This is a genomic window from Acidovorax soli (genome assembly GCF_014207955.1).
Classification (GTDB): domain Bacteria; phylum Pseudomonadota; class Gammaproteobacteria; order Burkholderiales; family Burkholderiaceae_C; genus Acidovorax; species Acidovorax soli_A.
Window position 1 is genome coordinate 55976 of the sequence record NZ_JACHLK010000017.1, and the last position, 54392, is coordinate 110367.

Sequence of the window (54392 nt, forward strand, 5' to 3'; positions counted from 1 at the left end):
GAACTGGCCGGTGGCCTTGTCGGCCACCAGGGCATCGTCCTCCCAGCTGTTCCACAGGCGCTTGACCACGGTGGCGAACTCGCCCGCGCGCGCATAGCGCTGCTGGTGGTCGGGCACCTCCTGGCGGCCGAAGTTGCGCGCCGAGGCCAGGTCGGCCGTGGTCACCATGTTCCAGCCGGCGCGCCCTGCGCTCACATGGTCCACCGAGGCAAAGCGCCGCGCGATGTTGTAGGGCTCGTTGTAGCTGGTGGAGGCCGTGGCGATCAGCCCGATGCGCGAGGTCGCCGCTGCCATGCTGGCCAGCAGGATGGTGGGCTCGATGGCGGTGATGGGCCGCAGGTGGATCTGGTCGGCGATGGCCGCGTTGTCGGCCAGGAACACCGCATCGAACTTGGCGGCCTCGGCGATCTGCGCCACGCGGGTGTAGTGGTGCACATCGATGAAGGCACCGGGGTCGCTGCCCGGCAGGCGCCAGGCCGAGGGCACAAAGCCCGAGTGCAGGATGTTGACGTTCAGGTGCAGCTGGCGCGGCGGGGTGGCGGTGGTCATGGCGCGTTTGGCAGGCGGTGGCAAGGTTCTTCAATGGACCTTGGGATAGCCGTGGCGCTCGGCCAGCAGTTCGAGGATGCGCTTGGCATCGTTCACAAAGCGCACCGCGCCGATCGCCTTGGCATCGGCTGGCACGGGGTGCCCGTTGCCCAGGATCAGCGCGGGCAGGCTCTGGTGGTCGGCATCGAGCGCGGCAATGACCACAGGGCGCGGCCGCGGGTACGGCAGGCGCTCGATGTCCAGGCGCGCGGCCAGCTCGGGGTTGCCAGCCAGCAGGCCCTCGATGCCGATGCAGTGCGGGCACACGAAGCGCTCGCCGGGATGGCGCGCATCCTCGAAGCCAGGTTGCAGGAGCAAAAGTCGGTCGCGGCTCATGGCGTGTTCTCTTTCTTTCAATCAGGGTGAATGCAGCAGGCAAGGCTGCGCCGCGCCGCCACAGTGGTGGCAGCGATGGAGTTGCATGGAATGGGATATGCGATGCGCAGGGCGCCGCGAGCCACCAATATAGCCAGGCGCCCGGTCAAAATGGCATGGAATATGTCATATGGATATTCCCGAAAATCTCATATGCATATGAACAAACCAAGGGACGTGCAGCACTCGCCGTGCACTGCGCAACCGGAGCAGCTACCATCCCCAAAGGCCCGCGGCGCCTTCATTGCATGCCGCTGACCGCCTTGTTGATTGATGATTTTCTGATCGGGGACATTCACACATGAGCTATACCGCATCGCCCTCCCGCTATGAAGGCGCGGCCTACCGCCGCGTGGGCCGCAGCGGCCTGGTGCTGCCGGCCCTGTCGCTGGGCCTGTGGCACAACTTCGGCGACAGCACGCCCATCGACACGCAGCGCCAGTTGCTGCGCACCGCGTTCGACCACGGCATCAACCACTTCGACCTGGCCAACAACTACGGCCCGCCCTATGGCAGCGCCGAGACCAACTTCGGCCGCCTGCTGCGGGAGGATTTCCGGGCCTACCGCGACGAGCTCATCATCTCGTCCAAGGCCGGCTGGGACATGTGGCCCGGCCCCTATGGCAAGGGCGGTGGCTCGCGCAAGTACGTGCTGGCCAGCCTGGACCAGAGCCTGCAGCGCCTGGGCCTGGACTATGTGGACATCTTCTACTCCCACCGCTACGACCCCGACACCCCTCTGGAGGAAACCGCCGCCGCGCTGGCCCAGGCCGTGCAGCAGGGCAAGGCGCTGTACATCGGCATCTCCTCGTACTCGGCACGCAAGAGCCGCGAGATCGCCGCCCTGCTCCAGGAGTGGAAGGTGCCGCTGCTGATCCACCAGCCGGCCTACAACCTGTTCAACCGCTGGATCGAGAAAGACCTGCTCGACGCCACCGAGGAGATCGGCGCCGGCGTCATCGCCTTCACCCCGCTGGCCCAGGGCCTGCTGACCGACAAGTACCTGGCCGGCACGCCGGCCGATGCACGCGTGAACCGACCCGGTGGCGGCTCGCTGCGCGCCGAGCACCTGTCGGACGCCAACATCCAGCGCGCCCGCGCGCTCAACGAGATCGCCCAGCGCCGCGGCCAGAGCCTGGCCCAGCTCGCGCTGGCCTGGACGCTGCGCGACCCCCGCGTCACCTCGGCCCTGATCGGCGCCAGCCGCCCCGAGCAGATCGTGCACAACGTCGCAGCGCTGCAGAACCTGGCGTTCACGGCCGAGGAGCTGGCCGAGATCGACCGCCACGCGGTCGAAGGCGGCATCAACCTGTGGGAAAAGCCCTCGACCGAGTACGCCTGAGCGGCCACCGGGCCAAGCCTGCGGGGCCCCCTTTGTACCCGCAGCACATAAGAAAGCGCACAAAGCTTCGTTGGCCCGCGCGGCAGCGCTCCGTAGATTCAGGCGTTCGCAACCCTGCGTTCCACACGCCCCATCTTCGGAGTTCTTTGCCATGCCTTTCGCCCTTGGCGCGCCCCGTGCGCGCACCTTTCTTCGCCTGAGCACCCTGGCCGCCTCGCTGCTGCTCACCGGCCTGGCCAGTGGGGCCCATGCCGCCGACCTGAGCATCGGCTTCATGCCCGGCCCCTACCGCGATGCCTTCACCAAAGGCATCGAGCCGCTGCTCAAGAAACAGGGCTACCGCATCAAGTACGTGGAGTTCAGCCAGGGCGTGCAGCCCAACGATGCGGTGGAGCGCGGCCAGATCGACGCCAACATCTTCCAGCACTCGCTGTACCTGAACGCCACCAACAAGCAGCAGGGCTTTGACCTGGTGCCCGTGGTCCATGTGCCCACGCCGCCCATGGGCCTGTACTCGCAGCGCCACAAGACGCTGGACGCCGTGCCCGACGGTGCCACCGTGACCCTGCCCGCCGACCCGGTGAACGCCGCGCGTGCGCTCAACATCCTGGCCGCCATCGGCTGGATCGAACTCAAGCCCGACGTGAACCCGATCACCGTGTCCGAACGCGACATCGCCAGCAACCGCAAGAAGCTGCGCCTGGTGCCGCTCGATGCCGCCCAGGCCCCACGCTCGCTGGCCGACGCCGACCTGGCCGCCGTGCAGGGCAACTTCGCCGTGGCCTCGGGCCTGAAGCTGACCGACGCGCTCAAGCAGGAGAACATGACCCTGCCCTACGTGAACGTGGTCGCCGTCAAGCGCGGCAACGAGAACGCCCAATTCGCCAAGGACATTGCCCAGGCCTACCAGTCGGCCGAGTTCCAGCAGGCCTTCAAGGCCAACCCGGCATGGGCGGGTTACCGGCTGCCGGACTACTTCGCGAAGTAATGGATGGCCGCCCAGACCCCTCATCGGGCGGAGCGCCGCTCTCTGGCGTCCCCCATGCAGGCTGCAAAGTGCCAGGCGGCAATGTTGCGGTTGGACCGCCGGGCCTTCTGCTCGTAGATGATTTCCACCATCGGCAAGAGGTCTGGCTGTGCGGCCAGCAGCCGTTTCATCTGCTGTTCAGTGACTCCGGCGTCGGCTTTCCGGGCCACGTCCATCACCAGGTCCCGATAGCCCTCGCAGGCCTGCCGTTCCTCCTTCGTCACCGCGCAGGCAGGGAGGGCGACAAGGGCCCAGGCCAGTGCACACCCGACCAGAAGGTTCACGCGCCCGCGGCCGTCAGTCTTCGGCAGCATAGCCTGTCAGTTCCAGCAGGGTCGCGACGAAGTTATCGTGGGAGGGAAGCGCCTCGCGCTGCCCGGCCGTTGCGCGCGCCAGCACGGGCTGGCGGGCCACCGCTGCGGGCGATACCAGCAGGTCGAGCCCGGGCGCCTCGCCCGCGTCCAGCCTGAACGGCAGGCCGGCCGGCAATGCCAGCCACTCCCCCGCCTCGCAGAGCACGGCGGCATGGCCTGGCCCGGCCTCCAGCTGGACCAGCAGGCTGCCCTGCACCACCCAGAGCACGAGCACACCTCCGCCCGGCGCCTCGTGGCGACCCCAGCCACGCCAGCGGGCCTGCCAGTTGCTCACCTGTTTCGGCAAGAGGACGCGCTCGACGGAATCGGCCGCACGGTGGGCCTGCCATCCCGCGGGTGCGTCCGCAGGCAAGGGCAGATCGCCGCCCTCCTGGCGGCCGAAATCCGCGCCCACGGCGCGCAGGTGCCGCTGGATCAGGTGGTCGCAGACCAGGGTAGTCCCCCAGGTGCCATGCGCATCGAACGCAACCAGGGCGCCCATCGCGTACCCGCCCCTTACTGCAGGAAGGCCGGCTTGGCGTAGCCGCGGAACTTGCTGTCCACCACGGCCTGGAAGTCCTTGGAGCGGTAGACCTCGACCAGGTCCTTGGCCCAGGGGGCGTCCTTGTCGGTGCGCTTGACGGCCACGACGTTGAGGTAGTGGTCGGGCGTCTTCTCCAGCGCCACAGCCTCGGTCAGTTTGAGGCCCGAGGAGATCGCGAAGTTGCCATTGATGATGGCGTACTCGGTATCGCCGAGCGAGCGTGGTAACTGCGCCGCTTCGAGCGGGATGAACTTGAACTTGCGCGGGTTCTGCTCGATGTCCTTCTCGGACGCACGGATCGGATCGATGCCGGCCTTGAGCGTGATGAGCTTGTTCTGCTCCAGCAGCACCAGCGCACGCGCCAGGTTGCTCGGGTCATTGGGCAGGGTGAAGCGGTCGCCGTCCCTGGCCTCGGCCAGGGTCTTGCGCTGGGTGGAGTAGACGCCCAGCGGCGCGATGGGGCCCTGCACCAGCTCGACGAGGTCGAGCTTCTGGTCCGCCGCGAACTTCTTCAGGTAGACCAGGTGCTGGAAGAAGTTGGCATCGAGCGAGCCCTGGGCCAGTGCGAGGTTGGGCTGCACATAGTCGTTGAACTCGACCAGCTTGACCTTGTAGCCCTTCTTCTCCAGCAGGGGCACGATGCCCTGCTTGAGCTGGTCGATGTTGGAGCCGGCGGTGCCGCCGATGGTGAGTTCTTTCTTCGCAGCCTGGGCGCTGGCTGCCAAGGGCAGCATGCCGGCGGACAGGGCCAGCAGCGACAGGGAAAGGACGGAACGGCGAAGCAATGCGTTGTTCATGGAAGTGATTCGGAAAAAAGGGAAGAAAGGGTTCAGTCAGCGCTTGTCCAGCCGGCGTGCCGTGGCCGTGCCGATGAACTGGATGGTCTGCACCAGCACCACGAGCAGGGCCACGGTGAGCACCATCACGTCGGTCTGGAAGCGGTAGTAGCCATAGCGGATGGCCAGGTCGCCGATGCCGCCGCCGCCCACCACGCCAGCGATGGCCGAGTAGGACAGAAAGCTCACCGCCAGCACCGTGAAGGCCAGCACCAGGCCCGAGCGGGCCTCGACGACGAGCACGCGCCAGATGATCTGCAGCTCGCTCGCACCCATGGCGTGGGCCGCCTCGATCACGCCGCGCGGCACCTCGCGCAGGCACTGGTCCACCAGGCGCGCCAGGTAGGGAATGGCCGCCACCGACAGCGGTACCGCAGCCGCCAGCGGCCCGATGGACGTGCCCGCGATGACCCGCGTGAACGGCACCAGCGCCACCAGCAAAATGATGAAGGGGAAGGAGCGCACCGTGTTCACGATCCAGTTGAGCACCAGGTGCACCGGCCGGTTGGCCAGCGACTGGCCCGGGCTGAGCAGGAACAGCAGAATGCCCAGCGGCCCGCCGATCAACAGCGCGGCACTGAGGCCGATGGCCAGCATCAGAAAGGTCTGGCCCACGGCCACGCCCAGCTCGGGCAGGATGGCGAGGATGTTCTCAGGCATAGGCCACCCCCTGCTCCACGGCATTGGCGCGCGTGGCATGGCCTGTGGCGGCCAACGCCTCCTGCGCATCGCGCGCGCGGCGGCGCACCAGTGCGTCGATCTCGCGGCCCAGCGCGGTGAGGCGCTGCGCGGGCGGTGCATCGACGGCGAACTGCTCGACCAGTTCGCCCTGCTCCAGGATGGCGACCTGGCGGCACAGCAGCTCCACCACGGGCAGCTCGTGCGTCACGATGACGATGGTCACGCCGATCTGCTGGTTGATGTCGCGCAGCGTGGCCAGCAGCTCCTGCGTGGTCTCACTGTCCAACGCCGAGGTCGGCTCGTCGCACAACAGCACCTGGGGCCGCGGCGCCAGGGCACGGGCAATCGCCACGCGCTGCTTCTGGCCACCCGAGAGCTGCGCAGGGTAGCTGTCGATCTTGGATTCGAGCCCCACCAGCTCCAGGCACTCGCGCACGCGCGCCTTTGTCTCGGCGCGCGAATGGTGGCCGTGGATCTTGAGCGGAAAGGCCACGTTGTCGGCCACCGTGGCGTTCTGGATCAGGTTGAACTGCTGGAAGATCATCCCCAGGCTCTGGCGCGTGCCGCGCAGCTCGGCGCGCGAGAGCGTGGTCAGGTCGCGCCCGCCCACGACCACGCGGCCCGCGTCGGGGCGCTCCAGCAGGTTGATCAGGCGCAGCAGCGTGGACTTGCCGGCACCGCTCTTGCCGATCAGGCCGAAGATGTCGCCGGCATGGATGTCCAGCGAGAGCGCGCGCACGGCGTCGAAACGCTCGCCATTGGGCAGGGTGAAGGACTTCTGCACGGATTCGAGCCGTATCACGGGCACGGCACCGGGCGGGTGGGGATGCAAGGGGGAAGCAACGGTCATGGGACAGCGAAGGCGCCGCACCAGGGCAAAAATGCACCCGAAACCGGCAAACCCTCTGGAACAAACAGATGCACCCAGTATGGGAACGCAGCGCGCGCCGCGGAACGACGCATTCGGCGCGTGCTTATGCGTTTTCCAACTAAGTACCCCCGACTGGAAAGACGGCAGCAGCAGCGCGTGCATAAGCTTGCGCGCATTCCTTCGTTGGGCAATGCGCGCGGCACGCACACAGTCGGCGGCTTGTTCACTTACCACCCAAGCAAGAAGGAATCATGCTGCACACCATCCGCCGCCGCACCGCCGCCGCCACCGCCCTCTCACTGGCCGCCATCGCCCTGCTGGCCCCCTTCGGCACCCTGCACGCGCAGGACAAGAAGACGCTCAAGGTAGGCGTCTCCGTGGGCAATGGCGAACAGATCTTCGAAGTCGTCAAGAAGGTCGCTGCCCGCGACGGCCTGGCCATCGACGTGATCGTCTTCAACGACTACCAGTTGCCCAACGCCGCCCTGGCGGCCGGCGACCTGGACGCCAACGCCTTCCAGCACCAGCCGTTCCTGGACAACCAGAACAAGGCGCGCGGCTTCGACATCGTGCCCGTGGGCCTGACCATCACCGCGCCGCTGGGCTTCTACTCGCGCAAGATCAAGAGCCTGGACGCCCTGCCCGACGGTGCCACGGTGGGCATCCAGAACGATCCGTCCAACGGCAACCGCGCCCTGTTGCTGCTGCAGGAGGCCAAGCTCATCACCCTGAAGCCCGAAGCGGTGAAGAACAACACCGCCACGCCGCTTGACGTGCTCACCAACCCCAGAAAGCTCAAGCTCGTGCCGCTGGACGCCGCGCAGCTGCCGCGCTCGCTGGACGACCTGACCATCGCCTCCATCAACAACGACTATGCCGAGAAGGCCGGCCTGTCGCTCGCCAGGGACGCGGTGATCAAGGAGTCGCCCAAGAGCCCCTACGCCAACCTGATCGCCGTGCGCCGCGCCGACAAGGACCAGCCCTGGGCCAGGCAGTTGGTCAAGGCCTACCAGTCGCCCGAGGTGAAGAGCTTCATCGAGACCAAGTTCAACGGCGCACTGGTGCCGGCGTTCTGATCTGGCCGGCCCCGCCAGGCGCCACCTGCGGGGCTGGTTGCGCGACAATCGGCCCCGCCATTCAACCCCCTGCCCGCCCCATGCTGGTCTTCGTCTTCGGAACGCTCAAGCAGGGCTTTCCCAACTTCCACGAGAACCTGGGCACGCGTGTGCCGGGGGACTTCGCCACCTGCGAGCGCTATCCGCTGTACCTGGTGGGCGACCGGCACTCCCCCTGGATGATTGATGCGCCTGGAACCGGCCACCCGGTCAAGGGCCAGGTCTTCGAGGTGGATGCGCCCGCACTGCAGCGGATGGACCTGCTCGAGCGGGTGCACGCACCCGATGGCTACCGGCGCAGCACCATCGAGGTCATCCCAGCCGCCACCACGGCCACAACGCCCTTGCAGGTGTTTGCCTACCTCAAGTCTGCCGACCAGGTGCAGCCCGGGCAGGTCCGCCAGGGGCCCCTGCCCGAATACGGGCTCGCGCACGCAGCCCTCTACCGCAGGCGCCACCCCTAGGCGCCCCTACCGACCAGCAGCCGGTGCCTGCGCCCCGGCACGCAGGCTGATGCGGTTGACGCCTTCGGAGTCCGCCGGCCGCCCCCCAGCCGCCACCAGGCGCGAGCGGGCCATGCGCGCAGCGGCCTCGGCCTGCAGGGCGGCCATGTAGGCCAGGTGGTTGGTCTGGGCCTCGTCGTGGGTCTTGCGCCACACGCTATCCGCATGGGCCAGGGCCTCGGTGGCCCGCAGCAGCTCGGCGGGGGCATGGCGGGCCACGGAGGGATCGGCATGCGCCGCAGCAACTGCCGCGCGGGCACGCTCCAGCGCCATGGAGGGGGCGCTCGCGCAGCCGATCAGCACCAGGGCAGCCGCACCTATGGCAGAAAGAAGGACGATGGTGCGCGCAAGCATGGTGTTCCGGGCTCTCAAGGCCGGTGGGCGGGCTGCTGCTGCAGCCCCGCGAGCGATCTACCCACCGATTCGCGGGAGCCATCGCGCACCTGTGCACTGGCCGACGTGACGATAAGAAAGCTGGCGATCAACGCCAGGGCGCAGACCACGAGCATGGCGACGGCCAGCCCGGGCAGGATCTTCCAGAACACCGTGCCGCCAGGGCTGGGGTCGAGGTCTTCGATGGACAAGGGGTACATGCGGTTCAGAGCCTATAAAGGAAGGCCGTGCGCTGCGGATCTGCAGCGACAGCACCCCAGGCATTCTGGAGACGACCCCCTTGCCAACCAACGAACGAATGCGAGTTTGCAGATGCGGTTTGCGTTGGGATCGGCGAACGCCATGCCGTCGCTACAACCAGGGCAGCTGGTGCGCCGCGTAGCGGAAGGTCTGGAACACGCTGTTGAGCTGCCCGGGCCCGGTCTTGCGGGCGGCGGCATCCGGGTATTCGGCAAACCAGGGGATGACGTACTCCCACACCACCTGCCCGGCAGGCGTCACCTCGAACAGCCGGCCGGTGGACGACTCCGTGACATGGGTGTTGCCATTGGGCAGCCGCTGGGCGTTGCCCATGAAGGGCGAATAGAACAAATGCGCTGTCTCGTCCTGGTACTGCCAGGCGATGCGCTTGCCATCCGCCGGGTCGATCTCCAGCACGCGCGAGAAGGCCACGTGCGAACCCGTGCGGAAGTTGCCGTTGTCGAAGACCAGGATGTGGCCGTTGTCCAGCGCCACGGGCGCATGCTGGTGCGATACGACCTCGGGCGGTATGTGCAGTTGCACCTTGCCGCTTGCGCGGTCCACGCCGATCACGCCCGAGGTGGTGCGCAGGCTCATCAGCACCAGCCCATCGGCCGTGGTGCCCAGGCCATTGACCAGCGGCCAGTGGTAGCGGCCAAAGCCCGGGTGGATGGGGAAGCGCGCCGGGTCCAGGTGCTCGGCCGCATGCCAATCCCACACCAGCCGGCCGCTGCGGTCGACCTCGCGCACCACATCGGCGTACAGTGGCGTGGCCGGGTCGCCCGTTCCACCGGGCACGCGCTGCGCGAAGCCCTCGTCCACCCGCTCGCAGGCGGCATACAGCAGGTGGCCATTGGGCAGCCACTGCGCATCGTGGTGGTGGGCCGGGTCCTGGTAGCGCCAGACGACCTCTCCGGCAGGCGTCACCTCGTAGAAATCACCGCCATGCCACATGGACCAGGGCGCGTAGAGGTCGGGCGAGTCGGCATGGCTGCCGTTGTAGCCCAGGTTGCCGTTGGGCAGGATCACGGCGTGCCGGCCCGGGCGCACCGGCAGCTGCCATTCATGCACCACGGTGCCCTGGATGTCCACCAGGAACACGCAGCCACCGGCGGTCTGCGGGGCGATCAGGGTGTAGCCGCCAAAGCTCTGCGCCGGATCGTGCGCGATGAGGCCCACCCCGCGCCGGCGCTGGGTGGCCTGGTCGACGCTCGCACTCATGGCGCCGGGGGTCCGCGCCAGACGATCTCGCGCACGTTGATCTTGCGCGGAATGATGCCCAGCGACTGGAAGGTGTCGGCCAGTTGCTGCTGCTGCGCCACGTGCGCGTCGGTCACCGGGCCCAGCGAGAACTCGGCACGCTTGAACGCAGCCGACCACGACTTCACGTCGATGCCCGTGGCCTCGGCGGCCAGGGCTGCCAGCTCGTCGCGGTTCTCGCCCGACCAGAGGGTGAGCTTGCGCAGCTCATCGAGCACGCTGGCCAGCACCAGCGGGTGGCGCGCTGCAAAGTCCTTGCCGGCCATGTAGTAGGACGAGCTGGTCAGGCGCCGGTCCGTGGTGTCGGCCACCACACGCGCGCCGTACTTTTCTTCGGCGATGGCGTAGTACGGGTCCCAGACCACCCAGGCGTCAATGTTGCCGCCGTTGAAGGCCGCGGTCGCATCGGCCGGAGACAGGTAGGTCGGCACGATGTCGTTGAACGACAGGCCGGCGGTCGCGAGCGCCTTGACGGTCACGTTGTGCGCACTCGATCCTTTGCCGAAAGCCACCTTTTTGCCCTTGAGGTCGGCCAGGGTCTTGATCGGCGAATTCCGGGGCACCAGCACCGCGTGCTGGGCCGATGGCGTGGCTGCGGCGTAGACCAGGTTGGAGCCACCGGCCTGCGCGAACACCGGGGGCGTATCGCCGACCGACCCCAGGTCGACCGCGCCAGCGCCCAGCGCCTCCAGCAAGGGCGGGCCGAACTGGAATTCGATCCACTTCACGCTGGGCACGCCCAGCGCCTTCAGGCGCGCCTCGATGACCTGTTGCTTGCGCGCCAGCACCAGGATGGCCGAGCCTTTCTGGAAGCCGATCCGCACCTCCTTGGGCAGGGGCGCCTGGGCCCAGGCGGGAGCGGCCACAGCGGCTGCGGCCCACGCGCCCGCAGCGATGAAAGTGCGGCGGCGCAAGGAAGCTTGAGAGGTGTGCAAAGGAACTCCTGTTGGAAAGTGGGGGCCCAGGCTCAGGCGAGCGACAGGACTGGGATTTCCACCGCAGCGGCCTGCGCGCGCTGGCGCAGCACGGGCACGGCACGCTGTACCGCGAGGTCAATGCGCGCTTGCAGGGCATCGCTGGCCACGCGGTAGTTGTCGAACTCCTTGTCGGTCGCGTACACGCCGATGGGCAGCGTGTGCGCCTGGAAGAAGCTGAACAGCGGGCGCAGCTGGTGGTCGATGGCCAGCGCATGCCGGTCGCTGCCGCCCGTGGCGGCCAGCAGCACGGGTACGTCGATCAGCGCCTCGTGGTGCACAAAGTCGAACAAATGCTTGAACAGGCCCGTGTAGGTGCCGCGGTAGATGGGGCTGGCCACCAGCAGCAGGTCAGCGCTCTCGATCTCGCGCAGCACCGACTCCACGGCCGGCGGCAGCTGCGCGCGCTGCAGCACGGCGCCGAACTGGGGCACGAGCTCGCCCAGCTCGATCAGTCGCGTGTCGGCCGGGTAGGCATCGGCAAAGCCTTCGAGCAGGTGCTGCACCAGCGCCAGGGTGCGGGAGGGGCGCTGCAGGCCGCCGGAGACGGCGACGATCTTGGGGGTTCTGGCCATGGTGGAATGCGGTGGGGTGGAACAAAAAAAATGGGGGTGCCCTCCCGGCGAATGCAAGGCGGCGCACGCAGGGTTCCCACTGTGCCGCGAAGCGGTGCCGCGCGGCACCTGCGCGCTAGAAGCATTTCGGCTATCGATATGCGCCGTACGCGCTCAGAACACCCGACCCTCTTCGAGGTGCGTGGTCACGCCATTGAGCTGGTAGTCGCCCAGCACCCGCGTCTTTTGCAGCAACGGGTTGTGGTTGAAGATGGTGCGGATGTTGCGCCAGTGGCGGTCGAAGTTGTGGCGGCTGGAGGTGGCCGAGGCCCCACCCGCCTCGAACATGCGCTCGGCCGCGCCCAGGGCCAGGCGGGCCACCACGGTCTGGGTCTTGGCCGTGGCCAGGGCACCCTGCAGCACCAGATCGGCCGCCTGCGGCGCGCCGGCCGCGATGGCCTGGGCCGAGCGGTCGAGCCAGCGCGCGTTGTCGAGCACCAGGGCATCGATGGCGTGCGAGGCGGCCGCCAGTTCGCCCACCACCAGCTGGTTGAAGTGGTCCTCGCGCGCCGTGGCTGCCGGGCTGTGCAGGGCCGGGCGGCCGTGCTCGCGCACGTAGCGTGTGGCATCGGCCAGCACATTGCGCACCGCACCGGCCGCCGCGGTCACCAGGTGCAACTGGCGCAGCGCCGAGGTGTGGCGCCCCACGAGCGAGCCCGCATCGCGCGGCTGCACCTCGTGCGCATGCACCAGCACATCGGTGAACACGATGGAACCGCTGGCTGTGAGGCGCTGGCCAAAGCCGTCCCAGTCGTCCAGGATGGCGATGCCCTCGCGGTCCACCGGCAGGTTGAGCGTGACCAGCGTGCCCTCTTCGTCGAGCACGCTCACGTTGGCGTAGTCCGAGAACGCCGTGCCCGTGGCGTAGAACTTGCGGCCCGAGAGCCGGAAGTGGTCGCCCTCGCGCACCAGCGCGGTGTGTGTCAGGCCCGCGCGCTCGGTGCCGCGCTCGGTGTAGGCGCCGCCGAACAGCGCGCCTTCGAGCGTGCGCTGCACCTGCAGCTGCCGCTGTGGGCTCGGCGGCGTGAGGCGCAAGGCCTCGGTGGCGTTGAAATGGATGCGCAGCGCATGCGCCACATTGGAGTCGGCCGCGGCCAGCGTGGCGAGCGCGCCGATCAGGTCTTCGACCGAGCCATCGGGCCCGCCATCGGCCTTGCCGATGCGCAAAGCGCCCAGGCCCGACTGGCGCACCAGGCGGAAGGCCTCATGGGGCAGCGAACGGTCGGCCTCGCGCTGGGCCGCGCCCTGGGCAATGGTGTCGGCCAGGGCGGGAATGCCGGCGAGGATGGCTTCGCGCGTGCGCGGAAGCTGCAGAACGGTGTGTGCCATCGCCCTGCCTCACTGCGCGGCAGGAGCCATGGCAATGCCCGTGCAGAGAGCGGCCGCGCCCCACAGGCCAGCGCCCGGCCATGGCGACGCAAGAAGAGAGAGATCGACAGACAGTGCGTGCATGGGCTTCCTTGGCGGCAGGCATCGCCACGCAGCGAGCGGCCCACGCCGCCGCTGGGGCGACACATCGGGGGCAATGCTAGGTGCAGGGCCCGGTGGCTGCTTAGACCCATTTCGAGGTACCAAATACGGAAATCGCCACAGGCGGCAGCCGCCCACGGCGCGCGCCCTGCCAGCCTGGGTTCGGGCACACACCGCCCCGCGCCTCGGACGATTCCGTCATATGCATCTGGTTGCGCGGCACCCGCGTGCTCGCTGATGATCCGCCGCTCTTGCGCGTGGCAACGCGGCCTCCATGCGTTGCCGCCTGGTCCGCACACGCCCCCTCCCTCTTTCCATCCCTTCTCTTTTCCAGGAACCCACCTTGTTGTCGTTGAAACGCCGTACCGTGCTGGCCAGTGGCGCCGCCGCAGCCCTGATCCCATTGGCCGTGCCCCAGGCCTTTGCGCAGAAGAAGAAAGACAGCCTCGTGATCGGCCTCACGCTGGAGCCCACGGGCCTGGACCCGACGGCCAAGGCGGGCGCGGAGATCGCCGAGGTGGTGCTCTACAACATCTTCGAGACACTCACCAAGATCCAGTCCGACGGCAGCGTCAAGCCCCTGCTGGCCGAGGGCTGGGAGATCTCGCCCGACCTCAAGACCCACACCTTCCGGCTGCGCAAGAACGCCCGGTTCCACAACGGCGAGCCCTTCAACGCACAGGCCGTGAAGTTCGCCTTCGACCGCGCGGGCGGCGAGAAGAGCACCAACAAGGACCGGCGCCTGTTCGCCAGCCTGACCACGCGCGTGGTCGATGAGCACACCGTGGTGGTGCTCAGCAAGGACATCGAGCCCGACCTGCTGTTCCTGCTGGGCCAGGCCACCGCCGTCATCGTCGAGCCCAAGAGCGCGGACACCAACGAAACCAGGCCCGTGGGCACCGGCCCCTACCAGCTCAGTGCATGGAACAAGGGCTCGCTGATCACGCTGGCCAAGTGGGCGGGCTGGCGCGATGCGGCGGCGGTGCAGATCCCGCGCGTCACCTTCCGCTTCATCTCGGAGCCCGCCGCACAGACCACCGCACTGCTGGCGGGCGACGTGGATCTGTTCCCCCACGCCTCGGTGTCGCGCACGCTGCCGCAGTTCGAGCGCGACAAGCGCTTCCAGGTGGTGTTCAACGCCTCGCTGGGCAAGACCATCCTGGCCATCAACAATGCCAGGAAACCGCTGGACGATGTGCGCGTGCGCCGCGCCATTGCCGCGGCCATCGACCGCAAGGCCGTGATCTCGGCCGCCGCGGACGGCCGGGGCGTGCCCATAGGCAGCCACTACGTGCCCGGCGCGCCCGGCTATGTGGACACCACGGGCGTCAACCCCTTCGACATCGAGAAAGCCAAGCGCCTGCTGGCCGAGGCCGGCGTGAAGACGCCGCTGGAGCTGAACTTCGTGCTGCCCCCACCGCCCTATGCGCGCCAGGGCGGCGAGCTGATCGCGGCCCAGCTCGCCAAGATCGGCATCATCGCCAAGATCCAGAACGTGGAATGGGCCCAGTGGATCAGCGGCACCTACGGCCAGAAGAACTACGACCTGAGCCTGATCCTGCACGTCGAGCCCTTTGACCTAGTGAACTACACCAAGCCCGAGTACTACTGGGGCTACCAGTCGGCCAAGTTCAACGAGATCTTCGAGAAGACCAAGAGCAGCCTGCGCACCGCCGACCGCCAGCGCTACCTGGGCGAGGCCCAGCGCCTGCTGGCCGAAGACGCGGTGAACGCCTACCTCTACCAGCCGCAGTTCATCACGGTGGCAGCGCGCAACCTGCGCGGGCTGTGGAAGGATGCGCCGATCTTCGCGAACGATCTCTCGGCGCTGTCCTGGGGATAAAAAAGAGCCGGGCGTGCCGCTCAGGCGGCCACCAGGCGGATCAGCGTGATCTCTGAAGGTGCGCCCAGCCGCATCGGTGGCCCCCAGTAGCCGGTGCCGCGGCTCACGTACACCCACATGCTCTGCAGCCGGTGCAACCCGGCGACAAAAGGGTTCTGCAGCGGCACGAACAGATTCCACGGCCAGAACTGCCCGCCGTGCGTATGGCCCGACAGCTGCAGCGCAAACCCCGCCTGCGCAGCGGCCGGCGCACTGCGCGGCTGGTGCGCCAGCAGCACGCGCGTGCGCGCCTCGGGTGGCGCTCCGGCCAGCGCACGCTGCGGGTCGCTGGCCTGGCTGGCATCGAAGTGCCCCGCCGTGAAGTCGGTCACCCCGCCCAGCACCAGGGCATCGCCATCGCTCTGCCCCGCCGCCGGGCGCAGCACGGCATGCTCGTTGAGCAGCACGCGCAGCCCCAGGCGGCGCAATTCGGCAATCCATGGCTCCGCACCGGCGTAGTACTCGTGGTTGCCTGTCACCACAAAGCTGCCGTGGCGCGCCTGCAGGTCGGCCAGCGGTGCAATGTGCTCGCGCAGCTCGGGCACGCTGCCATCTACCAGGTCGCCCGTGATGGCGATAGCATCGGCCTTGAGCGCATTCACGCGGTGCACGATGCGCGCGATGTAGCCGCGCCGGATGGTGGGCCCCACATGCAGGTCGCTGAGCTGCACGATGGTGAAACCCTGCAGCGCCGCCGGCAGCCCGGCCAGGGGCACATCGACGCGCCGCACGCCCGCGGTGCGCCGCGCGTTCCAGTAGCCCAGCAGGGAGGCCAGCGTGGCCGCGATCACCACCGCGGCCGCACTGTCGGCGCGCGCCGCGCCGCCCTCCTGCAGCCAGCCACCGGCCCAGGCCCCGGCCAGCACCAGGTCCCGCAGCAGCGTCAGCACAAAGAGCGACGAAAACCAGCCCATGGCCAGCAGGCCCAGCCAGGTCCACGCCGGGCTGGCCGCGCCACGGCGGCCCCTGCGGTGCTGGAAGGGCTTGGGCAAGGCGATGGCGCAGACCAAGAGCGCCACGGCCAGCGCAGGCCCGGAGCCCGGCCAGGGAGAGAGCGCGGGCACCAGGCGCAGGCCGATGTACAGGTGCAGGAGGGTGGTCAGAATGGTCAGCGGGCGCAGCGGCATGGCAGGCGGAGGTGGCGCGGCGGGGCCGCAGAAATCTGCAGATGCGGCCACTGCCCTGAATATCCAGCCCCATCGCCAGCGCACAGCCCCTCCCGGTCGCAGGACAGCACACTAGCGTGCCTGCATGCTCGCCCCTACCGCATGGTCGATCACATAGCGCCATTCGCCAGACGCCTGCCGGCGCACGAGCTCGGCACTGCTGCCGCTGGCCAGCACGCTGCCATCGTCACCCACCAGCGACCAGGCGGCGCGCAGCAGGGCCAGCTCACCGGCCACCAGGCAAAAGAGGTTGCGGGACTCCATGGTGCCGGGCAGCGCGAGCAGTGCGCCCAACGCGCCGGCAATCTGCGCCCTGCCCGCCAAGGTGGCGCCCGAGGCATCGGCACACAGCAGCGCCTGGTCCTCGTACAGTGCCAGCAGGCGGTCGATATTGCGGCTGTTGAATGCCCTGGCAAAGGCGGTGTTCATTGCTGCGGGCTCGGTGACTTGGTACATGATGACAATCCCATCGTGGAAGAAAAGTGGCTGAGGCTGGCAGTGGAGCAGCCCGGCCCAGAGCTTTCCAAATGGATACCTCCAACATCCTCCACCTCCATGCAGCCATCGACCGCCAGAGCCCGCACTGCCAGTAGCCGCCACCACAAAGACCAGCCCGCCCCCGTGCGGCCAGAACGCTGCCCGGTGGAAGATTGGCTGGGCTTTCTGGGCCACCGCTGGAACGCCCTGCTGCTGTGGCACCTGCAGGAACGGCCGCTGCAGCACCAGGACCTGCTGGCCGCCCTGCCCGGTATCACCGCCAAGGTGCTGGGCGAGCGCCTGAAGGCGCTGCAGGAACGCGGGCTGGTGCAGCGCGAGGAGTTCGCGACCTTTCCGCGCACAGTGGCCTACCACCTCATGCCGCAGGGCCGGCAGGTGGTGGGCATCCTGGACCAGTTCGAGCAGTTGGCCAGCCGGCATGAAGGCCCCGCCGGGCCCTTGGGTCACCGGTTTGGGTGAGCCGAAAGCCCCCGCAGAGAGCATTCAACCCGATTACATTCAGTCACCCCCTTGGATTGGCGCCTTGGCGGAATGAACAGGAGACCCCGTGCCTTTGCTGAAACTGTCCTGCGTGAACTGTTTGGCCCCGCTGGAGATCGGGGAGGATCTTGAACGCTTCACGTGCAGCTACTGCGGCACCGCGCAGATCGTCGAGCGCTCTGCCGGGGTCATAGCGACACGGAAGATCGAGACCGCCCTCAAGGCCGTACAGCGCGGAACGGACCGCACGGCGGCGGAACTGGCCGTTCCGCGCCTGACCCGGGAACTCGCCGAGGCGCAATCGGCCAGGGCGGACATCCTGGCGACGGCAAGAAAGAGTGGGGAACGCGCCATGCGCGCCCGCCGCAAGGCCGCGCTGATCACCTTCTGCGTGATGTTCTTTGTCGGCCCGCTGGCCATTGCCGGCATGGGTGCCTCCATGGGCACCTTTCTCGCACTCCTGTGGACCGTGGCCCTCATTGCAGTTCCGGTCTGGGTCTACAACAACTACCAACTTCCAGCGGACAAGGTCCTCGATGCCACAGCGGCGATCGACGCGCGCATCGCCCATCTGGAGGAGCACCTGCGGGCCAACCGGTCCATCCTCGACACCTTGCCGGTGTGAGCCCTGGCCCGGCCGCTGGGAAATAGTTTCGGACGCAGCGGCCAAGGCATTCTTTGCTCGCTCCGCGCCGTGAGAGCGTGCAGGCAACTGCGCAGGCAGCCACCGATCAGGCGCTGTAGACCTCCCACCTGCCTGTGCGCAGGCCGTGAATCAGTTCCTGCAATTCCCTGTCCAGTGCCCGATCTTCCACGACCAGTGGAATTGCCCTTGAGAGCTCGTCCAGGAAATTCCTGAGGGGGGCTGGCAGCGGGAGCTCGCTGATCCGCAGGCGCAGCTCCAGCGCTTGCCGCGCAGCAATGAGCATGCCGGCAGCGACCTGCTCGGTCAGCTCCAGCACCCGCAGCGCGTCGCGTGCGGCGATGGTTCCCATGCTGACCTTGTCCTGGTTGTGGCATTCGGTGGATCGCGAGAAGACGGAAGCCGGCATGGTTTGCTTCAAGGCCTCCGCGGTCCAGGCCGACACGCTGATCTGAAGGGCCTTCAGGCCATGGTTGATGGCAGCGCGGGGACCGGTGGAGCCCGACAGATTGGACGGCAGCCCATGGTTGTAGCGCTGGTCGACCAGCAGTGCCAACTGCCGGTCCATGAGGTCCGCCAGATTGGCGACCGCATTTTTCAGGGTATCCATCGCCAGCGCGATGTGTCCTCCATAGAAGTGCCCACCATGGAGCACCCGTTCGCCCTCCGGGTCGATCAAGGGGTTGTCATTGGCGCTGTTGAGTTCGTTCTCGATCAACTGGCGAAGAAAGGGCAATGCATCGCCCAGCACGCCGATCACGTGGGGCGCGCAGCGCAACGAGTAGCGGTCCTGCAGGCGCAGTTCATTCCTTGCCGGTTTTTCGGACATCAGGTCTTCCCTGATGCGCCTGGCCGCCAGCTGCGGGCCGGCATGCGGCTTGGCCTGGAACAGCTTCTCATCAAAGTGGTGTGCATTGCCATCGCTGGCCCACACATTGCACGCGGTCAATCGGGTGCTCAGGCGCTCCAGGCTTTGCGCGCGCAACCACGCGATGCAGGCCAGGCCCGTCATCACCGAGGTCCCGTTCATCAGGGCCAGTGCCTCCTTGGGGCGCAGCCGCAAGGGCTTGAGCCCGATGGCCTTCAACGCCTCTGCGGCGGACGTCTTCGCCCCCTGGTACCAAACCTCACGCTCTCCGCACAACACAGCCGCCACATACGACAGGGGTGTCAGGTCCCCGCTGGCGCCCACCGACCCTTCCGAGGGAATCAGAGGCAATACATCGTGGACCAGGAGCTGCTCCAGTTGCACCAGCAACTCCCAGCTCACGCCAGAGACGCCCTGGCACAGCGAATTGAGCCGCGCCACCAGGATGGCCCTCGTCTCCTCTGGCGTGAAGAGCCGGCCGGCGCCAATGCCATGGTAGGTATAGAGATGGTGGGGCAGTTCCGCAATCAGGTCCGACGGAATCTGCACCGTGCAGGAATCGCCGTAGCCGGTGGTGACCCCATAGACCACCCCGTCTTCCAGCAGCAGGCGATCAAGGAACTGGGCGCCTGCATCGATCCGCTGGCGAAATGCCTCCGAAGGACCGAGCGATGCACGCCGCCTGCCGGTAGCGATGTCGACAACTTCCTCGATCGTGAGCCTGCTTCCGTCCAGGATGACGGTGGTGGTTGATTTTGTTTGCATGGCCAAGTCTAGGGCCTGTTCACACCCATTTCGGGGATCGCGTTGCACGGCCTGGGGGCTGGATGCAAGGCGCCCGTGCGCAGCAAGGTGTGCACCTTGCAAGCGCGGGCTACGCCGCAGACAGTCCCCAGGCCGCTCAGCCCGAAGCGAAGGCCCGTGCCGCCGCACCAGGCACAACGCGGCGCAGAAACAAAAAAGCCACCCAAAGGTGGCTGTTTGCTTTTTGCAAAGACTGCCTGCTTGCAGGCTTCTCCAAGATTCCGTTGATTTCTGAAGCTGGTCTCTTCAGAAGGAACCTTGGTAGGCGCGATTGGACTCGAACCAACGACCCCCACCATGTCAAGGTGGTGCTCTAACCAGCTGAGCTACGCGCCTGTGTTGTTCTGTTCAAGACCACGATTATATACACAAAAATTGCACCTCTGACCAAGTTGCAGCAAAAGATGCAAAAAGATGGCCCGCAGCCCCTGCCGCCCTGCGCGCCGGCAAGCGGGCATCACACCTCGACGGTGCAGTTGGCCCGCTGGAGCGCCGCGTCGATCCACGCATTGTCCTGCGTTCCATCGGCGATCTCGGCCACCATCACGGCTTCGATCTTCTGCTTTTGGTGCGCGGCGGCCAGCAGTTGCTCAGCCTGGCCATAGGGCACGCACAGCAAACCGTCGTCGTCGCCGATGACCAGGTCGCCGGGCTCGATGACCATGCCGTCGATGGCGATGGGCACGTTGATCTCGCCGGGTCCATCCTTGTAAGGGCCGCGGTGGGTGACGCCGGCGGCGAACACGGGGAAGCTGTCCTTGCGGATCACGGCGCTGTCGCGGATGGCACCGTTGATGACGATGCCACCAAAACCCTTGAGCTTGGCCTCGCCCACCATGATCTCGCCGATGAGGGCGTTGGTGAGGTCGCCACCCGCGTCCACCACGATCACGTCGCCGGGCTGGGCCAGCTTCAAGGCTTTGTGGATGAGCAGGTTGTCGCCCGGGCGGGTCTTGATGGTGAAGGCCGGGCCGGCCATGGCAGTGCCGTCGTGCATGGGGCGCAGGCGGGCGCCGCCGGCGGTCATGCGCGACATGCAGTCGCTGACGTTGGCCACGGGCACGCCGAGGAATTGCCGGGCCAGAGCGAGGCTCACGGCGCGTTGTCGTTTCAAAATTTGGCAGCCGATCATGGTGCGTCTCTCAAGAATGGGGATACAAAGGGAATCGTTCAGTCGAGCGTGGTGCCCGAGCTTTTGACAATGGGGGCCAGGCGAGCGCGGTCGCTGGCATAGAGCCTGGCCATGTCTTCCGGCGTGCCGGTAATGAGTTCCGCGCCGGAGTCGACGATCTTCTTGGCCGTTTCGGGGGCGTTGACCACCTTGTTGATGGCTTCGTTGAGCTGCTTGACGATGGCGTCGGGCGTGCCGGCCGGGGCCATCACGCCCCATACGCTAGCCAGCTCCACGCCCTTGATGCCGGACTCGGTGTAGGTGGGCACGTCGGGCAGCAGCTTGGAGCGGCGCGCCGTGGTCACGCCGATGGCGCGCACCTTGCCCGACTGGATGTGCGACAGCAGCGTGGGGATGGAGCCCATGTACATGTCGATGCGCCCGCCCAGCAGGTCGGGCATGGCCTGCGCCATGCCGCGGAACGGCACATGCGTGAACTTGATGTTGGAGCTTTTCTGCCAGGCCTCGCTGATGATGTGCGAGATGGTGCCCGTGCCCGGCGTGGCAAAGCTCAGGCGGCCGGGGTCCTTCTTCGCGGCCTGGATGATGTCGTCCAGCGTCTTGTACGGCGAGTCGGCATTCACCACCAGCACGGCCGGGCCGGCGGCCACCAGGGCTACCGCACGCAGGTCCTTGTCGGGGTTGTAGGTAAGCTTGGAGTACAGCAGCGGGTTGAGCACCACGTTGTCGGTCTGCGCCATCACCAGGGTCAGGCCGTCGGCAGGGGCCTTGGCCGTCTGGTCCAGCGCCAGGTTGCCGCCAGCACCGGGCTTGTTCTCCACCACGATGGCCCAGCCGTTTGCGTCGGTCAGCTTGGTGCTGACCAGCCGGGTGAGGTTATCGGTGCCGCCGCCGGCCGGGAACGGCACGATGAACTTGATGGGCCGTTGCGGGTAGTTGCCCTGGGCACGGGCCGGGACGATGGTGGCCGTGGCGGCAGCTACTGCCAGCAGGCCACCGAGGGCCAGGGTGCGTCGGGTCAGGGTCATCATTGCAGGTGTCTCCAGTAGGTTGGTATTCGGGTAGCTCCGTGGTCGGTCAAGGGCGGCTGGCAAGCACGTGGCTGCCCAGCCAGGCGATGGCTTCGTCAGTGGACGCGCCGGTGAACGGCTGCGCCGCATGCGCCTGGGCCGTGGTGGCGAAGAGCGCTTCGACGGCCGGCGAGACGATGGGCGCCAGGCCATTGCGCACCATCTGCTGCTGGGCTTCGGCCACCTCATTGCGGCGGCGCGCCGAGTGGGGGATGTGCGTGCGCACCATGGACTCCATCAGCGTGCGCAGGGGGGTCTCGTCGATGTCCTGCAGCACGGCGTACAAAGGCTCGCGCAGGCCCATGGCCTCGGCCGTGACCAGGCATTCCACGGCCAGTGCCTCCATGCCCTTGGTGTAGATGCTGCGCAGGAGCTTGAGCGAGGCGGCATCGCCCGGTTGCTCGCCCACCACGCGGACCGAGCCGCCCAGGGGCAAGAACAATTCCTGTACAAAACCGGCCTTGACGCCCGCCACCAGCAGCGGCGTCCTGCTGCCGCCCAGGTTGACGGCTCCGGTGATGGCCACATCCACGAAGTGCGCCGCCCCGGCCTGGGCCAGCGCACCGCAGGCGCGCATTTCGGCGGGGTCGGCCGTGGTCATGTCCACGTACACCGCACCTTGCTGCAGGTGCGGCAGGCTGGCCGCGAACACCTCGCGTGCCACGGTGCCGAACACGGCGCTCACCACCACGTCGGCGCCGGCCAGCCAGGCACCGGGCGCGGTATGCACCTGCCCACCAGCGGCCTGCACGGCGCCAGCCACCGCAGCGTTCGGCTGCAGATCGCACAGGCCCACCAAGCTGTGCCCTTGTTCCAGAAAGGCCTGCATGTAGCAGGCCCCCACCATTCCACCACCAAGCATTGCGAACTTCATAAAAATACAAATTCAAAACATTGAAGGCAGTTTATGAACTCATCTCGACAACCAATCACAGGGTTTTCCCTTGTAATTGGCTAATTTGCATTTTTTTTGTATTTTTTCAGAACGGGAGCGGACCACCCCGACTGCCAGACCCGTCGCCTAGAATCACCCCACCCATCCACCCCACCCTGGTGCAAACACAGTGCAAAACGTGAAAGACAAGGCGTACGAGGTGCTGCGCCAACGGCTCATCGGCGGGCACTATCGCCCGGGCGAGCAGCTCAAGGAAGAACCCATTGCCCGCGACCTGGGCCTGAGCCGCACGCCGGTGCGCAACGCGCTGCACCGCCTGGTGGAAGACGGCCTGGCGACCGATGGCGCGGGCCAGGGCATCCGCGTGTCGGAGTGGAGCGACTGGGATGTGGAGGAGACCTTCCAGCTGCGCATGCTGCTGGAGCCGTATGCCTCGTTCCTCGCGGCCACGCGTGGCGGCGAGGGGCTGGCCGACGCGCTGGAGGCCAGCAACCAGCGCATGGAGGCGGGCATCGCCGCCGGCCAAGATGGCATTGCCGAGGTGCAGTCAGCCAACCGGGATTTTCACCACGCGCTGATCGAGGCATCGGGCTCGCCGCGCCTCAAGACCATGATGGCGACCATGATCGACATGCCCATCATCAAGCGCTCGTTCTACATCTACACACCCGAAGAACTGGTGCAGAGCGTGCACCACCACCGCGACCTCGTGATCGCCGTGCGCGCCCGCGATGGCGAACTGGCGCGCCAGGTGATGCAGCTGCACCTGCGCATGTCCTACCACCGGTTCATGAAGCACCGGGGCGAATACCGGCAGGCCCCGGCACCGTAGCGGCGGCCTTTTTACCGCCGCCGCGCCGAGCGCACCCCCTGCACGCCCGCCACGATGCCCAGCACCTTGTTCAGGCGCCCCGAGTCGGCCACCTCCACCGTGAAGGTCATCCACGCCGTGCCCTTGACGGACTGGGTCTGCACGCCGATGACGTTGGTCTTCTCGCGCGCAAACACTTCGGAGATGTCGCGCAGCAGGCCCTGGCGGTCGGCAGCCTCCACGGCCACGTCCACGGGGTAGACAGCGGGCTTGTCGGCCGACGAGGCCTTGGGCAGGCCCCAGTCCACCTCGATCACGCGCTCGCCATTCCTGGCGGCCATCTCGCGGAAGTTGCTGCAGTCCGAGCGGTGCACGCTCACGCCCTTGCCGCGTGTGACGAAACCGCGGATGTCGTCCGGCGGCGCGGGCTTGCAGCACTTGGCCAGCTGGGTCATGAGCGAGTCGATGCCCACCACCAGCACGCCGCCCTTGGGCGATGACTCGTTGGCGCGCGGCTTCTTCAGCAGCAGGTAGTCATCGGGCTGCTGCGGCGGCTCGGCCGGGCGCAGCACGGTCTCGATGTTGCGCAGCGAGTATTCGTCCTTGCCCACCACCTCGAACAGCGCGTCGGCCGACTTGAAGCCCAGCTGCACGGCCAGGTCGTCGAGCTTGACGGCCGTCTTGCCTTCGCGCTGCAGCAGGCGCTCCACCGCCTCGCGGCCGCGGGCGACGGTTTCGTGCGTGGCCTGGGCGTTGAACCAGGCGCGCACCTTGGCCTTGGCGCGGTGGCTGGTGAGGTAGCCGAGCTCGGCGTTGAGCCAGTCGCGCGAGGGGCGGCCCTCCTTCACGGTGACGATCTCCACCGTCTGGCCGTTCTGCAGTGCGGTGTTCAGCGGCACCATCACCCCGTCGACCTTGGCGCCGCGGCAGCGGTGGCCCAGGCTGGTGTGCACGCTGTAGGCAAAGTCCACCGGGGTGGCACCCTGGGGCAGGTCGACCACGGCGGCCTCGGGGGTCAGCACGTAGATGCGGTCTTCGAACAGGCCGTTGCTCTTGTGCGCGGCGCCGGCCAGGTCGCGCTCCCACGCCAGCAGCTGGCGCAGCACGGCGATCTTGGCGTCGTACTCGCCCGTGGCGGACACGCCCACATAGCCCTTGGCCCCAGCCTCCTTGTAGGCCCAGTGCGCGGCCACGCCGTGCTCGGCATGCTCGTGCATGGCCTGGGTGCGGATCTGGATCTCGATGGGCTTGCCGTTCTGGTCGTCGCGCACGATGGTGTGCAGCGACTGGTAGCCGTTGGCCTTGGGCTTGGCGATGTAGTCGTCGAACTCCTCCACAATGGGCGAAAAGCGCTGGTGCACCCAGCTCAGCGCGGCATAGCAGTCCTTCACCGTGGGCACCACCACGCGCAGCGCGCGGATGTCGTACACCTGGTCGAAGTTGAGCGACTTGCCGCGCATCTTCTTGACGATGCTGTAGATGTGCTTGGGCCGGCCCTGCACGCTGGCGCTGATGCTGCGCGCGCGCAAATCCGATTCGAGCCGGGCGCGCAGCTGCTCCATGTAGACCTCGCGCTCGCCGCGCTTCTCGTCGAGCAGGCGCGCCACCTCCTTGTAGGTGTCGGGCTCCAGGAAGCGGAAGGACAGGTCTTCGAGCTCCCACTTCACCTGCCAGATGCCCAGGCGGTTGGCCAGTTGGGCAAACACCTGCAGCGACTCGCGCGCCAGGCTGGGCGACATGGGGCGCTTGGTGGCCGCGTGGTAGCGCAGGGTCTGCAGGCGCGAGGCCAGGCGCAGCATAACCACGCGCAGGTCGCGCGAGAAGGCCAGCAGCATCTTGCGCACGTTCTCGGTCTGCAGGGCCGGGTCGTCCAGCTGCTGCGCGGCACGCGCCTGCTGCTGCACGCGCACCAGCTTGGTGGTCTCCACCGCCAGCGCGGCAAAGTTGGCACCAAAGGCCTTGGTGATGACCTCCTCGGGCTTGTTCAGGTGCACGCACGAGTACACCAGGTAGCTGGCGGCCTGCATGGCCTCGGAGCCGCCGATGCTCTTGAGGATGGCGGCCACGGCGTCCGCGTGGGCCAGGGTGTTCTCGCCGGAATCGAGTGTTTCGCTGGCGATCAGCGGCTCGGCAAAGGCCCGGGCTCGCGCCAGGGCGTTCACCTGCTCGGGCAGGGTGTGGGCGGTGGCCGCGATCAGCTGGGGCACGGCCTCGGCCGTGTTCAGCGGCGGGCCGGGGGGCGGGGCAAGCGTCTTCATGCGGTGGCTGTGCCTCCGTTCGCCAGCAGAAAGTCACGCACCACGGCCACCTGGTCGGCCGCCACCAGGGTGGGCGCATGGCCCACGCCCGCAAACTCCACCAACTGCGCCCGCGGGCCGCGCTGGCCCATGGCCTGCGCCGTCTCGTGCGAGAGCAGGTCCGACTGCGCGCCGCGCAGCAGCAGGGTGCGTGCGGTGATCTGGTCGTACAGTTGCCACAAGAAGGCCTCGCCCGCGGCGGCCGCCTCTTGCGTCACGGAGCGGAACGGCACGGCAATGGCCGGGTCGTAGTGCAGCGTGACCCCGCCCTCGGGCAGGTTGCGCACCATGGCGCGCGACAGCTCCAGCCACTGGGCCGGCGTGTGCGGGCCAAAACTGGTGGAGATGGCCCACATGGCGTCGGCCGCCTGCTGCAGCGACTCGAATTTGGCCAGAAAGCCCAGGTACTGGCCGATGCGCTGCAGCGCCTGCCACTGGATCACCGGGCCCACATCGTTGAGCACCAGGCGGCGCACGGGTGCGGGCAACGGCAGCTCGGGCTGGCCTGCAATGCCCATGCCGATCAGCCCGCCCATGCTGGTGCCCACCCAATCGAGCGTGGCGATGGGTGCCTGCTGGTGCAACTGTGCCAGCAGGGCCACCATGTCGGCGCCGTACTGGGGAATCTGGTAGCCCATGGGGTCGGCCAGCCAGTCGCTCTGGCCGCGGCCCACCACGTCGGGGCAGACCACGCGCGCGTGCTGGCTCAGCTCGCGTGCCAGCACGTCGAAATCGCGCCCCTGGCGCGACAGGCCGTGCACGCAGACGATGACATGGGGGTGGGCCGGGTTGCCCGTGGCGTTCCATTCCCAATAGGCCATGCGGTGCTGCGGGCCTGTGACAGGCCTGGCGGCAGCAGGGTCTTGACCGGCGGGCACCGCTGCGGCCCCGGGGCCAGGGCACAGTACGTAGTTCAGCGTAGGTTCTATCATGGGTGCGAAATCCGGTAGCGGCACTTGATAATGCCCGCGTTCAATCGACGCCGGCCAGACACATCTGGCTCGGCGTTGCCTTCATCCTAATTCATATTTCATTCGGAGTACCTTACATGCTCAAAGGCAAAACCGCCCTCGTCACCGGCTCCACCAGCGGCATCGGCCTGGGTATCGCCAAGGCCCTGGCGCGCCAGGGCGCCAACATCGTGCTGAACGGCTTTGGCGATGTGGACACGCCCCGCGCCGAAGTGCTGGCCGCCGGCAAGGACGCCGGCGCCCAGGTGGCCTACCACGGTGCCGACATGAGCCGCGTGGCCGACATCGAAGACATGATGAAGTACAGCGCCAGCCAGTTCGGCCGCGTGGACATCCTGGTCAACAACGCGGGTATCCAGCACGTGGCCAATGTGGAGGACTTCCCGGTCGAGAAGTGGGACGCGGTGATCGCCATCAACCTGTCCAGCGCCTTCCACGCCTCGCGCCTGGCCCTGCCCGCCATGAAGGCCGCCAACTGGGGCCGGATCATCAACGTGGCCTCGGTCCACGGCCTGGTCGGCTCGGCCCAGAAGGCCGCCTATGTGGCCGCCAAGCACGGCATCGTGGGCCTGACCAAGGTGACCGCGCTGGAAAACGCCACCACCGGCGTGACCTGCAACGCCATCTGCCCCGGCTGGGTGCTGACCCCCCTGGTGCAAAAGCAGGTGGACGCCAAGGCCGCCGAGCACGGCCTGTCGAACGAAGACGCCAAGAAGCTGCTGCTGGGCGAAAAGGAACCGTCGATGCAGTTCACCACGCCCGAGGAACTGGGCGAACTGGCCGTGTTCTTCTGCTCCCCCGCCGCCAACAATGTGCGCGGTGTGGCGTGGAACATGGATGGGGGCTGGGCGGCACAGTAATAAGCGCTGCCCCTGCGCCTAGGATGGCGCGGCCTCTCCTTCCTGGGTGCTGCAAGCGCGCCGGATCGCCCCTCAGGACCGCAAACACTGCGCCGGCCCGGACCCGGCCTCATCGGGCCGCGCCGAAATCCCCGCCGCAAAGCTGGCCACGCTGGCGTTGCGGATCGGCAGGTAGGTGATGCCCAACCTGGTGCACAAGCGCTTGAGGTTGGTGGCCGAATCGTGGTCCACACAGTCCACGGGGAAGACCACCAGGTGCGCGCCCGACACGGCCGAGGCCAGCAGGCCCTTGCGGTCCTCGTGTCCGCCGTCGTGGCGCTGGAAATCTCCGCCGTGGCGCTCCACCAGGCTGCGGATGGCGGGGGTGGAGCTGGGGCGCCCGCCCACATAGAGGATACGGCGGCCGCGCAGCTGGCCCTCCAGCGCGGCGACGGGCCGGGCACCCTCCTCGCTGTCGGTGATGGCTTCGCGCAGCTGGGTCTCTGCCGCATGCAGCTCGCCGCCCAGCACGCGCACGTGCCGGCGCAGGTGCTCCAGTTCCTCGCGCAGCTGGCGGGCCTCGGCGTGGGAGGTCTGGGCCTCCTGCTCTGCGCGCTCGCGCCTGGCGGTCTGCACGGCCACCAGATCGGCCTGGGCGTGGTGCCGCTGCGCATCACCGCCCTGGCCATCGCCACCGGCGCGCTGCAACGCGGCCTGGGCGGCCGACAGCTGGCCGTGCGCACCGATCAGGCTGCGCTGCATCTCGCCCAGCTCGCTGGCGTGCTCGGCCGCGGCCTCCTGCGCGCGCTGCTGCTGGCGCTCCAGGCGCTCGCGCAGCTCCTGGTTCTCACGCTCCAGCGCCACCAGGCGGCGGATGTCGGCCCGGTTGGCCGCGCCCACCAGGTGCGAGAGCATGTGCACGTCGCCAAAGGCCTTCTGGCGCAGCGCCTGCGTGGCGTGGCGGTGCGTGAGCACGGCCCAGTAGGCGCCAGGGACCTCGCCGCTGTGCAAGGCCTCGTCCCACAGCGCAGCCAGTGCCGCCGCGTCCCTGGCCTTGGCGAACTGGCGCAGTGCGGCGTCGTGCCGCTGGTCCAGCGCCTTGCCCAGGGCCTTGCAAACCGCACCACCTTCATTGGCCAGGCCCACGGCCTCGTGGTGCAGGGCCAGGTCGTCCAGGCCCTGCACGTCGATGAAGCGGCCCATGAGCCGGGCCAACTCTCCCGTGCCCAGGCAGGTGCCGATGATGGAGCAGTGGTAGGGGCCCGGCAGCTGGGCCAGGCGCATGCGCTCGGGGCCGGCCTGCGCTGCTGCTCCAGGGGCATGGGGGCCGTGCCCGCTGTCGCCACAGCAGGCCTGGGCTGCAGGGGATGGCGCACCGGGCAATGCCCTGGCTGACGCCGCGAGCTGGAAAGGGGGTTTCTGCATATCCGGGACGGGTGGTGCGATGCTCGCCCCGCAAGCGGTTCGGTCAGCACTCCACCGGTGAAGAGGGCGATCCCGCCGGCAACGGCCGTGGCACCGATGGCTGGGTGCGGCGGTTCAGCACCTCCGCAATGTCCAGTGCGTCCACGCTGTCGACCAGGAACGAGCACACCCCGCCTGCGCCGGTGGTGAGGGAGAGCACCAGCCGGTCCGTCCCCAGCTCCGGCTCCACGCGCCATTCCTGCACCGGTGCCACGCGGCGCAGCTGTGCGCCACCGCAGAGCGAGCGGACCACCGTGTCATGTTCAAGATCGTGCATGGAGGATAGGGAATTCTTGAGAGGCCAGGGATTCGATATGTTTTCAGGAATATATTGAAACTCACGCCATCCGGCAAGCCTGCAGGATCGATCCACCCCGTGGACAATGGCCCCACTGCCGCTCCATCGCGGTGAATGCAAGGAGACCGCATGGGCGCACAGCGCAACATCGAGATGCTCACCCGCTACACGCAGTGGGCCAACCAGCGCCTGTACCAGGCACTGCAGGCCGTGCCCGAAGCCGGGCAGAAAGCCCCCTGCCATGGCCGCCCCCAGGGCATGGCCGGCGTGCTCGGGCATGTGTACGTCGTCGACCTGATCTGGAAAGCCCACCTGCTGGGCCAAGCGCACGGTTTCACCTCGCGCTCCGCCCCCGCCTACATCCCCTGCGCAGAACTCGCCGGCCTGCAGGCGCAAGAGGATGCCTGGTACGCCGGCTACGCCCAGTCGCTGAGTGGGCAGGACCTGCAGGAGAGCGTGGACTTCCGCTTTGTCGATGGCGGCGCCGGCCGCCTCACCCGCGGCGACATGCTGCTGCATGTGGTGAACCACAAGACCTACCACCGCGGCTATGTGGCAGACATGCTCTATGGCCTGGGGCTCAAGCCACCGACCATGGACCTGCCGGTGTTTCTGCGTGATGTGGCGCAGCCAGCGGGTTGACTGACGGCGCCCAGCCAGCCGTCAGTCCATGCGCCCATCGGCGCGCACCACTGGCAGTTCGCCAATCTTCTTGGCAAACCAGCCGATGCGCCCGGTCTCGCGCACATCGAAGCGCGGCACATAGGGCTTGATGTCGAGCACCGGCGTGCCGTCGAGCATGTCGTTGCCGGTGAAGCGCAGAATGCCGCCCGCCTCCACCGCCACCAGGCGCACGATGGACAGGCCGATGCGGTTGGGCCGCGCGGGCGCGCGCGTGGCGAACACGCCGTGGCTGGTGTCGTCGAGAAAGGGCACCACCTCCAGCCGCTCCTGCGCGCGGTGCAAATGGGTCAGCAGGATCAGGTAGTCGAAGCCTTCGATGTCGCGCAGGCCGGGCCGGAATTCCTCGAACACCTCGACATGCCCGGGTTCGCCGGGCGAGCCCGCCGTCTGGATGGGCATGCCCGCCGTTTCGGTGAAGGGGCTGCGGACCAGGCCCAAGGGCCGGCAAAGAATGGGGTCCTGCGGGTTCATGGCGCCAGCAGCCGGTTCAGGGCCGCGATGTCGGCCGAGGCGGCGGCACGCGCGGCCGCCTCCATGGCGCGGTAGTGCTTGATCACCTGGATGCCCGTGGGCGACAGGCCCGCACCCCCGCCGTGCGAGCCGCCCTTGGCGGTGGTGACCACGGGTTCGATGAGGGCGCCGTTCATCTCGGACACGAGCTGCCAGGCCCGGCGGTAGGACATGTCGAGCTGGCGCGCAGCGGCCGAGATGCTGCCGGTTTCGGCAATGGTCTCCAGCAGCTGCACCTTGCCGGGGCCGATGGCAATGCTGTCGTCGCGGTAGATGCGCACGCGGAACTGGACTTTGGACTTCATGGCGAAAGCGGGGCGTAAGCGGGGCAACAGGACCACCGAGCGTACCGCATGCGGCCCATACCCCATGCAAAACCATCGTCATGTCAGAATGAACATATCGCCAGAACTTTACCGGAAGCCCCGATGCCTCTGCTCTCCTCGCCAGCCCCGGTGCAGCTCGAAGGCCTGGCCGGCCAGCCCTTGCGGCTTTCGGTGGAGGGGCTGCGGGCCCTGCCGCGCGTGGACCTGGGGCCGGCCGACATCGTCTGCATGACCGGGCGGCTGGTGTCGCGCGCCGACGGGTTCGCCGGCGTGCGCCTGAAGGCGGTGCTGGAGCAGGCGGGCCTTGGCACCCGGCACCGGGCCGAGCTCAAGCAGACCCTGGTGCTGTGCCACGGCGCCGACGGCTACCGCGTGATCTTCAGCTGGTACGAGCTGTTCAACACCGCCGTGGGCGAGCAGGTGCTGCTCGTCACCGAGCGCGACGGCCAGGCGCTGGGCACGCCTGCCGATGGAGAGGTGGCCCTGATCTCGGCGGCCGACACCTTTCGCGGGCCGCGCCACCTGCACCGGCTGGCGCGCATCGAGATTCTGCGCCTGCCGGACTGACAGCGTCTGCACCATCGCGGCGCACAAGATCGGTGCACACCCCGGGGGCGGGGCACGGGTCCTGCCTGCACCAGCACCACAAGCCACTGCCGCCACCGCTGCTTCGATGTATTTTTTGGTGCATATCGATGGCACGGAGTTTGCTCACCCACCGCACGATCAATGCTGATCGCCAGGGCGGCCCGTAAAGACGGGGGCTGCTTTCTGGACATGGACAACGGCGTCCGCACGGCCTGGGCACGCGCTTTCGAGCGATGCCTGGGCAGTGCGGACGCCTTTTTTTGGGCCTTGCACCGGGAGTCTCCTTGCCAACCACCTCCGTCAACAGCGTCTGCCCCTACTGCGGTGTGGGCTGCGGCGTGGCCTTGCAGGTCGAAGACCGCAAGGTCATCAAGGTCACGGGCATCAAGACGCACCCGACGAACTTCGGGCGCCTGTGCACCAAGGGTTCGACCAGCGCGCAGGCGCTCAGCGAGTCTGGCCGCATGGAGGCCGCCTTCATGCGCGCCGACCGCCAGCGCGAGCCCGTGCAGGTGGCCATGGATGCGGCCATTGCCGAGACCGCCCGGCGCCTGGCCGCCATGCGCGATCGGCACGGGCCGGACGCCCTGTCTTTCTATGTGTCGGGCCAGATGTCGCTGGAAGCCCAGTACCTGGTCAACAAGCTGGCCAAGGGCTTCATCGGCACCAACCAGATCGAGTCGAACTCGCGGCTGTGCATGGCCAGCGCGGGCAGCGGCTACAAGCTGTCGCTGGGCTCGGACGGCCCGCCCGGCTCCTACCAGGACTTCGACAAGGCCGATGTGTTCTTCGTGATCGGCGCCAACATGGCCGATTGCCACCCCATCCTCTTCCTGCGCATGATGGACCGGGTCAAGGCGGGTGCCCAGCTGATCGTGGTGGACCCGCGCCGCAACACCACGGCAGACAAGGCGCACCTGTTCCTGCAGATCAAGCCGGGCACCGACCTGGCGCTGCTCAACGGCCTGCTGCACCTGCTGCATGCCAACGGCCACACCAACCCCGACTTCATCGCCCAGTTCACCGAGGGCTGGGAAGCCATGCCGGACTTTCTGGCGGCATACACGCCGGACCGGGTCAGCGCGATCACGGGCATCCCGGAGGCCGGTATCCGCCAGGCGGCCCAGCTCATCGGCGAGGCCGGCAACTGGATGAGCTGCTGGACCATGGGCCTGAACCAGAGCACGCACGGCACCTGGAACACCAACGCGATTTGCAACCTGCACCTGGCGACAGGGGCCATCTGCCGGCCAGGCAGCGGCCCCTTCTCGCTGACCGGGCAGCCCAATGCCATGGGGGGCCGCGAGATGGGCTACATGGGCCCCGGCCTGCCCGGCCAGCGCGCCATCCTGGTCGAAGACGACCGCGCGTACGTGGAGGACGTGTGGGGCGTGCCACGCGGTACCCTGCACACCCGGCTGGCGGGCGGCACGGTCGCCATGTTCGATGCCATGGCCGCGGGCCGTATCAAGGCCTGCTGGATCATCTGCACCAACCCCGTGGCCACGGTGTCCAACCGCAAAAAGGTCATCGCCGGCCTGCAGGCGGCCGAGCTGGTCATCACCCAGGACGCGTTTCTCGACACCGAGACCAACCGCTACGCCGACGTGCTGCTGCCCGGCGCCCTGTGGGCCGAGGCCGAGGGCGTGATGATCAACTCCGAGCGCAACCTGGCGCTCATGCAGCAGGCCGTCGAGCCCCCGGGCCAGGCCCTGCCGGACTGGCAGATCATTGCCCGCATGGCCTGCGCGATGGGCTATGCCCACGCCTTCAGCTACGCCAGCGCCGAAGAGGTGTTCGAGGAGATCAAGCGCTTCTGGAACCCCAAGACGGGCTATGACATCCGCGGGGCCAGCTACGCCCGGCTGCGCGAGACGCCGCTGCAGTGGCCGTGCCCGCCCGATGACGGTGCCGACCGCCACCCCATCCGCTACCTCAACGATGGGGTGAGCCAGAAGCTGCGGGTGCTGGAGGACGGCACGCGGCCGCGCATCGCCTTTGCGACGCCCAGCGGCAAGGGGGTGTTCTTCGCCCGGCCCCATGGCGATCCGGCCGAGATGCCCGACCAGGACTACCCCTTCGTGCTCAACACCGGCCGGCTGCAGCACCAGTGGCACACGATGACCAAGACCGGCAAGATCCCGACGCTGACCAAGCTCAACCCCGGGCCCTTTGTCGAGATCCACCCCGAGGATGCGGCAGCCCTGGGCATCCGCGACAAAGACAGCGTGGAGATCCGCTCGCGCCGCGGCCGCGCGGTGCTGCCCGCCGTGGTCACCGACCGGGTGCGTGCAGGCAACTGCTTTGCGCCCTTCCACTGGAACGACGTGTATGGCGACGACCTGGCCATCAATGCCGTGACCAGCGACGCCATCGACCCACTGTCCCAGCAACCCGAGTTCAAGTTCTGCGCCGTGATCCTGGCCCGCGTGGCGCCTGTGCCATCGCAGGTGATCGATGCAGACGACCCCGAAGACACCCCTCTGGGCACCGTGGCCGCCATGGCCGAGATGCTCCACGACGGTTCCGACACCTGCGCAAGAGAACACCACACCATGCAGATCAACGCACTGGCCCGGCTGCTGGGCCTGGAGGCCACCCCCGTCCCGGCGCTCGAGGCCCAAGAACAGCTCTACCTGCAAGGCTTTCTGACCGGCCTGCACAGCGAAGAGGCGCGCAAGCTGGGCGGTGTGCCCACGCTGCCGCCCAGCGCCCCGCTGGCGCCGGCCAAGAAGGCCTTGATCGACGGCATCCTCGCGGGCCTGTTCTCGCGCACCTGGCTGCCGGCGGGCACGCAACCGGCCCTGGGCATGGCCGAGGGTAGAAGCACCGCGCAGGTCGAGGCCCCGCGCGCACCAGCGCAGACCCCGGTGGCAGTGCTGTGGGCCTCGCAAACGGGCAATGCCGAGGGCTTTGCGGCCCAGTGCGCCCAGCGCCTGCAGGCCCAGGGCTGCGCCGTCACGCTGGCCGCGATGGATGCCTTGCGGCCCGACGATCTGCCCGCGGGAGCCCACCTGCTGCTGGTGGCCAGCACCTTTGGCGACGGCGACCCGCCGGACAACGGCGCGCCGTTCTGGCAGGCGCTGCAGGGCGAAGGGGCCACCCAGCTCAAGGGCGCCAGCTATGCGGTACTGGCCTTCGGCGACTCCAGCTACGACCAGTTCTGCGGCTTTGGCCGCAAGCTCGACGAGCGCCTGGCACAGCTGGGCGCCAGGCGCCTGGTGGAACGCGTGGACTGCGAACCCGAATACCAGGCACCCGCAGCGGCATGGCTGGAATCGGTCTGCAAGGCACTGGCAGGGGCCAGGGCAGCAGCGCAGCTTGCGCCCGCGGTGGCGGGAGACGACGGCGGCGAAGACGACACCCTGGCGCTCGGCGTCCCATCCACGCCAACACCCGGCCCGTCTGCCTTCAGCCGACACCAGCCTTTGCGCACGCGCCTGCTCATGAACCGCCGCCTCAACGGCGAGGGCGCGCAGAAGGAGACCCGGCACATCGCCTTCGACCTGGCCGACTCGGGCCTGGTGTACGAGGCCGGCGACGCGCTGGGCGTGTGGCCCGCCAACTGCCCCGAACTGGTGGGGGACATGCTGTCGGCGCTCCAACTGTCGCCCGCGGTCGAGGTGTCGGTCAAGGACCTGGGCCACATGCCCCTGTCACAGGCCCTGCTGCGCCACCACGAGGTGGCGCGCATCACCCCCGAGGTGCTGCGCTTCGTGGCCGAGCGGGCCGCCAGCGATGAACTCACCCGCCTGCTCCAGCCCGGGCACCAGGAGCAGCTCAAGGCCTGGCTGTGGAACCAACAGATCGTGGACCTGCTGCAGGCCTACCCGATCACGGCCAGCGCCTCCGAGTGGCTGGCGGTGCTCAAGCGCCTGCAGCCGCGCCTGTACTCGATCTCATCGAGCCCGAAGGCCCAGGCCGATGAGGTGCACCTCACCGTCTCCACGGTGCGCTACCTGAACGGAACAAGGCTGCGCAAAGGGGTGTGTTCCACGTTCATGGCTGACCGGGCACAGGACATCGATGTGCCCATCTTCGTGCAGAAGTCGGCGCACTTCAAGCCGCCCGCGACGCCAGGCACGCCGCTGGTCATGGTCGGCCCGGGCACCGGTGTGGCGCCGTTCCGCGCCTTTCTGCACGAGCGCCGCGCCCGCGGGGACACCGGGCGCAACTGGCTGTTCTTCGGCGAACAGCATGCAGCCACCGATTTCTACTACCGCGAGGAGCTCGAAGGCATGCACCAGGACGGCCTGGTCACCCGGCTCAGCCTGGCGTTCTCACGCGACCAGGCCGACAAGGTCTATGTGCAGGACCGCATGCGCGAGAGCGGGGCCGAGCTGTGGGCCTGGCTGCAGGAAGGCGCCCAATTCTGCGTCTGCGGCGATGCCAGCCGCATGGCCAGGGATGTGGATGCAGCGCTCAAGGCCATCGTGCAACAGCATGGTGGGCTGAGTGCCGATGCGGCGAATGCCTACGTGTCCCGAATGGCCCAGGAGAAGCGGTATGTGCGCGATGTCTATTGAGCCCGGACCGGCCGCGCTGGGCAACCCGGAACAGGGCCTGTTCTTCCGCTTCGAGTCGGACTTCGTCAGCTCGCTGCGGTGCATTCCCATGGCCGTGCGATTCAAGCTCGACCTGTGCGGAGTCAAGCTGTCGCTGCGGGCCTGGAGCCAGTTCGACCATGCCACCCGCGCCCGCTGCGTGGGCCTGCCGACCCGGTCCGAGGAAGAAGTGCGCGGCTATGGCGAGGCCCTTTGCCAGGCGCTGGAGGCGATCGGGCAGAAGCCGGTGCGGCTCGCCATCGATGCTGCACCTGCGTGGGCAGATGTCCGCAGCGCGCCGGCTGCGGTGCTGGCCAGAGGGCTGGCCGAGGGGATTGCGGCCGAGCGCTTTGCGGGCTGGGGCAAGCTCGCGCCCCTGCAGCGCTTTGCCCTGGTCAAGCTTACGCGCGGCGGGCATGAGAACGCGAACTTCCTGCCGGCACTGCTGGAGTTCGGCCTCTGAGCCGCGGCCTTTTGCACTGGCCTTGGAGCGCACGATGCTGCGCCATCGATATGTTTTGTAAACTATATCGAATGACCATCCCGGGACGGAGAGCCTCTCATGGAGCGTGAAAACCTTGAATGCCTGGTGGCGCTGGGCCAGGAGCGCGATTGGGCGCGTGCGGCCGAGCGCTGCGGGGTGACCGAAGAGCGCCTGAACCAGGTGGTGCACGCCGCGGAGGAGGAGTACGGCCATGCCATCGTTGTGCCGGGGCAGACCTTCCAGGGCTTTACCCCCGAGGGCGAGCGCGTGCTGGCCTGGGCCAATGACTTCTGTGCAGCCTTCGAGCAGCTCGCACAGTGCTTTGCCACCTCGCGCCGGCGCACCCTGGTGGCGCCCCTGCTGGAACGCCGCTCGGTATCGCCCAAGCGCCTGTGCGGCCCCGGCCCCAGCGCACACGACCTGGCCCTGATCGCGCAGGCCGGCCTGCATGCGCCCGACCATGGCGGCCTGCACCCCTGGCGGCTGCTGGAGTTTGCCGGTGGGCAGCGCGCGCAGCTGGCCGACTGTTTCGAGGCCGAAAAGCGGCGCCGCGACCCGCTGGCCCCCGCTGCCGACCTGCAGCGCGCCCGCGAGCATGCGCTGCGCCCGCCGGTGCTGCTGGCCTTCATCGTCTCGCCCAAGGCGCGCACGCAGGTGCCCTTGCGCGAGCAGTGGCTGTCGGCCGGTGCCGCTCTGGGCAACATGCTGAATGCAGCCCACCAACTGGGCTTTGGCGCCATCGTGCTCAGTGGCGAGCGCTGCTTCGACCCGCAGCTCAGCGCCGAGCTGGGCCTGCAGCCGGCCGAATCGCTGGCGGGCTTCATCAGCCTGGGGTCGGTGGTGCAAGCACCTCCGGCCAGAAAGTACGCAAGCCCGGAAGACGTCCTGTCCCATTGGCAGCCCCATGGCACCCCTGCGGCCGATGTGCCCCGTTCACCACCCGAAGCCGACCTCGAGATCGACCCCATCCATGACGACAAGCACAACCGACACCATTGAAGCCCCCGATCGGCGCGAAGCCACGGGCGCCAAGTTCTCCCCGAGCAGCATGCAGTACGCGCGCAGCCAGTCCTGGCGTGCCGTGGCCCAGATGGCCGATGGCATCCGGCCCGGCATGACGGAGGCGCAGGCCCAAACGCACTCCATGGGCGTGCTCAAGCAGATGGGCATGGACCGCATATGGCACCCGCTCATCGTGCGCTTCGGCGAAGCCACCCTCGCCACATTCAAGGAGCGCACCGACCCGGAGCGCGTACTGGGCGAACAGGACATCTTCTTCATCGACATCGGCCCCGTATGGCAGGGCCATGAGGGCGATGCAGGCGACACCTTCGTGGTGGGCGACGACCCTGAGATGCACGCCTGCGCCCAGGCTGCCAGCACGCTTTGGCATGAGGTGGCCGAGCAATGGCGGCGCGAAAAGACCAGCGGCCAGGCCCTGTATGCTTACGCCGCCGAGCGCGCCCGCGCCCTGGGCTGGCGCCTGAACCAGGACATCAAGGGTCACCGTGTCTGCGATTTCCCCCATGCCATCTACAAGGCCGGCAACCTCGGAGACTTCGGCCTGTGCCCCCGCACGGGCCTGTGGATCCTGGAGATCCAGATCGCCCACCCGACGCGTCCCTTCGGCGCGTTCTATGAAGACCTTCTGACAGAGGACGACACCCCGTGACGACACAGCACCCCGCGCCTGCGCAGCCGCTCACCAGCCAGGGCGAGAGCGAGCACCTGTTTTCCTTTGGCACCCTGCAGCTGGAGGCCGTGCAGCTGTCCACCTTTGGCCGGCGCCTCGCGGGCCAGGCAGACCAGCTGCCGGGCTTTCGGCTGGACCTGCTGGAGATCCAGGACCCGGCCGTCGTGGCCACCAGCGGGCAGACGCACCATCCGGTGCTGGTGCGCTGCGCCGCCGGGGACGTCCCTGGCAGCCCCATCCCGGGCACCGTGTTTGCGATCACCCCCAACGAGCTGGCGCAGGCCGATGCGTACGAGGTGGCGGACTACCAGCGTGTGCGCGTGGCGCTGGTGTCGGGTCGGCAGGCGTGGGTGTATGTGGATGCGAGGAATGCGGGGGGTGTGGGCGGGGATTGAGGGCGGGGCTGGGAAGTGCTTCCCGCGGCGCGGCGGTTTTGACGGCATGCCTGTGCTGAGTGCGGGAGCCGGGATGTGCGCCCGGCGGCGCACCTACCTTCTTTTGCTTCGTCAAAAGAAGGTAGGCCAAGAAAAGACGACCCCGCTGCCCGTGTCCCCCTCGCCCGGCGGCGAGGGGGCAGCCTGCGATGCTCGGTCCTGGGGTGTGCCGCAGAACTCGCTGCGTTCTTCGAACTCCGCTCAGACAGCTGCGGCAAGCTAGACAACGATGCGCGTGTCCTTCGGCACGCGCTCACCCCAGGCCCTGCGCTTCTCGGCACGGTCAGAAGGGGGTGGATACCGACACGGGCCATTGCTTCGCTCGGCCCGATCTGCCTCGCTGCGCTTGGCCTGGGCAGGGCCGCCGCGCCAGTGGCGTCGGCAGCGCGCAGCGCGTAACTGACACCCGGCGCTGCTGCCAAGGCAGCAGCCGTGTGGTACCCGCTCCCCACCCCTTCTGGCTGCGCCGAGAAGCGCAGGAGCTGGGGTGGGCGTGTGTGCCGAAGGACACACACGCTTCGTCGTCTGGCTCGTCGATGCTGTCTGAGCGGAGTTCACCCGCAGGGGGAACGCAGCGAGTTCATCGACGCCCACCCCAGATCCGAGCATCGCAGGTTGCCCCCGTTCGCCCGACGGGGCGAGCGGGGGACGCAGACAGCGGGGCGCTGTTTCTTTGCCTACTTTCTTTTTGCGCAAAAAGAAAGTAGGTGCGCCGCCGGGCGCACATCCCGGCCTCCGCCCTGTGAAAAAGCACGCGACAAAAAGAGACGGCAAAACTGAACAACGATAAGCCACCCAACGAAGCTTCCACCCCCCCGCCCGACACATGATGCATCCATCCCCATACCGATCAACCCCACAGCAGCGCCCCCGTACCGATTCAAAGAAAATCAATCAGCGGCCGATGCCCCCATGAAAGCACCTCCACCATGACCTTCCCCCACTGGCTCCTCTTCTGCGGCGTCTCCCTGCTGATGTGCTTCACCCCCGGCCCCGCTGTGCTGCTGGCGGTCTCCAACTCCATGGACGTGGGGGCCCGGCGCACGGCCTTCAGCTCGGTCGGCAGCTCGGCGGGCATCTACCTGGTCTCGGGCCTGGCGATGCTCGGCATGGGGGCCATCCTCAGCATGTCGGCCAACGCCTTCCTGGTGATGAAGGTGGTGGGCGCGATGTACCTGATCTGGCTGGGCGTCAAGCGCTGGCGCAGCAAGGATGCGCTGATCAGCAGCGATGCCGGCCAGGCCCCCACCGACCGGCGCGAGCGCAAGAACTGGCAACTGCTGGTGCAGGGGCTGGGCGTGTCGCTCACCAACCCCAAGTCCATTCTGTTCTTCTCGGCGCTGTTCCCACAATTCATCGTGCCCGGTGAACCGCTGTTCACCCAGTACCTGCTGCTGACCACCACCTTCGCCATCTGCGCGCTGATCTCGCACGCCTTCTACGTGGCGCTGATCTCCCTGGTCAAGCGCCATGTGGTGGCGCGGGCCCGGCTGTTCAACCGCATCGTGGGCGGCACTTTCATTGCACTGGGCCTGGGCCTGCTGAACACGCGTCACAAGCTGGGCTGAACGCGGCCGGAAAATATCGTCACACCGGCTTCGGACGTTCGGTTTCGCGCTCGCGCAGGCTCAAAAGCCCCCAGCCCCAGCCGCCAGCCGCCGAGCAGCCCGGCCTCGCTGGAGCGGGCATGCCAGGCATCGCGGCAGGCCACGGCGAACAGGGTGCTCCCCAGCACCAGCACCACGTACCACAGCGGCAACACCACCGCCGCTGCCGGGAGCAGCTTGACCATGGGCAGCGTCACGGCGCTCACCAGCACGGTGACCACACTGGCCACCAGGGAGACCGTGCGGTGGCGCACGCCATGCAGGTGGCGCAAGAAGAAGGAAGCGGACGACCGCCGCCACGGCACCCGATCAGATGAGGCCCCGGGCCCGCGCCTCGTAGATCGCCTCGGCCTTGGACCGCACCTTGAGCTTGGCATAGGTGCGCCGCACGAAGGTGAGCACCGTGTGGTGCGAGACCTCCAGCACGCGCGCGATCTCGTCGGCCGTGAAGCCCTTGGTGATGTACAGCAGCACCTCGCGCTCGCGGGCGGACAGTGTGACCACGTGGCTGGCCTCCGCCGTATCCGCGTCGGCATGGGCGGCGGACTCCGAGGCCGGCGCACTGGCCTGCTTGAAGCGCATGAGCACCTGCCTGGCGATCAGCGGGCTGATGGGGCTGCCGCCTGCATGCAGGCTGCGGATCTCGCCGACGATGCGCTCGGGCATGCTGTCCTTGAGCAGGTAGCCGCTGGCGCCGGCCTCGATCGACTGCAGCACATGCGCCTCGTCGCCAAAGGCCGTGCTGACCATCACCGCGCAGGCGGGCCACAGCCGCGCGGCCGCCGCGATGGCCTCGATGCCCGAGCCGTCGGGCAGGCCCAGGTCCACCAGCAGCACATCGGCCGCCGGCCCCTGGCCCAGCGCCTGCAGTGCCTGCGCCAGCGTGTCGGCCACCCACAGCAGGCGCATGTCGTCCGTCTGCCGGATCGCCGAGGCGACCGCGGCCTGGAACTGCGGATCGTCCTCCACGAGCGCAATCTGGATGCTGGCAGGGCTTGTTGAAAGGGCTGGGGACATGGGCGGAACGGGCTGGAATCTCTCGGACAGGCGTGGGGCCCGGGGAGTTTCCCACAGCATCGGCTTTTGCGCTGTCCCTAGTTCTAGGGACAAGCGGGCATGCCGCCACGCCCTGCCCCGGCTACGCCCCCGCCAGGGCCAGCGCATCGGCCCCGGCCGGGGTGCGCAGGGGCGCCGCCGCGTCCGTCACCGCGCGCCAGACCGCCCGGGCCACGTCGTCGGCGTGCGTCACGGGCGTGGCCGTGTCGCGCACGGCGGCGTACACGCGGTCGCGGAACTCCGCATAGGCCTCGGGCACGCTGCCGACCATGCGCGGCAGCGCGTTCTGGCCAAAGCGCGTGTCGGGTGCGCGGCCAGGCAGCACCAGGCGGGCGCGCACGTTGAAGGGCGCCAGCTCCAGCGCCAGCGACTCGGTGAAGGCATTCACCGCGGCCTTGCTGCCGGTGTAGACCGACAGCAGGGGCAAGGGCAGCAGCGTGACGCTCGAGGTGACGTTGACCACCACGCCCGCGCGGCGCTCACGCATCTGCGGCAGCACGGCCCGGGTCATGGCGATGGTGCCCAGCACATTGGTTTCAAAGACTTCGCGGGCATGCTCCATGGCAATGCCCTCCAGAGGCGCGAGCACGCCGATGCCGGCGTTGTTGACCAGCGCGTCGATGGGGCCGGCATCGGCGATGCAGCGGCGGATGCTGTCGGCATCGGCCACGTCCAGCGGCAGCACGTGCAGGAAATCCGATGGCGGCAGCAGGTCTTCGCGCGGCGTGCGCATGGTGGCGATGACGCGCCAGCCCTGGTTCAGGAAGAAGCGGGCCGTCTCCAGGCCGAAGCCGGACGAGCAGCCCGTGATGAGTACGGTGGATGGGTTGGGCATGGGGTGGACTCCAGGTGGCAGGCAATGAATGAAGGCACCGATGGTAGGAAGGCCCGCCTGGATTGAATACACTCGCCAGTCCATTGTTTTGTCGAAAGCGTCCAGCCCCCATGAACGCCCCGGCCACCGATCCGCTGGCGGAAGTCGTCTCGCTGCTGCGGCCTGCCGCTCCGTTTTCCAAGCTCGTGGTGGCGTCGGCCCCCTGGGCCGTGCGCCGCAGCGAGACCGGGCGGCCGTTCTACTTCGTGGTGCTGCAAGGCAGCTGCCACCTCACGATAGACCGGGTGGACAGCCCCGCGCACAGCGAGACCCTCACGCTGCAGCAGGGCGACTTTGCGCTGATCCCTGCGGCGCGCAGCTTCGCCACCAGCAGCGTGGACCGCGCGCCCCCGCGCGAAGGCGAAACCGTGGACACCCCCATCGCCCCCATGCCCGGCGGCGCGCGCGTGGGCGACCCGGCCAGCCCGGTGGACGTGCGCATGCTGGTGGGCCACTGCGTGTTCGAGTCGCCCGACGCGGCCCTGCTGGTGCCGCTGCTGCCTCAGTGGTTGCACGTGCGCGGCGACCGGCGCCTGGCCACCCTGGTGGAGCTGGTGGGCGACGAGTCGCGCAGCGAGCGGCCCGCACGCGAGATCGTGATGGCGCGCCTGCTGGAGGTGCTGCTGATCGAGGCCCTGCGTTCATCGGCCCGCACCCAGGCCGCACCCGGCCTCGTGCGGGGCCTGGCCGACCCGCAACTGGCGCTGGCGCTGCGCCGCATGCACGAGCAGCCCCAGGAGCCGTGGACCATGGGCCGGCTCGCGCAGCAGGCCGCCATGTCGCGCAGCGCCTTCTTCGGGCGCTTTCACCGCACGGTGGGCATGGCACCCATGGAATACCTGCTGGCCTGGCGCATGGCGCTGGCCCGGCAGATGCTGCGCCAGGGGAAGCTGGCCATCGCGGAGATCGCCGAACAGGTGGGCTACAGCTCGGTCAGCACCTTCGGCGTGGCCTTCACGCGGCATGTGGGCATGCCGCCCGGGCGGTATGCCAGGGAGCAGGCGTAGCCCGGCGCCCTCGCATGCTCGCATTCCCTGAGAAGCAGGCCTGGGGCGGATCCTACAATGGTCGCACCTGCCAGACAGCCCTTGCCCACTGCCGGACAGACCGCCAAAGCGCCACCCCACCGCAGGGAGGAAACCCGCCATGTCCGCATCCCTCATCGCCGCCATGTTCTTCACGGTGGCCCTGCTCGTCACCACGGCCTACTTCATCATGGGCTCCATCCCGCTTCTGGTGCTCAAGCACGATACGCCGCTCGATGCACGCTTCGTGCGCGCCTTCTTCAACCTGTACTACCGGGCCGCCTTCCTCACCGCAGTGGCCACGGCCATCAGCTTTGCGGCCGCCGGGCGCCCCGGCATCGCCGCGGGTGCCGCGGCGCTGGCGGCACTGGCCGTCGTGCTGCGCCGCCAGGTCATCCCCAAGATGGATGCGCTGGGCGCGCGGATCCAGTCGGCCACCGACTATGTGACCGCCATCCCGGGCTTTCGCAAGACGCATGTGACGGCCATACTGATCAACATCGGGCAACTGGCCATCATCGTGTGGACACTGATTGCCTTCAGCAAATAAAAAACCAGGAAGCCGCTTCTTTCATGGCAGCCATCACCGTCGATCCCAGCAAAGTCCACGAATTCACCGACGCCCAGGCCTTCTACACCTGGCTGGGCCGCCACCACGACCAGGAAACCGAGGTCTGGATCAAGATCCACAAGCTGGCCTCGGGCCTGCCCTCCATCACCCCCAAGGAAGCCATCGACGTGGTGCTGTGCTGGGGCTGGATCGACGCCATCCGCAAGGGCCTGGACGACACCAGCTACCTGCAGCGCTACACCCCGCGCGGCAAGAAGAGCGTGTGGAGCCAGATCAATGTGGACAACGTGGCCCGGCTGGTCAAGGAAAAGCGCATGACGCCGCATGGCCTGGCCCATGTCGACGCGGCCAAGGCCGATGGCCGCTGGGACCGTGCCTACGGCAGCGGCAAGAACCTGAAGATTCCCGACGACCTGCAGGCCGCCATCGACGCCAATGCCAAGGCGCGCAAGATGCTGCCCACGCTGACCGAGCAGAACCGCTTTGCCATGGCGTTCCGGGTGCACAACCTCAAGACCCCGGCCGGGCGGCAGAAGAAGATCGCGGCCTTTGTCGACATGCTGGCGCGGGGGGAGACGATCTACCCGCAGGGCAAGCAGGCCAAGGCGGCCTCCTGAGCCCGCAGCCGCAGGCTCACGCCGCCTCGCGCGCCCTGCCCCGCGCCGCCTGGGTGTCGCGCACCGGCGGCAGCCCGAACAGGCGCCCGTACTCGCGCGTGAACTGGGGCACGCTCTCATAGCCGACTGCAAACGCTGCCGTGCTGGCGCTCGCGCCTTCGGACAGCATGAGCCGGCGCGCCTCGATCAGGCGCAGCTGCTTCTGGAACTGCAGGGGCGACAGCGAAGTGACGGCGCGGAAATGCTGGTGGAAGGACGAAGGGCTCATGTCCGCCAGCGCGGCCAGGCTTTCCACCGGCAGGGGCTGGGCGAAATCCTTGCGCAGCACGGCCACGGCACGCGCCACGCGCTGGGCATGGCTGCCGGGCCAGCCCAGGCGGCGGATGGCGGCACCGTGCCGGCCGGCCAGCAACCAGTAGTGCAGCTCACGCACCAGCGGGGCGTGCAGCAGGGGCACGGCCTCGGGCCGCTCCAGCAGGCGCATGAGGCGCAGGGCCACGTCGGCCACCTCGTCGTCGGTGGGGTCCACGCGCACGGGGGCATGGTCGCCCAGGGGCGCCGCGCCCATCTGGGCCGAGAGGTCGGCAATCACCGGCAGGTTCAGCTCCAGCGCGATCGACAGATAGGGCGCGGCCGCGCTGGCGCGGGTGATCTGGCTCACGGTGGGCACGTCGGCGGTGATGAGCAGCGACTCGCCCGCCGAGAAATCAAAGGCCTGCGCCCCCATCGTCACCTGCTTGCTGCCCTGCAGCACCAGGCAGACCAGCGGGTGCGAGATGGCGTGCAGCAGCCCGCTGGGCTCGGTGGCCCGCACCACCGTCATGCCCGGGATGGCGGTGGGCAGCACGCCGGGGTGGTGGGCATGGGCATCGGTGTACCGGGCCACGGCCTGGAACAGCAGGGAAGGTGACGTCATGTGCCGAGCGTAACGCTTTGTAGGAGCTTTGGCACTGATTTTGGAGAATCAGGCAAGGATTGGCGTGGTTTGCGCAACACGGCGAGGGGCTTGGGCCAGACACTGGATTCCGTTCAACCAGGAGCCCATCCATGCCATCCACCACCACCGCAAGCACCCCCACCATCACCCTCGTCACCGGCGCCAGCCGGGGCCTGGGCCGCAACACGGCCCTGGCCATCGCACGCACCGGCGGCGATGTGGTCATCACCTACCACAGCAAGGCCGATGAAGCCCAGGCCGCCGTGGCCGAAATCCAGGCCCTGGGCCGCAAGGCCGTGGCCCTGCAGCTCGACACGGGCGACGTGGCCAGCTTCGCAGGCTTCACCGAGCGCCTGCGCACCGCGCTGCAGGCCACCTGGGGCCGCAGCACCATCGACCACCTGGTGAACAACGCAGGCCACGGCGACTACGCCGCGTTCGCCGAGACGAGCGAGGCGCAGTTCGACCGCCTGGTCGATGTGCACTTCAAGGGGGTGTTCTTCCTCACGCAGGCGCTCTTGCCGCTGATCGCCGATGGCGGGCGCATCGTGAACTTCTCGACCGGGCTCACACGCCTGTCGCTGCCGGGCTACGCGGCCTACGCCGCCGCCAAGGGCGCTGTGGAGGTGCTCACCCGCTACCTGGCCAAGGAGCTGGGCGCGCGCGGCATTGCGGTGAACACCGTGGCGCCCGGCGCCATCGAGACCGACTTCGGTGGCGGCGCGGTGCGCGACAACCCCGAGCTGAACCGCCACCTGGCCGGCCTCACGGCCCTGGGCCGCGTGGGCCTGCCCGACGATATCGGCCCCATGGTGGCCAGCCTGCTCGGCGCCAGCAACCGCTGGGTCACCGCCCAGCGCATCGAAGTCTCCGGCGGTCAAGCTCTGTGAAACGGGCCTGCCTTCAACCGGACAGCGTCGTTGGAGAGCCTTGCCGTGCTACAGCACTGTCTGCGGCTCCCCGCCTAGCTCTCCGGCTGAATGCAGACCCGCGAGAGTGCTGGAACTCCCCTTCCAAGGGAGTTCGGCTTCAGCGCATCTGCACCGAGCCCGAGACGGTGACCACCACCTGCGCCTTGCCGGCCTCCACCGGCACGGCGGATTCGGAGAAGGACGAGGCCTTGTTGGCATCCATGGCCATCATGCGCGGGCGCGGGCCGGGGGACATCTCGTTGCTGTTCACGGCCACTTCGCGCAGGCTGTAGTTGGCAAAGCCGAAGCCCTTGGCCAGCTCGGCTGCGCGGGCCTTGAACTGCTCGATGGCCTGGGTCTGGGCCTCGCCCTCGACCTTGGCACGGGCCTCGCGCGACAGGGCGAACGCCACCTGGCTGATGGCCATGGTCTGCACCTTGCCGGCCGTGCTGGTGATGCGCGCAAAGTCGCGTCCTTCCAGCACCAGCTCGGCGCGGCCTTGCCAGCCGTTGATCTTGCCGTCCTTGGCATAGCGCGGGTACAGGCCGAAGGGGCCCGTGCGCACGTCCAGCTGGCCGGTCTGCGCATTGCGCTTGGCTTCGGCCAGGGCGGTATCGAGCGCCTGCTTGAGCTGGGCCTGCACGGCGCTGGCGTCGGCGCCCTCCTTGCTGGTGGCCAGGGTGACCACCAGCAGGTCCTGCTGCGCCTCCACGGTGCCCGTGGCCGACAGCTGCACCACGTTGCGCAGCTCTGGCGGCGCGGTGTTCTGGGCCAGGGCGGCACCAGTGCAGCAGGCCAGCAGGGCGGCGGTGGCAATCAGGCGGGTGGCGATCTTCATAGGGGAAAAGCTTTCTTCAAACATTGGTGGCGCCACGATAACCGCTGGCGCCCACCCTGCCGTGAAGCCCATGCACCGAGTGTGCGAAGCTCCGCAAAACTTGTAACAGTTGGTCAAAGTAGACCCTAAAAACCGAACTTTGCGGCTCCAAGTGGTCAGAATCGGCTCTGTTACAAATTGGACTTGGGATCAACATGGCCACAACAACCAACCGCACCGACAAGATTCTCGTCGTGGACGACGACGCACGCATCCGCGACCTGCTGCGCCGCTACCTCACACAGGAAGGCTTCGAGGTGATGGTCGCCGAAGACGGCAAGGCCCTCAACCGCCTGCTGCTGCGCGAAACGGTGGACCTCATCGTCCTCGACCTGATGATGCCCGGCGAAGACGGCCTGTCCATCTGCCGCCGCCTGCGCGCCGCCAACGACCGCACCCCCATCATCATGCTCACCGCCAAGGGCGAGGACGTGGACCGCATCGTGGGCCTGGAAGTGGGTGCCGACGACTACCTGGGCAAACCCTTCAACCCGCGCGAGCTGCTGGCCCGCGTGCACGCCGTGCTGCGCCGCCGCCCCGCGCAGGAGGCACCAGGCGCCCCCTCGGGCGACAACGAGGTGGTCAACTTCGGCCCCTTCACCTTCGATCTGGGCACCCGCGCCTTGCAGCGCAGCGGCGAGGAGCTGCCCCTGACCACCGGCGAGTTCGCCATGCTCAAGGCCCTGGTGCGCCACCCGCGCCAGCCGCTGTCGCGTGAAAAGCTGGCCCTGCTGGCCCGTGGCCGCGAGTTCGAGCCCTTCGACCGCAGCCTGGATGTGCAGGTCTCGCGCCTGCGCAAGCTGGTCGAGGTGGATGCCGCCGCGCCGCGCTACATCCAGACGGTGTGGGGTGTGGGCTATGTGTTCGTGCCGGACGGCACGAGCTGATAATCGAGGGATATGTCCTCCCATACCGGCGCCAAGGGGCGGTCTGCACCGCGCCCTTCCCCCTCCGAGACTGCGCCGACCGAAGCCACCAGCCCCGCACCGCTCGAAGCGGTGCGCCTGGCACGCGAGCAAAAGGCGCGCGTGGGGCTCAACCTGTTCTGGCGCACCTTCTTCCTGCTGGCCTTGCTGCTGGTGGGCAGCATCCTGGCCTGGCTGCAGACGCTGCGCGCGCTCGAGTTCGAGCCGCGCACCCTGCACACGGCGCAGCAGATCGCCTCGCTGGTCAACCTGAGCCGCGCCGCGCTGGTGCACTCGGACGCCATCGCGCGCGTCTCGCTCATCAAGACCATGGCCGACCAGGAGGGTGTGCGCATCCTGCCGCGCGAGCCCAAGGACCAGTTCGCCCTGCTCGACGGCACGGCGCTGGGCAACCGCCTCACCGACGAGCTCACCCAGCGCCTGGGGCCCGACACCATCGTGGCCCAGAGCGTCAACGGCGAGCCCGGCCTGTGGGTGGGCTTCAACATCAACGGCGACCCCAACTGGCTGCTGATGGACCGCTCGCGCTTCAGCCCCGCGGGCGGGCGCACCTGGCTGATCTGGCTCATCACCGCGGGCGCGCTGTCGCTGGCCGGGGCGGCCGCCATTGCGCGGCTGATCAACCGGCCACTCAAGCAGCTGTCGTATGCCGCCAACCGCGTGCGCGACGGCGACTTCGCCGCCAGCCACCTCGATGAAGAAGTGGTCACCAGCGAGATCCGCGAGGTGAACATCGGCTTCAACCGCATGGCGCAAAAGCTCGCCAAGCTGGAGCAGGACCGCGCGGTGATGCTGGCCGGCATCTCGCACGACCTGCGCACCCCGCTGGCACGCCTGCGCCTGGAAACCGAGATGAGCGTGAACGACGACGTGGCACGCGAGCACATGGTGGCCGACATCGTGCAACTCGACGCCACCATCGACAAGTTCCTCGACTATGCGCGGCCCGACCACGTGACCCTCACGCCAGTGAACCTGCATGCCGTGGTCTCGTCCTGCGTCTACGCAGTGCAGGACCACCGCGAGCTGCAGATCGGCATGACCATCCCCGAGGACCTGAACGTGCTGGCCGACGAGGTGGAGCTGGCGCGCGTGATCTCCAACCTGCTGGAGAACGCGCGCCGCTACGGCAAGACCGAAGACACCGGCGTGGCCCGGGTGGACATTGCCGCCAAGGGCCGCGAGAACTGGGTGCTGGTGAAGATCCGCGACCACGGCCCGGGCGTGCCCCCCGAGCAGCTGTCCAACCTGACCAAGCCCTTCTTCCGCGGCGACTCGGCCCGCACGGCCGCCGCCGGCGCGGGGCTGGGCCTGTCCATCGTGGACAAGACGGTGCAGCGCATGGGCGGCATCTTCGCGCTGGCCAACAGCAGCAGCGGCGGCCTGGTGGCCCACATCCAGCTGCAGCGCGCCAGCGAACTGCCCGAGGGTGTGGACCCCAAGCAGCGCCTGCAGCGCCCCGCGGTCAAGCGCCAGCTGCCGCGCCGGCGCGCGGAAGACAAGGTGTAGGGCCTGTTCACACCCATGTCGGGGATCGCATTGCCCCGCCTGGGGTCGTGATGCAGGGCGCCCGCGCTTGCAAGGTATGCGCCTTGCAAGCGCGGGCAACGCCCCAGACGCCCCCAGACCCGGCCAACCGGAAGCCAGGCGGCAAGCACCATTGAACTCGCACAATTTTGTGCGATACCAATAGTTACACTGGCACTATCGCAGCTCCCCTGAGCCGCCATTGCAAAGGGATGTACCGCAGGGGCCGTCCGCCATTTCCAGCTATCAACGTCCACATGGTTGCAACCATTCTCGTCGGCATGCTGTGCGCACACCTGCTGTGCTTCTCGGTGATGTTCTGGCTCGTCAGCAAACGCCTGCACGGCAACAAGATGGGGATGGACATCTTTGCGATGGGCAACCTGCTGCTGGGCTTTGCCTATGTACTGCAATTGGCGGAAGGAGGCCCCGCCTGGAGCCTGGTGAGCGCCGTCAATCACACCTTCACACTGGCCGCACCCGTCGCCTACTGGCTCGGAGCCATGCGCTTTTTTGGGCTCCCGGCCCCTTTCTGGCGCCCCCTGCTGGCAGTGGCCGTGACCTACAGCGCCGCGCAGGTGCTGGTGCAATGGAGCCTGGGCCCGGTTGCCCGCTACGCCATGCTCTCGGGCATGTCTGCGCTGCTGTTCCTGGCCATGGTCATCACCGTGGTCCATGGCGTGCGCACATTTGCCAAGGATCTGTATGCCGAGATGGTATTTTTTGCAGTCCTCATCAGCGGCATTTGCGTGCTCAATGCACTCAAGTTCATGAAGCTCGTGGATGGCGGTCTGGATGCACTGCAGATGGACGGCAGCTTTCAACTGGTGTTCTACATCTACATGTCGTCCCTGGCCACGGTGTTGCCGCCTGCGATCATCTGGCTGGTACTGCGCCGCCTGACCGATGCGCTGCGAAACCTCGCTGCGCGGGACCCGTTGACGCAGTTGCTCAACCGCCGCGGGCTCTCAGAAGCGCTGCAGATGTACTTCAACTCCCGCAAGGCCGTGCCTGCATACCTGCTGCTGGTGGACATCGATCACTTCAAACGCATCAACGATACCCATGGCCACCAGATCGGAGATGCCGTCTTGCGCCATGTGGCGGAGGTACTTCGGGGCGCGGTGCGCCGGGGCGACCTGGCCGGCCGCATCGGTGGCGAAGAATTCCTGATCGTCTGCCTGGACTCCGACCTTCACGGAGTCCGGCTCCTGGCCGAGCGCTTGCGTTCAGCCGTCGAAAGGCAGGCAGTCCATACCACGGGCGGGGCCCATCCACTGCACTGCACGGTCACGATGGGGGTTTCGAATCCATTCGCTGGCGCGCACGCCTTCGAGGGTGCCATGCAGGAAGCCGACGCCGCACTCTACCGAGGCAAGGCCGCTGGACGCAATCGGATCGAGTGGCCCCAGATCGCACACGGCGAGCCGCCAACCCCGATCGTTGGCGCATCCACAACCTAAGTCCAGAAGCGCGCGTCAGTCCATCGAGATACTGGCCTTCGGCCGGCGCGCCGCACTGTGCGGGGGCGCCATGACCCAGGAGAACGCGCCAGGCGGTGCAGGCCCAGCGCATCGGCCGCCCGGCTCAGGCTGCCGCTGCGCACGACTTCGAGAAAGGCGCTGAGGTCGGACGGGGAGATGCCCATCGCGCTGGAGCCTATCGGAAGCGGCCCGGCTGCCTCACGCACGCATGCACGGCTGGGCGCTGGCATGATCGACGGACCATGCTCAACGAACTCAAGACCTTCATCGCCGTGTGCCGCCACGGCAGCTTCGCCGCGGCGGGCGAGCGCATCGGGCTGACCCAGTCCGCGGTCAGCAGCCAGATCAAGCGGCTGGAGGAATCGCTGGGCTTTGCCCTGTTCGACCGCACCGGCCGCTCGGCCACCCTCAACGCGGCCGGCCAGGCCACGCTGGCCCGTGCCGAGGAGATCCAGGCGCTGTACGCCCGGCTGGCCGACCTGCCCGGCGAGAGTGGCGCCGCACAGGGCCTGCTGCGCGTCGGTGCCATCGCCTCGGCCCAGCCCACCCTGCTGGCCCGTGCGCTGGCGGCGCTCAGGGCCGCCCACCCCCAGTTGCGCGTGCATGTGACCCCGGGCGTTTCCATGGGCCTGCTGGACGCGCTGGACGCGGGCCAGGTCGACGCGGCCCTCATCATCCGACCGCCCTTCGGCATGCCGCCCGAACTCACCTGGCAGGCCCTGGCGCAAGAGGCCTTCGTGCTGCTCGCTCCGGCCGGCACGAAGGGCCGCGACTGGCGTGCACTGCTGCAGGGCCACCCCTTTCTGCGCTACGAGCGCAGCTCCTTCGGCGGCCGCATGGTCGAGCGCTTTCTGCACCGCGAAGGCCTGGCGGTGCGCGATGCCGTGGAGGTGGACGAGATTGCGGCGCTCATCCACCTGGTCGCCCTGGGCGTGGGCGTGGCGCTCGTGCCCCTGGTCGAGGCCCACCTGCCGCTGCCGGCGGGGGTGCGGGTGGTGCCGCTGGGCGAGAAGACCTTCTACCGCGAGATCGGGCTGCTGCAACGCCGGCCCCGCGCGAGCCCGCCGGCCGTCGCCCTGCTGGCCGAGTGCCTGCGGCAGGCCGCAGTGCCTGCCCCGGGTACACAACGCGCCGGGCGCAAGGCCCGGGCGTGACTGTGCCCTGGGCTACTTGGCAAACAGCGAACCGAGGTCGGCAAAGGACTTCATCTCCACCGCGTTGCCCGAGGGATCGAGAAAGAACATGGTGGCCTGCTCGCCGGGCTCGCCCTGGAAGCGGATGTAAGGCTTGACCACGAAGTCGGTGCCGCGCGCCGTCAGCTTGTCGGCCATGGCCTGCCACAGCGCCATGGGCACCACGGCGCCAAAGTGGCGCACCGGCACATCGTGGCCATCGACCGCACTGTGGCTGCGGTGCCCACACTCCTCGGGCGCCAGGTGGGCCACGATCTGGTGGCCGAAGAAGTTGAAGTCGATCCAGTTCTCGGAGCTGCGGCCTTCGGGGCAGCCGAGCAGTTCACCATAGAAGGCGCGCGCCTCGGCGAGGTCGCGCACCGGAAAGGCCAGGTGGAACGGGATGGGGGACGAAAGGTGGGAGGACGGGGGCAGGATGGCGGAGGTCATGGGGTGTCTGTGTTCGCTTGCGTGTGGATGACGCGCAGACTGTAGGCAAACAAGGCCCCCATGAAAAACGATAGTTCTGCGTGCTGAGCACCACCAAAATCGATGGATCGCGTTCAGGCCGCTTCGCGCAAAGAGGCCCGCAGGATCTTGCCCACCGGCGACTTGGGCAACTGCTCGCGAAAGAGGATCTGCCGCGGCACCTTGTAGGCCGTGAGCTGGGTGCGGCAGTGGCGCTCCACGTCCTCAGGCGTGAGCGCAGGGTTGCGCGGCACGACGAAGGCGCGCACAGCCTCGCCGGTGCCGGCATCCGGTACGCCGATGACGGCAGCCTCGGCGATGCCGGGATGGGCGGCGAGCACATCCTCGACCTCGTTGGGGTAGACGTTGAAGCCCGAGACCAGGATCATGTCCTTCTTGCGGTCCACGATGCGGATGTAGCCGCCCTCCTCCAGTTGCGCGATGTCGCCGGTGTGCAGCCAACCATCACGGATCGCGCTGGCACTGTCTTCCTGCGCATGCAGGTAGCCGCCCACGACCTGCGGTCCCTGCACCAGCAGCTCGCCACGCTCGCCCTGGGGCAGTTCGCGCCCCTGGTCATCGACCACGCGCACCTGGCAACCTGGCATGGGCACGCCCACGGTGCCCAGGCGCGGCGTGGCCGAGGGCGGGTTGCACGAGACGATGCACGACGTCTCGGTCATGCCATAGCCTTCGAGGATGGGGCAGACCAGCGCCTGCCAGGCCTGCGCGGTCGAGGTGCGCAGGGCCGTGCCGCCCGAGAAGGCATAGCGCAGCTTCGGTGGATTGGCCTGGAACCAGGGCTCGGCCATCAGGCCGGCGAACAGCGTGTCCACGCCGGCCGTCCACTGCACGTCGAACTGCTCGAAGGTCTTTTGCAGGTTGGACATGGGGCGCGGGCTGGGCACCAGCAGGTTGCGTGCACCGACCTGAAAGAACACCAGGAAGTTCACCATGAACGCAAACACGTGGTACATGGGCAGCACGGTCAACATCGTCTCGCCCTGCTTCGGCCCATCGTAGGCGTCCAGGAAATCGCGCGTGATGCGCAAGGTGGCGAGGATGTTGGCGTGCGTGATCACCGCGCCCTTGCTGCGCCCGGTGGTGCCGCCCGTGTACTGGTACACCGCCACCGGGTGGCTGCGGTGCTCGATGGGCGTCAAGGCCTGGCCACGTACCAAGGCGTCGGCCATGCGCGGCAGCGGCACGGCGGCGGGATCGGCCGGCCCCGCCATCTTGGCGCGAATGGCCGATGCCACGGGTTCATCAAAGAAGTCCCACAGGCTGGCCGTGAGCACCGGCACACCCAGGGTTTGCGCCACGGGCCCGGCCACCGGCAGGAACATGTCGCACACCAGCAGCAGCCTGGCGCCGCTGTCTTCGAGCTGCAGGTGCAGCTCGCGCCCGGTGTACAGCGGGTTCACATTGGTCACGATGAGCCCGGCCTTCCATGCGCCGAACACCGCAATCGGGTAGTGCAGGCAGTTGGGCATCTGCAGCGCGAGCACATCGCCCGCCTGCAGCCCCTGCTCGCGCACCAGCCAGGCGGCAAAGGCGTCCGACAACGCATCGATCTCGCGGAAGCTGCGCACCACGTGGGCGCCCGTGGGCAGCACGAAGGTGAAGGCGGGCTGGTCCTTGTGGTCGGCAGCGGCCTGCGTGGCCAGGTGCGCGGCATTGGCGGGCAATGCCGCCAGGTCCAGCTGGTAGTTGCGCAGGGCCTCGGGGTAGGACCCTTCCCAGGGCGAGGACGCTGGCGGTGCGGCGGTGGTG

At 68.1% G+C, this 54392-nt stretch carries 57 protein-coding genes and 1 tRNA gene (2 of these 58 running past the window's edge); 25 read left to right on the top strand and 33 right to left on the bottom strand.

Features of this window, described 5'->3' with window-relative positions:
- Positions 1-549 carry the beginning of an LLM class flavin-dependent oxidoreductase gene (locus HNP48_RS29335; protein WP_184863974.1) on the bottom strand. 777 nt of this gene lie to the left of the window's left edge, so only the first 549 of its 1326 coding nucleotides appear in the window; it begins with the start codon at positions 547-549; its stop codon lies beyond the left edge, outside the window.
- Between the two features lie 30 nt (positions 550-579).
- Entirely contained in the window at positions 580-924 is a 345-nt protein-coding gene (locus HNP48_RS29340; RefSeq protein ID WP_184863976.1) for a DUF3088 domain-containing protein, read from the bottom strand.
- 340 nt (positions 925-1264) lie between these two features.
- On the opposite strand from HNP48_RS29340, the gene mgrA reads away from it, so the two are divergent.
- The gene (gene mgrA / locus HNP48_RS29345; protein WP_184863978.1) at positions 1265-2305 is read left to right on the top strand and encodes an L-glyceraldehyde 3-phosphate reductase; all 1041 of its coding nucleotides are present in this window, start codon (positions 1265-1267) and stop codon (positions 2303-2305) included.
- A gap of 151 nt (positions 2306-2456) precedes the next feature.
- The gene (locus HNP48_RS29350; protein ID WP_184863980.1) at positions 2457-3293 is read left to right on the top strand and encodes a MetQ/NlpA family ABC transporter substrate-binding protein; all 837 of its coding nucleotides are present in this window, start codon (positions 2457-2459) and stop codon (positions 3291-3293) included.
- 20 nt (positions 3294-3313) lie between these two features.
- Here the strand turns inward: HNP48_RS29350 and HNP48_RS29355 are convergent, their stop codons facing one another.
- Genes HNP48_RS29355 through HNP48_RS29375 form a run of 5 tightly spaced genes read right to left on the bottom strand, consistent with a single transcriptional unit; the run spans position 3314 to position 6596 of the window.
- A complete protein-coding gene (locus HNP48_RS29355; protein ID WP_184863982.1) occupies positions 3314-3646 on the bottom strand; it encodes a hypothetical protein in 333 nt (110 codons plus the stop codon).
- Positions 3630-4187 carry a hypothetical protein gene (locus HNP48_RS29360; protein WP_184863984.1) on the bottom strand — a complete coding sequence of 186 codons (558 nt, stop codon included), beginning with the start codon at positions 4185-4187 and terminating at the stop codon, positions 3630-3632. Before HNP48_RS29360 ends, HNP48_RS29355 begins: the two co-directional genes overlap by 17 nt.
- 14 nt (positions 4188-4201) lie before the next feature.
- Complete coding sequence (locus HNP48_RS29365; protein ID WP_184863986.1) at positions 4202-5026, bottom strand: MetQ/NlpA family ABC transporter substrate-binding protein; 825 nt, start codon at positions 5024-5026, stop codon at positions 4202-4204.
- A gap of 36 nt (positions 5027-5062) precedes the next feature.
- Positions 5063-5725 carry a methionine ABC transporter permease gene (locus HNP48_RS29370; protein WP_184863988.1) on the bottom strand — a complete coding sequence of 221 codons (663 nt, stop codon included), beginning with the start codon at positions 5723-5725 and terminating at the stop codon, positions 5063-5065.
- Positions 5718-6596, bottom strand: a complete 879-nt coding sequence (locus tag HNP48_RS29375) for a methionine ABC transporter ATP-binding protein (RefSeq protein ID WP_184863990.1) — start codon at positions 6594-6596, stop codon at positions 5718-5720. Before HNP48_RS29375 ends, HNP48_RS29370 begins: the two co-directional genes overlap by 8 nt.
- A gap of 272 nt (positions 6597-6868) precedes the next feature.
- Between HNP48_RS29375 and HNP48_RS29380 the strand changes: the two genes are divergently transcribed.
- Complete coding sequence (locus HNP48_RS29380; protein WP_184863992.1) at positions 6869-7693, top strand: MetQ/NlpA family ABC transporter substrate-binding protein; 825 nt, start codon at positions 6869-6871, stop codon at positions 7691-7693.
- Positions 7694-7773: 80 nt separating this feature from the next.
- Positions 7774-8196 (top strand): gamma-glutamylcyclotransferase family protein, encoded by a 423-nt coding sequence (locus tag HNP48_RS29385; protein WP_184863994.1) that lies wholly within the window; start codon positions 7774-7776, stop codon positions 8194-8196.
- A 6-nt stretch (positions 8197-8202) separates the two neighbouring features.
- On the opposite strand, the gene HNP48_RS29390 is transcribed toward HNP48_RS29385, so the two are convergent.
- The 6 genes from HNP48_RS29390 to HNP48_RS29415 form a co-directional block, all read right to left on the bottom strand.
- Entirely contained in the window at positions 8203-8589 is a 387-nt protein-coding gene (locus tag HNP48_RS29390; protein WP_184863996.1) for a DUF4398 domain-containing protein, read from the bottom strand.
- Positions 8590-8603: 14 nt separating this feature from the next.
- Positions 8604-8828 (bottom strand): hypothetical protein, encoded by a 225-nt coding sequence (locus HNP48_RS29395; RefSeq protein ID WP_184863998.1) that lies wholly within the window; start codon positions 8826-8828, stop codon positions 8604-8606.
- Positions 8829-8979: 151 nt separating this feature from the next.
- Positions 8980-10089 (bottom strand): aryl-sulfate sulfotransferase, encoded by a 1110-nt coding sequence (locus HNP48_RS29400; RefSeq protein ID WP_184864000.1) that lies wholly within the window; start codon positions 10087-10089, stop codon positions 8980-8982.
- Positions 10086-11042: a sulfonate ABC transporter substrate-binding protein gene (locus tag HNP48_RS29405; RefSeq protein WP_184864002.1), complete on the bottom strand. Its 957-nt coding sequence runs from the start codon at positions 11040-11042 to the stop codon at positions 10086-10088. Before HNP48_RS29405 ends, HNP48_RS29400 begins: the two co-directional genes overlap by 4 nt.
- A gap of 53 nt (positions 11043-11095) precedes the next feature.
- Positions 11096-11677, bottom strand: coding sequence for an FMN reductase (gene msuE, locus HNP48_RS29410; RefSeq protein ID WP_184864004.1), 582 nt, complete (start codon positions 11675-11677; stop codon positions 11096-11098).
- 153 nt (positions 11678-11830) lie between these two features.
- Positions 11831-13045 carry an acyl-CoA dehydrogenase gene (locus tag HNP48_RS29415; protein ID WP_184864006.1) on the bottom strand — a complete coding sequence of 405 codons (1215 nt, stop codon included), beginning with the start codon at positions 13043-13045 and terminating at the stop codon, positions 11831-11833.
- Positions 13046-13529: 484 nt separating this feature from the next.
- Between HNP48_RS29415 and HNP48_RS29420 the strand changes: the two genes are divergently transcribed.
- Positions 13530-15029: an ABC transporter substrate-binding protein gene (locus tag HNP48_RS29420; RefSeq protein WP_260420425.1), complete on the top strand. Its 1500-nt coding sequence runs from the start codon at positions 13530-13532 to the stop codon at positions 15027-15029.
- A gap of 20 nt (positions 15030-15049) precedes the next feature.
- Here the strand turns inward: HNP48_RS29420 and HNP48_RS29425 are convergent, their stop codons facing one another.
- The gene (locus HNP48_RS29425; protein WP_184864008.1) at positions 15050-16195 is read right to left on the bottom strand and encodes a metallophosphoesterase; all 1146 of its coding nucleotides are present in this window, start codon (positions 16193-16195) and stop codon (positions 15050-15052) included.
- Between the two features lie 111 nt (positions 16196-16306).
- A complete protein-coding gene (locus HNP48_RS29430; protein WP_221480394.1) occupies positions 16307-16690 on the bottom strand; it encodes a DUF4440 domain-containing protein in 384 nt (127 codons plus the stop codon).
- Between the two features lie 165 nt (positions 16691-16855).
- Between HNP48_RS29430 and HNP48_RS29435 the strand changes: the two genes are divergently transcribed.
- Together HNP48_RS29435 and HNP48_RS29440 are read left to right on the top strand one after the other, a co-directional pair.
- On the top strand, positions 16856-17191 hold the full coding sequence (locus tag HNP48_RS29435) for a helix-turn-helix domain-containing protein (RefSeq protein WP_221480395.1): 336 nt from the start codon (positions 16856-16858) through the stop codon (positions 17189-17191).
- An 88-nt stretch (positions 17192-17279) separates the two neighbouring features.
- Complete coding sequence (locus tag HNP48_RS29440; protein ID WP_184864012.1) at positions 17280-17837, top strand: hypothetical protein; 558 nt, start codon at positions 17280-17282, stop codon at positions 17835-17837.
- Positions 17838-17943: 106 nt separating this feature from the next.
- Here HNP48_RS29440 and hutH read toward each other — a convergent pair whose 3' ends face one another.
- The 5 genes from hutH to HNP48_RS29465 form a co-directional block, all read right to left on the bottom strand.
- Entirely contained in the window at positions 17944-19488 is a 1545-nt protein-coding gene (gene hutH / locus HNP48_RS29445) for a histidine ammonia-lyase (RefSeq protein WP_184864134.1), read from the bottom strand.
- 298 nt (positions 19489-19786) lie between these two features.
- Positions 19787-19863, bottom strand: a tRNA-Val gene (locus HNP48_RS29450).
- 121 nt (positions 19864-19984) lie between these two features.
- Positions 19985-20659 carry an RraA family protein gene (locus HNP48_RS29455; RefSeq protein ID WP_184864014.1) on the bottom strand — a complete coding sequence of 225 codons (675 nt, stop codon included), beginning with the start codon at positions 20657-20659 and terminating at the stop codon, positions 19985-19987.
- A gap of 38 nt (positions 20660-20697) precedes the next feature.
- Positions 20698-21690, bottom strand: coding sequence for a tripartite tricarboxylate transporter substrate binding protein (locus HNP48_RS29460; protein ID WP_184864016.1), 993 nt, complete (start codon positions 21688-21690; stop codon positions 20698-20700).
- A 46-nt stretch (positions 21691-21736) separates the two neighbouring features.
- Positions 21737-22603 (bottom strand): NAD(P)-dependent oxidoreductase, encoded by an 867-nt coding sequence (locus HNP48_RS29465; RefSeq protein ID WP_184864018.1) that lies wholly within the window; start codon positions 22601-22603, stop codon positions 21737-21739.
- Between the two features lie 190 nt (positions 22604-22793).
- Here HNP48_RS29465 and HNP48_RS29470 point away from each other — a divergent pair, with 190 nt between their 5' ends.
- Positions 22794-23456: a GntR family transcriptional regulator gene (locus HNP48_RS29470; protein WP_184864020.1), complete on the top strand. Its 663-nt coding sequence runs from the start codon at positions 22794-22796 to the stop codon at positions 23454-23456.
- A gap of 11 nt (positions 23457-23467) precedes the next feature.
- On the opposite strand, the gene HNP48_RS29475 is transcribed toward HNP48_RS29470, so the two are convergent.
- A complete protein-coding gene (locus HNP48_RS29475; RefSeq protein ID WP_184864022.1) occupies positions 23468-25693 on the bottom strand; it encodes a bifunctional (p)ppGpp synthetase/guanosine-3',5'-bis(diphosphate) 3'-pyrophosphohydrolase in 2226 nt (741 codons plus the stop codon).
- On the bottom strand, positions 25690-26664 hold the full coding sequence (locus HNP48_RS29480) for an alpha/beta fold hydrolase (protein ID WP_184864024.1): 975 nt from the start codon (positions 26662-26664) through the stop codon (positions 25690-25692). Before HNP48_RS29480 ends, HNP48_RS29475 begins: the two co-directional genes overlap by 4 nt.
- A gap of 116 nt (positions 26665-26780) precedes the next feature.
- Here HNP48_RS29480 and HNP48_RS29485 point away from each other — a divergent pair, with 116 nt between their 5' ends.
- A complete protein-coding gene (locus HNP48_RS29485) occupies positions 26781-27563 on the top strand; it encodes a 3-hydroxybutyrate dehydrogenase (RefSeq protein ID WP_184864026.1) in 783 nt (260 codons plus the stop codon).
- 72 nt (positions 27564-27635) lie between these two features.
- Here the strand turns inward: HNP48_RS29485 and HNP48_RS29490 are convergent, their stop codons facing one another.
- Complete coding sequence (locus HNP48_RS29490; protein WP_184864028.1) at positions 27636-28967, bottom strand: DUF2325 domain-containing protein; 1332 nt, start codon at positions 28965-28967, stop codon at positions 27636-27638.
- Positions 28968-29010: 43 nt separating this feature from the next.
- Positions 29011-29283 (bottom strand): hypothetical protein, encoded by a 273-nt coding sequence (locus HNP48_RS29495; RefSeq protein WP_184864030.1) that lies wholly within the window; start codon positions 29281-29283, stop codon positions 29011-29013.
- Between the two features lie 150 nt (positions 29284-29433).
- On the opposite strand from HNP48_RS29495, the gene HNP48_RS29500 reads away from it, so the two are divergent.
- Positions 29434-29946: a DinB family protein gene (locus tag HNP48_RS29500; RefSeq protein WP_184864032.1), complete on the top strand. Its 513-nt coding sequence runs from the start codon at positions 29434-29436 to the stop codon at positions 29944-29946.
- Positions 29947-29967: 21 nt separating this feature from the next.
- Here the strand turns inward: HNP48_RS29500 and tsaA are convergent, their stop codons facing one another.
- Together tsaA and HNP48_RS29510 are read right to left on the bottom strand one after the other, a co-directional pair.
- Positions 29968-30459, bottom strand: a complete 492-nt coding sequence (gene tsaA / locus HNP48_RS29505) for a tRNA (N6-threonylcarbamoyladenosine(37)-N6)-methyltransferase TrmO (protein ID WP_184864034.1) — start codon at positions 30457-30459, stop codon at positions 29968-29970.
- Positions 30456-30803 carry a winged helix-turn-helix domain-containing protein gene (locus HNP48_RS29510; RefSeq protein ID WP_184864036.1) on the bottom strand — a complete coding sequence of 116 codons (348 nt, stop codon included), beginning with the start codon at positions 30801-30803 and terminating at the stop codon, positions 30456-30458. Before HNP48_RS29510 ends, tsaA begins: the two co-directional genes overlap by 4 nt.
- A gap of 123 nt (positions 30804-30926) precedes the next feature.
- On the opposite strand from HNP48_RS29510, the gene HNP48_RS29515 reads away from it, so the two are divergent.
- From HNP48_RS29515 to HNP48_RS29545, 7 genes are all read left to right on the top strand, one after another.
- Positions 30927-31391 carry a molybdopterin-dependent oxidoreductase gene (locus tag HNP48_RS29515; protein WP_184864039.1) on the top strand — a complete coding sequence of 155 codons (465 nt, stop codon included), beginning with the start codon at positions 30927-30929 and terminating at the stop codon, positions 31389-31391.
- A gap of 305 nt (positions 31392-31696) precedes the next feature.
- Positions 31697-35938, top strand: a complete 4242-nt coding sequence (locus HNP48_RS29520) for a sulfite reductase subunit alpha (RefSeq protein WP_184864041.1) — start codon at positions 31697-31699, stop codon at positions 35936-35938.
- On the top strand, positions 35928-36419 hold the full coding sequence (locus HNP48_RS29525; protein WP_184864043.1) for a nitrate reductase associated protein: 492 nt from the start codon (positions 35928-35930) through the stop codon (positions 36417-36419). The genes HNP48_RS29520 and HNP48_RS29525 overlap by 11 nt, the downstream gene beginning before the upstream one ends.
- Before the next feature lie 99 nt (positions 36420-36518).
- Positions 36519-37439, top strand: coding sequence for a nitroreductase (locus tag HNP48_RS29530; RefSeq protein WP_184864045.1), 921 nt, complete (start codon positions 36519-36521; stop codon positions 37437-37439).
- Positions 37411-38112, top strand: coding sequence for a M24 family metallopeptidase (locus HNP48_RS29535; protein ID WP_184864047.1), 702 nt, complete (start codon positions 37411-37413; stop codon positions 38110-38112). The genes HNP48_RS29530 and HNP48_RS29535 overlap by 29 nt, the downstream gene beginning before the upstream one ends.
- Positions 38109-38528, top strand: a complete 420-nt coding sequence (locus tag HNP48_RS29540) for a gamma-glutamylcyclotransferase family protein (protein WP_184864049.1) — start codon at positions 38109-38111, stop codon at positions 38526-38528. Before HNP48_RS29535 ends, HNP48_RS29540 begins: the two co-directional genes overlap by 4 nt.
- A 968-nt stretch (positions 38529-39496) precedes the next feature.
- A complete protein-coding gene (locus HNP48_RS29545) occupies positions 39497-40135 on the top strand; it encodes a LysE family translocator (RefSeq protein ID WP_184864051.1) in 639 nt (212 codons plus the stop codon).
- Here HNP48_RS29545 and HNP48_RS29550 read toward each other — a convergent pair.
- The 3 genes from HNP48_RS29550 to HNP48_RS29560 all read right to left on the bottom strand — a co-directional run bounded on the left by HNP48_RS29550 (position 40120) and on the right by HNP48_RS29560 (position 42065).
- Positions 40120-40446, bottom strand: coding sequence for a hypothetical protein (locus HNP48_RS29550; protein ID WP_184864053.1), 327 nt, complete (start codon positions 40444-40446; stop codon positions 40120-40122). The genes HNP48_RS29545 and HNP48_RS29550 overlap by 16 nt on opposite strands.
- 37 nt (positions 40447-40483) lie before the next feature.
- Entirely contained in the window at positions 40484-41191 is a 708-nt protein-coding gene (locus tag HNP48_RS29555; RefSeq protein ID WP_184864055.1) for a response regulator transcription factor, read from the bottom strand.
- 121 nt (positions 41192-41312) lie between these two features.
- Complete coding sequence (locus tag HNP48_RS29560) at positions 41313-42065, bottom strand: SDR family oxidoreductase (RefSeq protein ID WP_184864057.1); 753 nt, start codon at positions 42063-42065, stop codon at positions 41313-41315.
- A gap of 110 nt (positions 42066-42175) precedes the next feature.
- Between HNP48_RS29560 and HNP48_RS29565 the strand changes: the two genes are divergently transcribed.
- From HNP48_RS29565 to HNP48_RS29575, 3 genes are all read left to right on the top strand, one after another.
- Positions 42176-43111, top strand: a complete 936-nt coding sequence (locus HNP48_RS29565) for an AraC family transcriptional regulator (protein ID WP_184864059.1) — start codon at positions 42176-42178, stop codon at positions 43109-43111.
- Between the two features lie 139 nt (positions 43112-43250).
- Positions 43251-43679 (top strand): hypothetical protein, encoded by a 429-nt coding sequence (locus tag HNP48_RS29570; RefSeq protein ID WP_184864061.1) that lies wholly within the window; start codon positions 43251-43253, stop codon positions 43677-43679.
- A gap of 23 nt (positions 43680-43702) precedes the next feature.
- A complete protein-coding gene (locus HNP48_RS29575) occupies positions 43703-44317 on the top strand; it encodes a YdeI family protein (protein ID WP_184864063.1) in 615 nt (204 codons plus the stop codon).
- Between the two features lie 16 nt (positions 44318-44333).
- Here the strand turns inward: HNP48_RS29575 and HNP48_RS29580 are convergent, their stop codons facing one another.
- A complete protein-coding gene (locus HNP48_RS29580) occupies positions 44334-45233 on the bottom strand; it encodes an AraC family transcriptional regulator (RefSeq protein ID WP_184864066.1) in 900 nt (299 codons plus the stop codon).
- Positions 45234-45364: 131 nt separating this feature from the next.
- On the opposite strand from HNP48_RS29580, the gene HNP48_RS29585 reads away from it, so the two are divergent.
- Positions 45365-46144, top strand: coding sequence for an SDR family oxidoreductase (locus HNP48_RS29585; protein ID WP_184864068.1), 780 nt, complete (start codon positions 45365-45367; stop codon positions 46142-46144).
- Positions 46145-46283: 139 nt separating this feature from the next.
- Here the strand turns inward: HNP48_RS29585 and HNP48_RS29590 are convergent, their stop codons facing one another.
- On the bottom strand, positions 46284-47003 hold the full coding sequence (locus HNP48_RS29590) for an SIMPL domain-containing protein (protein ID WP_184864070.1): 720 nt from the start codon (positions 47001-47003) through the stop codon (positions 46284-46286).
- Between the two features lie 194 nt (positions 47004-47197).
- Here HNP48_RS29590 and ompR point away from each other — a divergent pair, with 194 nt between their 5' ends.
- From ompR to HNP48_RS29610, 4 genes are all read left to right on the top strand, one after another.
- A complete protein-coding gene (gene ompR, locus HNP48_RS29595; protein ID WP_007859588.1) occupies positions 47198-47929 on the top strand; it encodes a two-component system response regulator OmpR in 732 nt (243 codons plus the stop codon).
- A 12-nt stretch (positions 47930-47941) separates the two neighbouring features.
- A complete protein-coding gene (locus HNP48_RS29600; protein WP_184864072.1) occupies positions 47942-49477 on the top strand; it encodes a sensor histidine kinase in 1536 nt (511 codons plus the stop codon).
- Positions 49478-49752: 275 nt separating this feature from the next.
- A complete protein-coding gene (locus tag HNP48_RS29605) occupies positions 49753-50958 on the top strand; it encodes a GGDEF domain-containing protein (RefSeq protein ID WP_184864074.1) in 1206 nt (401 codons plus the stop codon).
- A gap of 263 nt (positions 50959-51221) precedes the next feature.
- Positions 51222-52133: a LysR family transcriptional regulator gene (locus HNP48_RS29610; RefSeq protein ID WP_184864076.1), complete on the top strand. Its 912-nt coding sequence runs from the start codon at positions 51222-51224 to the stop codon at positions 52131-52133.
- Between the two features lie 12 nt (positions 52134-52145).
- Here the strand turns inward: HNP48_RS29610 and HNP48_RS29615 are convergent, their stop codons facing one another.
- Positions 52146-52601 (bottom strand): VOC family protein, encoded by a 456-nt coding sequence (locus tag HNP48_RS29615; RefSeq protein ID WP_184864079.1) that lies wholly within the window; start codon positions 52599-52601, stop codon positions 52146-52148.
- Positions 52602-52714: 113 nt separating this feature from the next.
- A protein-coding gene (locus HNP48_RS29620; RefSeq protein ID WP_184864081.1) for a long-chain fatty acid--CoA ligase crosses the window boundary here: on the bottom strand, positions 52715-54392 show its 3' portion. It continues 5 nt past the right edge of the window; only the last 1678 of its 1683 coding nucleotides appear in the window; the start codon falls outside the window, past its right edge; the stop codon is at positions 52715-52717.

Excerpts from the sequence above, each read along its gene's own strand:
- HNP48_RS29340 (WP_184863976.1), bottom strand. The coding sequence starts at position 924 with ATGAGCCGCGACCGACTTTTGCTCCTGCAACCTGGCTTCGAGGATGCG.
- mgrA (WP_184863978.1), top strand. The coding sequence starts at position 1,265 with ATGAGCTATACCGCATCGCCCTCCCGCTATGAAGGCGCGGCCTACCGC.
- HNP48_RS29350 (WP_184863980.1), top strand. The coding sequence starts at position 2,457 with ATGCCTTTCGCCCTTGGCGCGCCCCGTGCGCGCACCTTTCTTCGCCTG.
- HNP48_RS29355 (WP_184863982.1), bottom strand. The coding sequence starts at position 3,646 with ATGCTGCCGAAGACTGACGGCCGCGGGCGCGTGAACCTTCTGGTCGGG.
- HNP48_RS29360 (WP_184863984.1), bottom strand. The coding sequence starts at position 4,187 with ATGGGCGCCCTGGTTGCGTTCGATGCGCATGGCACCTGGGGGACTACC.
- HNP48_RS29365 (WP_184863986.1), bottom strand. The coding sequence starts at position 5,026 with ATGAACAACGCATTGCTTCGCCGTTCCGTCCTTTCCCTGTCGCTGCTG.
- HNP48_RS29370 (WP_184863988.1), bottom strand. The coding sequence starts at position 5,725 with ATGCCTGAGAACATCCTCGCCATCCTGCCCGAGCTGGGCGTGGCCGTG.
- HNP48_RS29375 (WP_184863990.1), bottom strand. The coding sequence starts at position 6,596 with ATGACCGTTGCTTCCCCCTTGCATCCCCACCCGCCCGGTGCCGTGCCC.
- HNP48_RS29380 (WP_184863992.1), top strand. The coding sequence starts at position 6,869 with ATGCTGCACACCATCCGCCGCCGCACCGCCGCCGCCACCGCCCTCTCA.
- HNP48_RS29385 (WP_184863994.1), top strand. The coding sequence starts at position 7,774 with ATGCTGGTCTTCGTCTTCGGAACGCTCAAGCAGGGCTTTCCCAACTTC.
- HNP48_RS29390 (WP_184863996.1), bottom strand. The coding sequence starts at position 8,589 with ATGCTTGCGCGCACCATCGTCCTTCTTTCTGCCATAGGTGCGGCTGCC.
- HNP48_RS29395 (WP_184863998.1), bottom strand. The coding sequence starts at position 8,828 with ATGTACCCCTTGTCCATCGAAGACCTCGACCCCAGCCCTGGCGGCACG.
- HNP48_RS29400 (WP_184864000.1), bottom strand. The coding sequence starts at position 10,089 with ATGAGTGCGAGCGTCGACCAGGCCACCCAGCGCCGGCGCGGGGTGGGC.
- msuE (WP_184864004.1), bottom strand. The coding sequence starts at position 11,677 with ATGGCCAGAACCCCCAAGATCGTCGCCGTCTCCGGCGGCCTGCAGCGC.
- HNP48_RS29415 (WP_184864006.1), bottom strand. The coding sequence starts at position 13,045 with ATGGCACACACCGTTCTGCAGCTTCCGCGCACGCGCGAAGCCATCCTC.
- HNP48_RS29425 (WP_184864008.1), bottom strand. The coding sequence starts at position 16,195 with ATGCCGCTGCGCCCGCTGACCATTCTGACCACCCTCCTGCACCTGTAC.
- HNP48_RS29430 (WP_221480394.1), bottom strand. The coding sequence starts at position 16,690 with ATGTACCAAGTCACCGAGCCCGCAGCAATGAACACCGCCTTTGCCAGG.
- hutH (WP_184864134.1), bottom strand. The coding sequence starts at position 19,488 with ATGCAAACAAAATCAACCACCACCGTCATCCTGGACGGAAGCAGGCTC.
- HNP48_RS29455 (WP_184864014.1), bottom strand. The coding sequence starts at position 20,659 with ATGATCGGCTGCCAAATTTTGAAACGACAACGCGCCGTGAGCCTCGCT.
- HNP48_RS29460 (WP_184864016.1), bottom strand. The coding sequence starts at position 21,690 with ATGATGACCCTGACCCGACGCACCCTGGCCCTCGGTGGCCTGCTGGCA.
- HNP48_RS29465 (WP_184864018.1), bottom strand. The coding sequence starts at position 22,603 with ATGAAGTTCGCAATGCTTGGTGGTGGAATGGTGGGGGCCTGCTACATG.
- HNP48_RS29475 (WP_184864022.1), bottom strand. The coding sequence starts at position 25,693 with ATGAAGACGCTTGCCCCGCCCCCCGGCCCGCCGCTGAACACGGCCGAG.
- HNP48_RS29480 (WP_184864024.1), bottom strand. The coding sequence starts at position 26,664 with ATGATAGAACCTACGCTGAACTACGTACTGTGCCCTGGCCCCGGGGCC.
- HNP48_RS29485 (WP_184864026.1), top strand. The coding sequence starts at position 26,781 with ATGCTCAAAGGCAAAACCGCCCTCGTCACCGGCTCCACCAGCGGCATC.
- HNP48_RS29490 (WP_184864028.1), bottom strand. The coding sequence starts at position 28,967 with ATGCAGAAACCCCCTTTCCAGCTCGCGGCGTCAGCCAGGGCATTGCCC.
- HNP48_RS29495 (WP_184864030.1), bottom strand. The coding sequence starts at position 29,283 with ATGCACGATCTTGAACATGACACGGTGGTCCGCTCGCTCTGCGGTGGC.
- HNP48_RS29500 (WP_184864032.1), top strand. The coding sequence starts at position 29,434 with ATGGGCGCACAGCGCAACATCGAGATGCTCACCCGCTACACGCAGTGG.
- tsaA (WP_184864034.1), bottom strand. The coding sequence starts at position 30,459 with ATGAACCCGCAGGACCCCATTCTTTGCCGGCCCTTGGGCCTGGTCCGC.
- HNP48_RS29510 (WP_184864036.1), bottom strand. The coding sequence starts at position 30,803 with ATGAAGTCCAAAGTCCAGTTCCGCGTGCGCATCTACCGCGACGACAGC.
- HNP48_RS29515 (WP_184864039.1), top strand. The coding sequence starts at position 30,927 with ATGCCTCTGCTCTCCTCGCCAGCCCCGGTGCAGCTCGAAGGCCTGGCC.
- HNP48_RS29525 (WP_184864043.1), top strand. The coding sequence starts at position 35,928 with ATGTCTATTGAGCCCGGACCGGCCGCGCTGGGCAACCCGGAACAGGGC.
- HNP48_RS29530 (WP_184864045.1), top strand. The coding sequence starts at position 36,519 with ATGGAGCGTGAAAACCTTGAATGCCTGGTGGCGCTGGGCCAGGAGCGC.
- HNP48_RS29535 (WP_184864047.1), top strand. The coding sequence starts at position 37,411 with ATGACGACAAGCACAACCGACACCATTGAAGCCCCCGATCGGCGCGAA.
- HNP48_RS29545 (WP_184864051.1), top strand. The coding sequence starts at position 39,497 with ATGACCTTCCCCCACTGGCTCCTCTTCTGCGGCGTCTCCCTGCTGATG.
- HNP48_RS29555 (WP_184864055.1), bottom strand. The coding sequence starts at position 41,191 with ATGTCCCCAGCCCTTTCAACAAGCCCTGCCAGCATCCAGATTGCGCTC.
- HNP48_RS29560 (WP_184864057.1), bottom strand. The coding sequence starts at position 42,065 with ATGCCCAACCCATCCACCGTACTCATCACGGGCTGCTCGTCCGGCTTC.
- HNP48_RS29565 (WP_184864059.1), top strand. The coding sequence starts at position 42,176 with ATGAACGCCCCGGCCACCGATCCGCTGGCGGAAGTCGTCTCGCTGCTG.
- HNP48_RS29570 (WP_184864061.1), top strand. The coding sequence starts at position 43,251 with ATGTCCGCATCCCTCATCGCCGCCATGTTCTTCACGGTGGCCCTGCTC.
- HNP48_RS29575 (WP_184864063.1), top strand. The coding sequence starts at position 43,703 with ATGGCAGCCATCACCGTCGATCCCAGCAAAGTCCACGAATTCACCGAC.
- HNP48_RS29580 (WP_184864066.1), bottom strand. The coding sequence starts at position 45,233 with ATGACGTCACCTTCCCTGCTGTTCCAGGCCGTGGCCCGGTACACCGAT.
- HNP48_RS29585 (WP_184864068.1), top strand. The coding sequence starts at position 45,365 with ATGCCATCCACCACCACCGCAAGCACCCCCACCATCACCCTCGTCACC.
- HNP48_RS29590 (WP_184864070.1), bottom strand. The coding sequence starts at position 47,003 with ATGAAGATCGCCACCCGCCTGATTGCCACCGCCGCCCTGCTGGCCTGC.
- ompR (WP_007859588.1), top strand. The coding sequence starts at position 47,198 with ATGGCCACAACAACCAACCGCACCGACAAGATTCTCGTCGTGGACGAC.
- HNP48_RS29600 (WP_184864072.1), top strand. The coding sequence starts at position 47,942 with ATGTCCTCCCATACCGGCGCCAAGGGGCGGTCTGCACCGCGCCCTTCC.
- HNP48_RS29605 (WP_184864074.1), top strand. The coding sequence starts at position 49,753 with ATGGTTGCAACCATTCTCGTCGGCATGCTGTGCGCACACCTGCTGTGC.
- HNP48_RS29610 (WP_184864076.1), top strand. The coding sequence starts at position 51,222 with ATGCTCAACGAACTCAAGACCTTCATCGCCGTGTGCCGCCACGGCAGC.
- HNP48_RS29615 (WP_184864079.1), bottom strand. The coding sequence starts at position 52,601 with ATGACCTCCGCCATCCTGCCCCCGTCCTCCCACCTTTCGTCCCCCATC.